48 protein-coding genes, 14 tRNA genes and 3 rRNA genes (2 of these 65 only partly in view) are annotated in these 57,671 nt (G+C 35.3%); 8 read left to right on the top strand and 57 right to left on the bottom strand.

Annotated features, from left to right (window positions below; translation table 11 throughout):
• Positions 1 to 216: the beginning of a ParA family protein gene (locus J0J69_RS12040; RefSeq protein WP_212724912.1), read on the bottom strand. Its footprint begins 837 nt before the window's first position; the window shows 216 of its 1,053 coding nt (coding positions 1-216); its start codon is at positions 214 to 216; the stop codon falls past the left edge of the window.
• Between the two features lie 319 nt (positions 217 to 535).
• Between J0J69_RS12040 and J0J69_RS12035 the strand changes: the two genes are divergently transcribed.
• Positions 536 to 2,161: a potassium/proton antiporter gene (locus tag J0J69_RS12035; RefSeq protein WP_212724913.1), complete on the top strand. Its 1,626-nt coding sequence runs from the start codon at positions 536 to 538 to the stop codon at positions 2,159 to 2,161.
• A 59-nt stretch (positions 2,162 to 2,220) separates the two neighbouring features.
• Here the strand turns inward: J0J69_RS12035 and J0J69_RS12030 are convergent, their stop codons facing one another.
• Positions 2,221 to 3,441: a hypothetical protein gene (locus tag J0J69_RS12030; protein ID WP_212724914.1), complete on the bottom strand. Its 1,221-nt coding sequence runs from the start codon at positions 3,439 to 3,441 to the stop codon at positions 2,221 to 2,223.
• Positions 3,434 to 3,988, bottom strand: a complete 555-nt coding sequence (locus J0J69_RS12025) for an RNA polymerase sigma factor (RefSeq protein WP_212724915.1) — start codon at positions 3,986 to 3,988, stop codon at positions 3,434 to 3,436. Before J0J69_RS12025 ends, J0J69_RS12030 begins: the two co-directional genes overlap by 8 nt.
• Positions 3,989 to 4,279: 291 nt before the next feature.
• On the opposite strand from J0J69_RS12025, the gene bsh reads away from it, so the two are divergent.
• On the top strand, positions 4,280 to 5,269 hold the full coding sequence (gene bsh, locus J0J69_RS12020) for a choloylglycine hydrolase (protein ID WP_055276909.1): 990 nt from the start codon (positions 4,280 to 4,282) through the stop codon (positions 5,267 to 5,269).
• 76 nt (positions 5,270 to 5,345) lie between these two features.
• Here bsh and J0J69_RS12015 read toward each other — a convergent pair whose 3' ends face one another.
• From J0J69_RS12015 to J0J69_RS11985, 8 genes are all read right to left on the bottom strand, one after another.
• Positions 5,346 to 9,320 carry an SH3 domain-containing protein gene (locus J0J69_RS12015; RefSeq protein WP_256637880.1) on the bottom strand — a complete coding sequence of 1,325 codons (3,975 nt, stop codon included), beginning with the start codon at positions 9,318 to 9,320 and terminating at the stop codon, positions 5,346 to 5,348.
• 768 nt (positions 9,321 to 10,088) lie between these two features.
• The gene (locus J0J69_RS12010) at positions 10,089 to 10,919 is read right to left on the bottom strand and encodes a hypothetical protein (RefSeq protein ID WP_212725143.1); all 831 of its coding nucleotides are present in this window, start codon (positions 10,917 to 10,919) and stop codon (positions 10,089 to 10,091) included.
• A gap of 78 nt (positions 10,920 to 10,997) precedes the next feature.
• Complete coding sequence (locus J0J69_RS12005; RefSeq protein ID WP_212725144.1) at positions 10,998 to 11,609, bottom strand: plasmid pRiA4b ORF-3 family protein; 612 nt, start codon at positions 11,607 to 11,609, stop codon at positions 10,998 to 11,000.
• A gap of 62 nt (positions 11,610 to 11,671) precedes the next feature.
• Positions 11,672 to 12,010, bottom strand: coding sequence for a hypothetical protein (locus J0J69_RS12000; RefSeq protein WP_212726155.1), 339 nt, complete (start codon positions 12,008 to 12,010; stop codon positions 11,672 to 11,674).
• Between the two features lie 83 nt (positions 12,011 to 12,093).
• Complete coding sequence (locus tag J0J69_RS11995; protein ID WP_212726154.1) at positions 12,094 to 12,702, bottom strand: PBECR4 domain-containing protein; 609 nt, start codon at positions 12,700 to 12,702, stop codon at positions 12,094 to 12,096.
• A gap of 673 nt (positions 12,703 to 13,375) precedes the next feature.
• Positions 13,376 to 13,573 (bottom strand): type I restriction-modification enzyme R subunit C-terminal domain-containing protein, encoded by a 198-nt coding sequence (locus J0J69_RS13575; RefSeq protein WP_212726156.1) that lies wholly within the window; start codon positions 13,571 to 13,573, stop codon positions 13,376 to 13,378.
• An 81-nt stretch (positions 13,574 to 13,654) separates the two neighbouring features.
• Complete coding sequence (locus J0J69_RS11990) at positions 13,655 to 14,767, bottom strand: type II toxin-antitoxin system antitoxin SocA domain-containing protein (protein WP_212726153.1); 1,113 nt, start codon at positions 14,765 to 14,767, stop codon at positions 13,655 to 13,657.
• Between the two features lie 559 nt (positions 14,768 to 15,326).
• A complete protein-coding gene (locus J0J69_RS11985) occupies positions 15,327 to 15,596 on the bottom strand; it encodes a hypothetical protein (protein WP_212726152.1) in 270 nt (89 codons plus the stop codon).
• A gap of 598 nt (positions 15,597 to 16,194) precedes the next feature.
• Here J0J69_RS11985 and J0J69_RS11980 point away from each other — a divergent pair.
• The 3 genes from J0J69_RS11980 to J0J69_RS11970 all read left to right on the top strand — a co-directional run bounded on the left by J0J69_RS11980 (position 16,195) and on the right by J0J69_RS11970 (position 17,877).
• Entirely contained in the window at positions 16,195 to 16,347 is a 153-nt protein-coding gene (locus tag J0J69_RS11980) for a hypothetical protein (protein WP_212726151.1), read from the top strand.
• 25 nt (positions 16,348 to 16,372) lie between these two features.
• Positions 16,373 to 16,819 (top strand): DUF2383 domain-containing protein, encoded by a 447-nt coding sequence (locus J0J69_RS11975; RefSeq protein ID WP_212726150.1) that lies wholly within the window; start codon positions 16,373 to 16,375, stop codon positions 16,817 to 16,819.
• A gap of 113 nt (positions 16,820 to 16,932) precedes the next feature.
• Complete coding sequence (locus tag J0J69_RS11970; RefSeq protein WP_212726149.1) at positions 16,933 to 17,877, top strand: IS30 family transposase; 945 nt, start codon at positions 16,933 to 16,935, stop codon at positions 17,875 to 17,877.
• 52 nt (positions 17,878 to 17,929) lie between these two features.
• Here the strand turns inward: J0J69_RS11970 and J0J69_RS11965 are convergent, their stop codons facing one another.
• The 10 genes from J0J69_RS11965 to J0J69_RS11920 all read right to left on the bottom strand — a co-directional run bounded on the left by J0J69_RS11965 (position 17,930) and on the right by J0J69_RS11920 (position 28,922).
• A complete protein-coding gene (locus tag J0J69_RS11965) occupies positions 17,930 to 19,354 on the bottom strand; it encodes a 6-phospho-beta-glucosidase (protein ID WP_212726148.1) in 1,425 nt (474 codons plus the stop codon).
• A 15-nt stretch (positions 19,355 to 19,369) separates the two neighbouring features.
• On the bottom strand, positions 19,370 to 21,196 hold the full coding sequence (locus J0J69_RS11960; protein ID WP_212726147.1) for a beta-glucoside-specific PTS transporter subunit IIABC: 1,827 nt from the start codon (positions 21,194 to 21,196) through the stop codon (positions 19,370 to 19,372).
• 119 nt (positions 21,197 to 21,315) lie between these two features.
• Positions 21,316 to 22,161: a BglG family transcription antiterminator LicT gene (gene licT, locus J0J69_RS11955; RefSeq protein ID WP_212726146.1), complete on the bottom strand. Its 846-nt coding sequence runs from the start codon at positions 22,159 to 22,161 to the stop codon at positions 21,316 to 21,318.
• A 268-nt stretch (positions 22,162 to 22,429) separates the two neighbouring features.
• A complete protein-coding gene (locus J0J69_RS11950; protein WP_212726145.1) occupies positions 22,430 to 23,434 on the bottom strand; it encodes a nucleoid-associated protein in 1,005 nt (334 codons plus the stop codon).
• A 14-nt stretch (positions 23,435 to 23,448) separates the two neighbouring features.
• Positions 23,449 to 24,000, bottom strand: a complete 552-nt coding sequence (locus J0J69_RS11945; RefSeq protein WP_212726144.1) for a hypothetical protein — start codon at positions 23,998 to 24,000, stop codon at positions 23,449 to 23,451.
• A 368-nt stretch (positions 24,001 to 24,368) separates the two neighbouring features.
• Positions 24,369 to 24,725: a DUF6693 family protein gene (locus J0J69_RS11940; RefSeq protein WP_055277554.1), complete on the bottom strand. Its 357-nt coding sequence runs from the start codon at positions 24,723 to 24,725 to the stop codon at positions 24,369 to 24,371.
• A 140-nt stretch (positions 24,726 to 24,865) separates the two neighbouring features.
• A complete protein-coding gene (locus J0J69_RS11935; protein WP_212726143.1) occupies positions 24,866 to 25,432 on the bottom strand; it encodes a hypothetical protein in 567 nt (188 codons plus the stop codon).
• A 373-nt stretch (positions 25,433 to 25,805) separates the two neighbouring features.
• Entirely contained in the window at positions 25,806 to 26,024 is a 219-nt protein-coding gene (locus J0J69_RS11930; RefSeq protein WP_212726142.1) for a hypothetical protein, read from the bottom strand.
• Between the two features lie 170 nt (positions 26,025 to 26,194).
• Positions 26,195 to 27,916 carry a phospho-sugar mutase gene (locus tag J0J69_RS11925; protein ID WP_212726141.1) on the bottom strand — a complete coding sequence of 574 codons (1,722 nt, stop codon included), beginning with the start codon at positions 27,914 to 27,916 and terminating at the stop codon, positions 26,195 to 26,197.
• A gap of 121 nt (positions 27,917 to 28,037) precedes the next feature.
• Positions 28,038 to 28,922: an aldose 1-epimerase family protein gene (locus J0J69_RS11920; RefSeq protein ID WP_212726140.1), complete on the bottom strand. Its 885-nt coding sequence runs from the start codon at positions 28,920 to 28,922 to the stop codon at positions 28,038 to 28,040.
• Between the two features lie 145 nt (positions 28,923 to 29,067).
• On the opposite strand from J0J69_RS11920, the gene J0J69_RS11915 reads away from it, so the two are divergent.
• Entirely contained in the window at positions 29,068 to 29,295 is a 228-nt protein-coding gene (locus tag J0J69_RS11915) for a DUF3892 domain-containing protein (RefSeq protein WP_055305930.1), read from the top strand.
• A gap of 103 nt (positions 29,296 to 29,398) precedes the next feature.
• Here J0J69_RS11915 and J0J69_RS11910 read toward each other — a convergent pair whose 3' ends face one another.
• From J0J69_RS11910 to J0J69_RS11765, 30 genes are all read right to left on the bottom strand, one after another.
• Positions 29,399 to 29,758, bottom strand: a complete 360-nt coding sequence (locus tag J0J69_RS11910) for a helix-turn-helix domain-containing protein (RefSeq protein WP_212726139.1) — start codon at positions 29,756 to 29,758, stop codon at positions 29,399 to 29,401.
• Between the two features lie 129 nt (positions 29,759 to 29,887).
• Entirely contained in the window at positions 29,888 to 30,409 is a 522-nt protein-coding gene (locus J0J69_RS11905; RefSeq protein ID WP_055277668.1) for a tRNA (cytidine(34)-2'-O)-methyltransferase, read from the bottom strand.
• Positions 30,410 to 30,582: 173 nt separating this feature from the next.
• Positions 30,583 to 31,680 carry a tRNA epoxyqueuosine(34) reductase QueG gene (gene queG, locus J0J69_RS11900; RefSeq protein ID WP_082411261.1) on the bottom strand — a complete coding sequence of 366 codons (1,098 nt, stop codon included), beginning with the start codon at positions 31,678 to 31,680 and terminating at the stop codon, positions 30,583 to 30,585.
• 118 nt (positions 31,681 to 31,798) lie between these two features.
• Positions 31,799 to 32,704, bottom strand: coding sequence for a sugar ABC transporter permease (locus J0J69_RS11895; RefSeq protein ID WP_212726138.1), 906 nt, complete (start codon positions 32,702 to 32,704; stop codon positions 31,799 to 31,801).
• A gap of 3 nt (positions 32,705 to 32,707) precedes the next feature.
• A complete protein-coding gene (locus tag J0J69_RS11890) occupies positions 32,708 to 34,072 on the bottom strand; it encodes a carbohydrate ABC transporter permease (protein WP_212726137.1) in 1,365 nt (454 codons plus the stop codon).
• Between the two features lie 172 nt (positions 34,073 to 34,244).
• The gene (locus tag J0J69_RS11885) at positions 34,245 to 35,036 is read right to left on the bottom strand and encodes a DUF1189 family protein (RefSeq protein ID WP_055243710.1); all 792 of its coding nucleotides are present in this window, start codon (positions 35,034 to 35,036) and stop codon (positions 34,245 to 34,247) included.
• Positions 35,037 to 35,310: 274 nt separating this feature from the next.
• Positions 35,311 to 35,399 (bottom strand) — tRNA-Leu (locus J0J69_RS11880).
• 20 nt (positions 35,400 to 35,419) lie between these two features.
• Positions 35,420 to 35,493 (bottom strand) — tRNA-Cys (locus tag J0J69_RS11875).
• A gap of 5 nt (positions 35,494 to 35,498) precedes the next feature.
• A tRNA-Gly gene (locus J0J69_RS11870) sits at positions 35,499 to 35,572 on the bottom strand.
• Positions 35,573 to 35,582: 10 nt separating this feature from the next.
• Positions 35,583 to 35,658 (bottom strand) — tRNA-His (locus J0J69_RS11865).
• 13 nt (positions 35,659 to 35,671) lie between these two features.
• Positions 35,672 to 35,745 (bottom strand) — tRNA-Trp (locus J0J69_RS11860).
• Between the two features lie 7 nt (positions 35,746 to 35,752).
• Positions 35,753 to 35,828 (bottom strand) — tRNA-Thr (locus J0J69_RS11855).
• Between the two features lie 173 nt (positions 35,829 to 36,001).
• Positions 36,002 to 36,090, bottom strand: a tRNA-Leu gene (locus J0J69_RS11850).
• Between the two features lie 20 nt (positions 36,091 to 36,110).
• Positions 36,111 to 36,184, bottom strand: a tRNA-Cys gene (locus tag J0J69_RS11845).
• 5 nt (positions 36,185 to 36,189) lie between these two features.
• A tRNA-Gly gene (locus J0J69_RS11840) sits at positions 36,190 to 36,263 on the bottom strand.
• A gap of 10 nt (positions 36,264 to 36,273) precedes the next feature.
• Positions 36,274 to 36,349 (bottom strand) — tRNA-His (locus J0J69_RS11835).
• Between the two features lie 5 nt (positions 36,350 to 36,354).
• A tRNA-Thr gene (locus J0J69_RS11830) sits at positions 36,355 to 36,430 on the bottom strand.
• A 13-nt stretch (positions 36,431 to 36,443) separates the two neighbouring features.
• A tRNA-Val gene (locus tag J0J69_RS11825) sits at positions 36,444 to 36,519 on the bottom strand.
• 6 nt (positions 36,520 to 36,525) lie between these two features.
• A tRNA-Glu gene (locus J0J69_RS11820) sits at positions 36,526 to 36,602 on the bottom strand.
• A gap of 13 nt (positions 36,603 to 36,615) precedes the next feature.
• Positions 36,616 to 36,692: transfer RNA gene (locus J0J69_RS11815), tRNA-Asn, on the bottom strand.
• 12 nt (positions 36,693 to 36,704) lie between these two features.
• Positions 36,705 to 36,813, bottom strand: a 5S ribosomal RNA gene (gene rrf, locus J0J69_RS11810).
• 52 nt (positions 36,814 to 36,865) lie between these two features.
• Positions 36,866 to 39,756: ribosomal RNA gene (locus J0J69_RS11805) — 23S ribosomal RNA — on the bottom strand.
• 108 nt (positions 39,757 to 39,864) lie between these two features.
• A 16S ribosomal RNA gene (locus tag J0J69_RS11800) occupies positions 39,865 to 41,381 on the bottom strand.
• The 16S, 23S and 5S rRNA genes sit together here with 14 tRNA genes alongside, the layout of an rRNA operon.
• A gap of 393 nt (positions 41,382 to 41,774) precedes the next feature.
• The gene (locus J0J69_RS11795; protein ID WP_055277346.1) at positions 41,775 to 42,890 is read right to left on the bottom strand and encodes an aminopeptidase; all 1,116 of its coding nucleotides are present in this window, start codon (positions 42,888 to 42,890) and stop codon (positions 41,775 to 41,777) included.
• An 8-nt stretch (positions 42,891 to 42,898) separates the two neighbouring features.
• Complete coding sequence (locus J0J69_RS11790) at positions 42,899 to 43,435, bottom strand: DUF402 domain-containing protein (protein WP_055277344.1); 537 nt, start codon at positions 43,433 to 43,435, stop codon at positions 42,899 to 42,901.
• A gap of 80 nt (positions 43,436 to 43,515) precedes the next feature.
• Positions 43,516 to 43,845 (bottom strand): thioredoxin family protein, encoded by a 330-nt coding sequence (locus J0J69_RS11785; RefSeq protein ID WP_055277342.1) that lies wholly within the window; start codon positions 43,843 to 43,845, stop codon positions 43,516 to 43,518.
• Positions 43,833 to 44,186, bottom strand: coding sequence for an arsenate reductase family protein (locus J0J69_RS11780; protein WP_055244863.1), 354 nt, complete (start codon positions 44,184 to 44,186; stop codon positions 43,833 to 43,835). The genes J0J69_RS11785 and J0J69_RS11780 overlap by 13 nt, the downstream gene beginning before the upstream one ends.
• Before the next feature lie 157 nt (positions 44,187 to 44,343).
• Positions 44,344 to 44,544 (bottom strand): alpha/beta-type small acid-soluble spore protein, encoded by a 201-nt coding sequence (locus J0J69_RS11775; protein ID WP_212726107.1) that lies wholly within the window; start codon positions 44,542 to 44,544, stop codon positions 44,344 to 44,346.
• 144 nt (positions 44,545 to 44,688) lie between these two features.
• Positions 44,689 to 44,889 (bottom strand): alpha/beta-type small acid-soluble spore protein, encoded by a 201-nt coding sequence (locus J0J69_RS11770; protein WP_055277340.1) that lies wholly within the window; start codon positions 44,887 to 44,889, stop codon positions 44,689 to 44,691.
• A gap of 89 nt (positions 44,890 to 44,978) precedes the next feature.
• Positions 44,979 to 45,842: a hypothetical protein gene (locus tag J0J69_RS11765; protein WP_212726108.1), complete on the bottom strand. Its 864-nt coding sequence runs from the start codon at positions 45,840 to 45,842 to the stop codon at positions 44,979 to 44,981.
• A 112-nt stretch (positions 45,843 to 45,954) separates the two neighbouring features.
• Here J0J69_RS11765 and J0J69_RS11760 point away from each other — a divergent pair, with 112 nt between their 5' ends.
• Positions 45,955 to 46,686, top strand: a complete 732-nt coding sequence (locus J0J69_RS11760; RefSeq protein ID WP_055244868.1) for a PP-loop family protein — start codon at positions 45,955 to 45,957, stop codon at positions 46,684 to 46,686.
• 20 nt (positions 46,687 to 46,706) lie between these two features.
• Here J0J69_RS11760 and J0J69_RS11755 read toward each other — a convergent pair whose 3' ends face one another.
• Both J0J69_RS11755 and J0J69_RS11750 read right to left on the bottom strand, forming a co-directional pair.
• Positions 46,707 to 47,366 carry a DUF421 domain-containing protein gene (locus J0J69_RS11755; RefSeq protein WP_055244870.1) on the bottom strand — a complete coding sequence of 220 codons (660 nt, stop codon included), beginning with the start codon at positions 47,364 to 47,366 and terminating at the stop codon, positions 46,707 to 46,709.
• 55 nt (positions 47,367 to 47,421) lie between these two features.
• On the bottom strand, positions 47,422 to 49,827 hold the full coding sequence (locus J0J69_RS11750; RefSeq protein WP_212726109.1) for a U32 family peptidase: 2,406 nt from the start codon (positions 49,825 to 49,827) through the stop codon (positions 47,422 to 47,424).
• A 221-nt stretch (positions 49,828 to 50,048) separates the two neighbouring features.
• Between J0J69_RS11750 and J0J69_RS11745 the strand changes: the two genes are divergently transcribed.
• A complete protein-coding gene (locus J0J69_RS11745) occupies positions 50,049 to 51,134 on the top strand; it encodes an LCP family protein (protein ID WP_212724464.1) in 1,086 nt (361 codons plus the stop codon).
• 853 nt (positions 51,135 to 51,987) lie between these two features.
• Here J0J69_RS11745 and J0J69_RS11740 read toward each other — a convergent pair.
• The 4 genes from J0J69_RS11740 to splB form a co-directional block, all read right to left on the bottom strand.
• On the bottom strand, positions 51,988 to 53,430 hold the full coding sequence (locus J0J69_RS11740) for a glycoside hydrolase family 1 protein (RefSeq protein WP_055244876.1): 1,443 nt from the start codon (positions 53,428 to 53,430) through the stop codon (positions 51,988 to 51,990).
• A 16-nt stretch (positions 53,431 to 53,446) separates the two neighbouring features.
• Positions 53,447 to 55,324 (bottom strand): beta-glucoside-specific PTS transporter subunit IIABC, encoded by a 1,878-nt coding sequence (locus J0J69_RS11735; RefSeq protein ID WP_055277336.1) that lies wholly within the window; start codon positions 55,322 to 55,324, stop codon positions 53,447 to 53,449.
• 128 nt (positions 55,325 to 55,452) lie between these two features.
• Positions 55,453 to 56,295: a BglG family transcription antiterminator LicT gene (gene licT / locus J0J69_RS11730; RefSeq protein ID WP_212726110.1), complete on the bottom strand. Its 843-nt coding sequence runs from the start codon at positions 56,293 to 56,295 to the stop codon at positions 55,453 to 55,455.
• A 375-nt stretch (positions 56,296 to 56,670) separates the two neighbouring features.
• Positions 56,671 to 57,671: the 3' portion of a spore photoproduct lyase gene (gene splB / locus J0J69_RS11725; protein ID WP_212726111.1), read on the bottom strand. 19 nt of this gene lie beyond the right edge of the window; 1,001 of the gene's 1,020 nt are visible here — the last part of the coding sequence; its start codon lies beyond the right edge, outside the window; the stop codon is at positions 56,671 to 56,673.

Raw genomic sequence — 57,671 nt, 5'->3', positions numbered from 1 at the left:
TTCTTCTTTTAAACTACTAAAGCGAATATGTTCCCCTTTAGTCTTAGAATAGGCTCTCATACAAATCGTACTTAGTGAACACTGTGGATCTAAATCAATTAATAAAACCGAGTTTTGATTTAAAAAGTTTAGTCCCGCTGCGATATTAAAGGCACTGACCGTTTTTCCGACGCCGCCCTTATAATTAATAATTGATATAATCTTTGCTTTTCCCACGTCGCTATCCCTCCCTATTTTATTATCATTATATTAATCAGCTGGTTAAATCATGTTAGTGTATAAGTGATTAAAACAGGGAAGTTTATCATCAGGAATCTACTTGTCATGATCTATTAATATAAGCAAATTATCGATCATCTTTATTAAAAGGGACACCGAGAAACCTTTCATTAACAGGTAACAGAAGTTTAATGAATAATCATATGAAATATAAACCTATTTTCTAAAGAGATGATACGTAGCTGTCATCTCTTTTATCATTCATATTTAATTCTACTTATTTCATAAAATGACATATAAGCAAAGGAGGTTTTATATGGAGTTTTCTTTAATGATTTGTGCCATTATTTTAATGGTTTGTATTCTACTTAGCAGGCTGACTCACCGATTGGGTCTTCCTTCTTTACTATTTTTCATTCTTCTTGGGATGATCTTTGGATCAGATGGCTTTTTTAAAGTGGCCTTCAATGACTATCATCTTACCGAACAATTATGTACCATCGCCTTAATCTTCATTATTTTCTATGGGGGGTTCGGAACCAATTGGAAAACAGCTAGACCGGTCATGAAACCGGCTTTAGTCTTATCTACACTAGGTGTCCTTTTAACAGCAGCTATAACAGGACTTTTTTGTTACTTCTTTCTTCATCTTGAACTCATTGAAAGTTTACTCATTGGGGCTATCATCAGTTCAACCGATGCAGCATCCGTCTTCTCAATCTTACGTTCGAAAAAATTAAACCTTAAAGATGGAACTGCCTCTATTTTAGAGCTTGAAAGCGGAAGTAATGACCCAATGGCTTACATGCTAACAATTCTTCTCATTGATTTAATGAAGCAAACTGCTAACCTAAGTGAAATCCCGCTTCTCTTACTGAATCAACTGGGATTTGGGACACTATTTGGTGTTTGCATTGGGATGATTACCGTTATTATCTTAAGAAGAGTTAACTTTATGATGGATGGCTTAGAAACAATCTTCGTCTTGGCCATTGCGCTTTTAACGTATGCTCTTCCAACAGCTATCGGTGGAAATGGATATTTAGCAACTTATCTAGCCGGAATCATTATTGGAAATGGAGCCATCCCAGATAAAGTAACTTTAGTAAACTTCTTTGATGGTCTCACCGGATTAGCTCAAATTCTAATCTTCTTCCTACTTGGACTTCTATCCTTCCCATCCCAAATGCCCACCATTTTACTACCTGCTATCCTTATCTTTTTATGGCTAACCTTTGTCGCTCGTCCATTAACAACCTTCTTATTAATGAAGCCCTTTAAAAGTACCGTTTCCCAAAAACTCCTCTTATCTTGGTCTGGTCTTCGTGGAGCCTCTTCCATCGTCTTTGCTATCTTAGTTGTTTTAAAAGGATCGGATACCACGTATGATATTTTCCATATTAGTTTTTGCATCTGTCTCATCTCAGTGACCTTACAAGGAACATTGCTTCCCGCTATCGCCCATAAACTCGCGATGATTGATGATAACGACAACGTCCTCAAAACGTTCACTGACTACCAGGAAGAAGAACACCTTCCCTTGCTCCAAATCTTTATCACCCCAACCCATAACTGGGCAAATCGTCTCATTAGTGAACTAAACCTCACCGACACCTTAATTTTAATGATTAAACGCAATGAACAGACAATTATCCCGAATGGACAAACGATGATTTTACCTGGTGATCAACTCGTTGTCAGTGGCACCAGTTTTCACGAACAAACTAATCTCACGCTTAATGAGATTAATATTGATAAAAATCATCCTTGGCTTAGTAAAGAAATCAAAGACCTTGATCTTCCACCTCAAACTTTAATTATCTTAATCAAACGTCAGGATGGAACAAGTATCACCCCAAAAGGTGATACACTTATCCAACAAGGAGATACCATTGTTCTAACCTGTGAAACCTTTAATGAATGCATCATTTCTTGTATCTAAAAAACCTCTCGAACGAGAGGTTTTTTTAATTCAATATTTCGAATATATTAAATTTTATCCTAATGTTCATGATATCTACTAATTGACCAGTTAAGATTATCTTTGACTCTAACGACTTCGTTAGTAGACTTCTTATCAGTAATAATAATCTCGATTGGTTTATTGATAGTTTTTATTTCATCATCACCCTCTGCTTCCTCTGTAAAAACTTCAGATATTAAATACATCGTTGACTGATTAACTTTTTCAAACATAAAATCTAGCGGGGCCCCATCAACTAAAACATCGATTTCATATTCATCAGGATTCAAATCATTAAAATCAATCTCTAGACCTAATAATACCGCAATCAAACTATTTCCTTCAAAGGAAATATCATCGTCAAAAGAATAATCATCGAAGAACTTAATAGAAATCCCCTGTCTTTTATGTATAGTAGGCCAACTAAATATCATTCCTTTATCTTCAATTTTAATGGGGAACGAACTCTCTATTTTCGGATTAGAATTCACATAAATCTCACTTTCTTGAGGAATAATGTCTCCAATATTATTAACAGTTCCATCTAAGTAAACTATATAATCAATAGACTTAACTAAACTAGTCATACAAGCTCCTTCATTTCGAAGTGATAAGAACCATTTATAATCCTCTAAGTCTTCTTGACTTAATTCATTTACTTTTTCATTGGCAGTCAACTCTGTACATACTTTGTCTTTATTAACTTCAAATGGATAATTTTTTGTTAATTCAATAATCTCTTTCATCTCTTCATTAAAATTGGTAAATTCTCGATTAACACGGGCTAATCCGATTGTTGTTTCACTAACAAAGCCTTTTTTGCTAATATTATTCACTAGTAAATAGTCTAAAATCTTATCATTCTGTGACAAGGTTAAAAATAAATAATCCTCAACTTCAATCATATCCACCTCTATTTGCGATGTAACATCTAAATACTTTACTTGATTTTCATACGTATAGATATCATCCGTAAGCTGAATAAGATTTGGATTTTCAACATAGCCATGAAGATTAAAATAAATTTCCTCTCCAAAGACATTTAAACGGTATTCATTGGCGCTAATTCTTGTCACCCCATATGAACCATCATCATTCGAAAAAAGTGGAAGTAAAAATAAGATAGCAACTGCTGCAATAGCGGTCAGTGATTTGATCATATGAACTGTTAACCTTTTTTGTTTTTCATAATTATCAATTCGATCCATAATCAACTTAGCTTCTTGACTCACATCAATGTGTTGAATCTCTTTATTCATGACAATCGCCTCCTAAAGCAATCTTTAATTTATCTAAACTCCGCTTAATAATCGTATAAATTGTTTTAACTGATGTTTTTTCTAATATTGCAATTTCCTGTGGACTTAAATCTGCATAAAAATAATACCTCATAATCCGTTCATACTTTGGTTTTAAACAAGTTCGCATCAGCTGATTAATCTTTTGTGCTTTCTCTTCTTTAATTAATCTTGTTAAGGCATCGTCTGAGCTTTCAGATAAAGTCTCTAATTCATCTTCCCCATCAAACGTGCGCTGTTGATACGCCTTGCTTCGCAAATAATCAATACAACGATAATTCGCAATCTTATAAAGCCACGTCTGGAAAGACGCCTTTTTCGAATTATAACGCTTAAGCGAACGATATGCCTCAAAGAAAATATCCTGGCATAACTCCTTACTCGCCTCAACATCCCCCACCTGCTGATAAACATAATGATAAATGGATGAATAATAACGCTTTATAATTTGTTCATACGCCTGTTTATCGGTCGTTAACACGACCTGAATCACCTTCTCCAATTCCATCTCAAAACCTCCCTAGACACGTAGCATCTATCTATCCGAACTTCTCCTCAAAAAATCTTCAAAATTTTAAAACTTTTTTCTTAATCTTAACATAATCGCTTGAGAATGAAGAAAAATAAATTTGTTGAGTTATACGAATCACCCTATTTCGTAAAAAGACATCAAGGATTTGAATAAGCCTTGATGTCTTTTTGATAAATTAACATTAATTTGAATAATTGAATGAGCTTTGACAAATCTTAAAACAGTAATTAATTAGCACTCTAGTGGCTTAGTTAGGAGGACTCGAAAATGTGTACAGGGTTAAGTTTAACTACTAAAGATGGAAAACACTTCTTTGGTAGAAATTTAGATGTTCCCGCTTCATACGGACAATCTGTTCATATCATTCCAAGAAATTTCAATTGGCTAAATGTCGTAAATGGTGAAACATTAGCTTCTAAATATGCGTGTATTGGAATGGGAATCGTTGTAGATAATCACCCACTTCTTTTTGATGCAGTCAATGAAAAAGGATTAGCTGGTGGTGGATTAAACTTTACGCACTTTGCTAAATTTAATGAAAATGCCATCGATGGAAAAATAAATATCTCCGCATCTGACTTTGTATACTGGGCACTTAGTAACTTTGCGGATTTAAATGAGTTACGTCAAGCGTTAGAAAATTTAGTACTGACTAATATTCCATTTGAGCATGAGCTTCCAGTTGCAGGTCTTCACTGGATGTTCACTGATTTATCTGGGCGTAGTATCGTGATTGAAAATATGGCCGACGGTATGCATATTCATGAAAATCCAGTTGGTGTTTTAACGAATGACCCAACTTTTGATTGGCACTTAACTAATTTAAGACAGTATGTTACCCTTGAAAAAGCAACACCGGCTCCAAAACAAATGGGAGATTTACTGCTTCATCCATATGGTCATGGTTTAGGAATGTGTGGAATTCCAGGAGATGCTTCACCTGCTGCACGATTTGTTAGAACGGTCTTCTTTAGAGATTCAATCGTTGAAGCGAATGATGAAATCAGTGGCGTTACTGCTTTCCTCAACGTGTTAACAGGGGTAACAGTTATTAAAGGGTCTGAAGTTGATCCCGATGGCTCAATGAATTATACCGTGTATAAATCAGCGATGTGTCAAGAAAGTGGAACTTACTATTATACCGATTATTACAATCGACGTATCAATGCCGTTAAATTATCAAATGCTAATTTAGACTCAAAAGAAATTACAAGTTTCCCTTATCAAGGAGAGCAAGATATCTTGTTCCAAAACTAAAAAAATATTTTTAAAAATATAAAAAATCCCCTAGAGAGTAGGTTATGTAAACATCCTACACTTTAGGGGATTTTTATTATTTATAAACCGGAATATCTAATAAAAACTCTTGATTGTCGTCATATAAATAAGCAAATCGATGCATATAATTTCCTATTTCATAAGCGTACCATGGTGTTGTCGCATATTGATGCCATTGGTTAGCACTTAATTGATTATATTTAATTTTAAATGGAGTATTTTGCTGATATTTTGGTGAATTAATATAATTCAAAGAAATAAATTCAGCTGCACCAAAGATTGCTTTTTCAGGAGTTGTCCACCCTTTTTTATAAGCGTAAGTCGTTCCTAATAAACGGGGAGCATGATCCCTAGCCCCAATTCCAAATAAGTTATAAACCGTCACTGGTTTATCTAATTGAATGCGCTCATAGTCAATAATCTTTCCACTAGAATCTTTAATTGGTTTATTCTCATCTGCAATTTCTGTAATTGTAATTCCTTTAGCCAAATTACTAGTTCCCCAATTCGTTTCATGAATAGACTGAGACACAAAGAAAATAGGATCAATATTATAGTATCTCGATGCATTATAGAAAATCTGACCTTGATTATGAAGGACTCCTTTATTTTGAAGTTCTTTGTTCAATCCAGCAACATCAAAACTTCGGAATTGATCAATGCGTAAATATTGAAGTAGATAGTTAACATTAGCCGGGTTGTTTGGATTCAAATAACTTGTAATTGACTGTATTGTACCGGACGTGTAACTTTGTTGGATTTGTGCAAACTTAGTTAACGAATAGCTATATTCCGTTGTTAAATAACTAACACGACCATTTAAATTACTTGTTGCCTTAACCCCGACATAATCTTTATGAACATAGGCATAGCTATCATCATAACTAATTTTATAGAAATCATTGAAACGACCAATAATACTTACTTCATCTTTTGCTGTTAATGTTCCTAAAATAACTGAGTTAGTTGTAGCTTCTTGTCGAATGTTTAAACTTGTAACACTATCGATAACCACACCTATACGTGGTGTAGTTTCAAAATCAATATTAGCATCTGGATGTTGATTTGGTTTATTAAACGTAATATAATCTTTTGATACATATCCCGTTGAATTATTATATTCGATTTCGTACCAGTTTCCAGATTCACCTACAATTGTGACAGCCTCTCCTTCAGTTAATTTTCCAATAGCTGACTGACTAGTATTCGGTTGTGGTCGAACATTTAGTGTCCCACCATCTAAGTTATAAACATAAGCTATTTGCTTTGTAATTTCTGGCGTTTCAGGTGTTATGGGCGTAAACGTAATATAATCTTTTGATACATATCCCGTTGAATTATTATATTCGATTTCATACCAATTTCCAGATTCACCTACGATTGTGACAGCCTCTCCTTCAGCTAACTTTCCAATAGCTGCTTGATTAGTATTCGGTTGTGGTCGAACATTTAGTGTCCCACCATCTAAGTTATAAACATAAGCTATTTGCTTTGTAATTTCTGGCGTTTCAGGTGTTATCGGCGTAAACGTAATATAATCTTTTGATACATATCCCGTTGAATTATTATATTCGATTTCATACCAATTTCCAGATTCACCTACGATTGTGACAGCCTCTCCTTCAGCTAACTTTCCAATAGCTGCTTGATTAGTATTCGGTTGTGGTCGAACATTTAGTGTCCCACCATCTAAGTTATAAACATAAGCTATTTGCTTTGTAATTTCTGGCGTTTCAGGTGTTATCGGCGTAAACGTAATATAATCTTTTGATACATATCCCGTTGAATTATTATATTCGATTTCATACCAATTTCCAGATTCACCTACGATTGTGACAGCCTCTCCTTCAGCTAACTTTCCAATAGCTGCTTGATTAGTATTCGGTTGTGGTCGAACATTTAGTGTCCCACCATCTAAGTTATAAACATAAGCTATTTGCTTTGTAATTTCTGGCGTTTCAGGTGTTATCGGCGTAAACGTAATATAATCTTTTGATACGTATGCTATTGAATTATTATATTCGATTTCATACCAGTTTCCAGATTCACCTACGATTGTGACAGCCTCTCCTTCAGATAATTTTCCAATAGCTGACTGACTAGTATTCGGTTGTGGTCGAACATTTAGTGTTCCACCATCTAAGTTATAAACATAAGCTATTTGCTTTGTAGTTTCTGGTGTTTCAGGTGTTTGGGAATCATCTTTTTGAACATAACTTCCATTTACATATCCATATCCATGTTCATACTTAATCTTTAACCATCCCTTTGAATCCTCACTTACAACCTCAATAATGGTTCCTTTAGTTAAGGTTCCAAGAAGGATTCCACTTACATCGGGATAATTACGAACATTTAAATTCTCTGTTGTTTTTCCTGTCCAAAGAATATTTTCCGGAATTGTTGGTATACTAAGATTTATAACAGTTACTCGTTGAACATAACCATATCCATCGTGATGCTTAATTTTCAACCAATCTCCATCTTCTTCAATAACATAGACCACTGTTCCTTTAGTTAATGAATTTAATACTGTACTAGTTGTACTTTTTGTTGCATATAGCTTTGTATCTTTACCAATTTCTCCATCCCATAATATTGTTGAATTTGGTAAATTACCTTGAGTGACAACTTTTTTTAACATCCATGCATAAGTATCATTATACTTAATTCTAACCCAATCGCCTTGTACTTTAACGACTTCAACCTTTTGTCCAGCATGATAAGCTGTTAAAGTAGTTGCACTAGTATCAGCTGTTTTGTAAACAATACTTTCATTGGTATTAACAGTTCCAGTCCAAATAACAGTTTCTTCTAGTTCTTCGTATTTAGTCACCTTAAAATATGAACCGCTCACATATCCTGTTTTGCCATTATAACTTACTTTATACCAACCATTCGCATTTTTTTCTGAAAGAATCGTCACTGTCTTTCCTTTCGGAATCGTCGTTAAAATCTTTCCACTTGTACTTGGTTGATCTCTTAAGTTTAAATTTTCTGTTGGCTGTCCTTCAATCGGAACTGGTGTTGATGGTGTACTCTCTGTTGACTCGGAATTACTATCACCTTCTTTAATATAATTGCTGATAGCATATCCCGTTTTTCCATCATAACTGACTTTATACCAACCATTTTCATCTTTTTCTGAAAGAATTGTTACTGTCTTTCCTTTCGGAATTGTCATTAAAACCTTTCCACTTAAACTAGCTTGATTTCGCAAGTTTAAGTTTTCTGTTGTTGTTCCCGTTTTAGATACTGTTGGCTTTGATGGTGCACTCTCTGTTGCCTCGGAATTACTATCATCTTCTTTAATATAATTGCTGATAGCATATCCCGTTTTTCCATCATAACTGACTTTATACCAACCATTTTCATCTTTTTCTGAAAGAATTGTCACTGTCTTTCCTTTCGGAATCGTCGTTAAAATCTTTCCACTTAAACTAGCTTGATTTCGCAAGTTTAAGTTTTCTGTTGCCGTTCCTGTTTTAGTCGTTATGGTCGTTGAACCACTTGGGCTTGTGGTTAAATAAGATCCACTCACATATCCCGTTTTTCCACCGTAGCTTACTTTATACCAGCCATTTTCATCTTTTTCTGAAAGAATCGTCACTGTCTTTCCTTTCGGAATTGTCGTTAAAATCTTTCCACTTGTACCCGGTTGATCTCGTAAGTTTAAGTTTTCTGTTGCTGTTCCTGTTTTAGACACTGCTGGCGTTGAATTACTTGTCGTTAAATAAGATCTACTCACATATCCCGTTTTTCCATCGTAGCTTACTTTATACCAGCCATTTTCATCTTTTTCTGAAAGAATCGTCACTGTCTTTCCTTTCGGAATTGTCGTTAAAATCCTCCCGCTTGTGCTTGCTTTATCTCGCAAATTCAGATTTTCCATAGTTATTGCTATTTTTACACTTGAACGCTCTAAAAGGGCACTAGGTCGACTTTCTTCCGCAAAAACCGTCTTCATATAATCTTGATTGCAAAGAGCTGCCCCCATAAGCGATAGGGTAATTAAAACCTTTTTTGGCATAATTAATATCCTTTCTGCACTTAAACTTTCATTAAATAAAGATATGTTGATTATCTTTGCTTAAGGTAAAGTACATCTTGTAATACAAAATTAATACAATCTTTTCTATTTTAACATATTAATACATAATAACCCAATATAAGCTAACGTTTATGGGAGTTTTCATGAATATTTTTTCTTATCTACTTTTTTTACTATATAAGTCCAGATAAATTTTCTTCAGAGAAAATTTTTAACTGGACTATAGGCTGCCTTGATAGGTAAAACATATCAGTATTTTTTTATTTGCTACTTGAGATGTAGAATATTTATCTGTTTATATATAGATAGAAACAGAAATGTATTTCATAATTTTAAGCTCTGTTAGACAATTTTGTTGGTAACGAATCGCTTGATACCAACGATCATTAAGTCCAGTTTTTAAAGATTGTATCCACTTCAAGTAAATAAATAACCAATAACAACATTTTCGTCTAACAGACCCTAATTTTATAGCAGACTTAGTTGGCAATTCTCTTTAATAATAGGTTCTCTATGCTACATGGTTCAATCTATGATTGGGATCATAGGTTTCCCCAACTAGTACAAGACAGACTATAGTCTATGAGGTACCAAAACCTTTTACACTGGCATAGTAGATAATTTTGATTTATATAAAAAAGTGACCTAATTACTTAAAACTAGGTCACTTTTTCTATTAAAATGTTACCTCTTATTAATCATCAATAAAAGCGGCCAAAAATCCTGACTCGAGATTAACTTTTTCTATCACAATTTCTGTTCAAAATAATCAACTAATTTCTCATAAATATCATTTTCAAACACATACTGATTTAAACGACTATTTGTTATAGATAGAGTTGCTTGCTCCTCTATAAGATAAGCACTTTTTTCAAAATCACTCACATAATAAGTTAGTAAATTAATTAACTGAGTCTGTGAATCATAGGAAATATTTAAAACTGTTTCATCATCATGAATAGAATAGATGATACCTTGTTCTCCTTCATGTTCTTCAAATGACATGGATTCTTGCTTTAAATGGTCTGTTAAAGTCGTCATTTCAATGGGTGTTTGAGTAACAAAAGTAGGAAGTAGCTCTTCAAAAATATTTTCAATAGGGCTACTAGGTAACCTAAATATTAAGGATAACTCAATACTATCCTCGATATGAGGCGTTTTTAACGAGACTTGAAAATTATCTGACATAATTTTCGGACTAAATCGATAACCAATTGACAGTGACTGCATTCCTAATTCAGATGGTATCACTAATTCATACTGTATAGTCAGAGTATTTAAGGGTTGAGTAGATGTATCCTGTAAAAATGGACCCGTCTCACTGAAACGAACGCTTTCCATCTCACTTTTTAAATTCTCAAATAACGGATTAGATGTTGTTGTCTCCTTTATTGATAATGCATCTTTTATAAATTGCTCGCGCTCATTAGTGTTATATGATTGAATTTCATCTACCATATTAAGAAAATGACTCAATATAGGAAATGGCTCTATCTGTTCCGTTTCTTCTTTCTTCGAATGACAGCCAACTAGAATAACTAAGATACATCCTATTACGAAAAGGCATAACTTCTTCATTTCCCTCACCTTAAATTAAATTTAATAAAAAAGAATTATAAATAGTATGTCTCTAGCGTTCTTTATTCATACACACTCTTAGACTTTCTTAGGACGTTTCAACTTTAAATCTTCTTTCATCCAAAAATTTGTATCCTCTAGATCAAAGGTTGAATTAAACTCATCGACTCCTAACCATTCCATTACACTCTCGTATTCAGGATGACTTGAATCTTTAACGATCTCTAACAATTCTAAATAACCGCAAACACCACCACAATCCTCTGGCGGACAAGCCCCTTCACCTTCTAAGCAAATTGGATAAACATTCGGATAATCTTCAAATTCTTTTTCAAACGTGACGATATGCTCCCAATAATCTCCCATATCGTATACATAAGGAATCGATTGGCCTACTTCAATATACTTATCTACCTTCGCATTTTTACTTAAACGGTACGTTTTTGGGATGCGAGGCTTCCCATCAAAGGTTGGCATCTTATTCATCCATGAATACTCTTCCACCTCTTCGCTTGTTTCAACCAATACCAACTCTTCCGCTAACTCAAACTGATACAAATGACAATTATACCACCCCATACTATATTGAATCACACGATGCAACGCATTAAATGATACCTCCGCTGGCATCACAACACGACGCCAAACATCCAAACCTTCTAACTGAATTTTTATTTGATAAGCCTTCACAACATCACCTCTAAATATAAGTAGCTTTATTGTAGCAAAAAACATCATGATTATACAAATTTCTATTCAAAATAATACGGTAAAGATTGATAACAAGTGACCACACAATCCATTGAAGGATCGACTTCATCAAAGTCAGCATGAATGTCAATAGCTCCAAAAATCAATGATTCATACTTATTTAGATCGCACTCAAAATCAGACCACATCTCACGCGTCAATCTCTTACTTTTTACTTGATCATAAAAATCATCGACTTCAAAAAAATACATGCCACTCTCATTTTGTAAACAACATGTGACAAACTCCTGTAACAATAAACTACACTCCGATAATTTAATTTTTGATATATCCTTCAATTCTTCCTGAATCGCTTCTATCCATAAATACTCTTCAATCATGATAATCCCTCCTTTATCCACAGCTATTATAGCGATCAAGTAATAAATAAAAAAGAGGATTTCTCCTCTTACAAAATAATCTTTTACTCATTCATCAATTCATCGCTTAATAAATCCTCAATTTCTTTTGGAATTGATAAATTTAATTTATTATTATGATAAGTTATCGTTGAGTATTTTTCATCTTTATTTTTTTTACAATATACTCTCACAACAGGATAAGGCTGACGTGTTAATCGGCGTATATCTTCTTTTAAAAGCGATTTAGGTACAGAAACTCCCTTATGATCACCTAGGGCTAATGAAATTTTAACACTTGTCCCTAGGGCTTTATCAGCTTGCAAATGAATACGTAAACTCTCAAATTCTCCGATCATAGTTGGCATCGAGACTAGTTGATGTAACTGAGGTAAAACTTGTAGTTTTAAAGCAGTTGTTCCATCAGATTTTTCCCTAATATCATTTAATCCCAATCTACCTTTTAAAGCAGCTTGATAAAATTGTTTCGGTGCTAAAGTAGATTCTATCCCTGTTAGATGTTTAAAATTCTTTTGATCGAATTTTAACTCACGAAATTCTAATGTATTTTCTACTTTATATACAATTAAAAATACTTTGTTATTTAAAATTTCTTCATACTTTTTAGCAGCATCAACTACAATTTTTATCATTTTATGTTTAGGTAATGCCATCTTTATCTCCTTGACTTACATGTAATAAAAAAGTACCTGAAGAATATCAGGTACTTACTGCTAATTTTTCTGTTGTCCGCCAACTGTCTAGCCCTTACGTCTAGCAATAATTTCGAGTTTTTCTGTTGCTCGCCAACTGTCTAGCCCTTACGTCTAGCAATAATTTCGGATTTTTAAGGTGTTAGCTCACCCGATAATAGCATTATTATCTACTAATAGTATAATACAAAACCTATGAAACTATGTCAATTAAAATTATCGCTTTAAGAAGAAAAGAGGCTTCGTCATTAAAGCCTCCTTAAAGATATACTTAACTCTCTAGCATTAAATTCGGATTTTTCTGTTGTCCGCCAACTGTCTAGCCCTTATGTCTAGCACTTAATTTGGATTTTTCTGTTGTCCACCAACAATCTAGTCTAAGTTAAGTAATAATAATTAACGAATCATGTAGAAAGTGAAATATCGTTCACACTCTCATACTTTGGCCTAGTTACTAAAAACGTTAGGATTCTGATACCTTATTGTTCCAATAAACGTTTTTACAATATTAAAACCGATCGGAAGTTAGAAATAAGAATAAATTCATCATCCCCTATTAATATATATCACTTTTACTTCAGTTGTGTGTATCGAGATACCTATTGTTTAGAAATTACAATGAAAATAATAAATGTTAAGCTATTTCGATTTTCGCTTTAATTTCATTTATTCGTCCTACTAGTTGATGAACCTGTTGAGTATCAAATATATCGATGATACTTCCCACACTTCTAAATGGATCTTCTGTTAGAACCTGATTATTTTCAATAAATCCATTCGCTACAATATAATCAACTAATAATTCAATAAATTTTAATTGACTGACATTCAGGTGATTGTACCATAGAAGATATTTTCGCTTTTATTTTTTTCTACTATAGAGTTACTATATCAATTCTTCCTCTCTTTTCATCTATAACACTCGAGTAAACAAGGCGGTTGAATAATCAACAATATCTGTGATACTTAGCATGTTGTATTTTTTAGATACTTCGTTAAAATAACTTTCAATTAAATCTTGATCCATGATTTTTCTACTTGTTTGAGATGAAGCGAGACTTTTTCTCGTTTCTCGCCACGGTTTTTCACAGTGTGTCATACGTTCTAAAGATTTTCCACTATAGCATCCGAAATATCTCATGATTAGTTCAATAAAAAATTGCTCTTCTTCGGTTAATGAACAATGTCCACTTTTTGGATTCATATCATCATAACTTTGAAATTTATGATAGATTTCTGGATAAACAGGGCCGTGATCCCAAGCTTCACAATGATTTTCAAATAAATGATAACCATAAAACACTTTAAAAAAGGCTTGCGCATAATAAAGAATTTTTTGCAGTGCTAACGGTGTTAGATCATCACTTAAAGATAGAATATAATTCACGACATCAAAAATCTTATCTTTTTGATTTAAGTCATTGTACTCTAAATGATTCTCCTGCTCATCAGTAGAGGCTACATCGAAAGTAAAATCATGATGATCTTCTAAATTAACATCAAACGTTTCCTCATCAGTTATGACAGGTGATTGAATGATTTCATCTTCATATTGATCGCTTAACCCTAACTGTTTGAGCTGGTTCATACATTTTTCATAAGCAATCTTCGTTAGCTTCTGGTGATTTTTTTGTAAGATGTCATCAAATAACTTAGGATCGTCATTAACTTTCTTCAAAACATCTAAGTATTCTTTTTTAGGCGGCATCCCTTTTAAGTATCTAGTAATGGTTAATTCTCCCCAATCTAGTAACAAAGATAAAGGTCTTTTTCCAATATTATACTTAGACATAATCGATTCAATAATCGTGATCGTTTCATGAGAAACTTTTTTCTGATAAGCTTTTTTAGCATTTTCACTGTTTTGTTCATGAATAGTATCAACAAATATTAAATGTTGGCATTCATTACAAATAGCTTCTTGCTTTTCAAACTCAACCTCAAATCCTTTGACTATTTTTTGACGCCAGTTTTTTAAAACTTTATATTCCACTTCTTTTTGACATTTGACACAAAACTCTCGCACGTTTAATCTCCTTTAGCCAACTCAACCTCTAGTCATCAACTTTAGTTTTATTAAAATCTTGAATGATAACCCATGTAGCCTTAACGGGCTTTTTTTTATGAAGAATCTTATTTAATTGATCTTTTATAGCTTAAAAATCTATCTATAAAAAGGTATCTCTTATTCTGGTGAATCATGACACCTAAATGATACACTAAACTCTTTAACTCTATGTATCTATTATATAAAAAATGATACATTTTTTCCATAGCAGTGTATCATTTTGGTACATTTTTTTTCAATTCTCGCAAGCCTCTTTTTTTAGTACACTACGTCTATCCACAGGCTCATTTCCTAGTGTTTAATCCCTTTTTACAGGCTTTTTTTTATAGTTACTTATGTAAAAACTCCCGATTCTCCCTCTTTTGTACTCTTTTTTAGTGTTATGAATGAACTGATACAGAAAATAAGACATAATTCTTCTTTTTTGTATCTTTTCTGACTTAATTTAAAACTGATACACGGGTAAATCATTAAAATTAAAAAAATCGTAGCTAAAGATCCAGCTACGATTTCTTAATTAATAGATGAAACAAAGTGCGATTAAAGTCATCACAAGATACGCATCACCGATTATTCCAACTATTCGTTTCATATATAATAAAATCCAGTCTTTCCGTTCCATACGGGTTGGAAAGATCCAGTTAACAGATAAAGACTCAATTAAGACGCAAATGGCTGCAATCATAGTGATGATTGTAAACCAAAGCTGATGCACAATAAAGCTTGCCCATAGTAAACCTGCTAATTGAATTAGCATTCCCTTAACAATAAACTCATAGTACTGCATTTGACTTTCAGCCTGGCTTCTATTTTTTTCATTAACATAATTGCAGTAAATCACATATTTTGAATTAGGCAATAATCTAAACTTTATGTGTTGACTTGCTAGCATCAGCAAGATGAAAAAATATGAGACTAATATAACACGTGAAATAACTTCTAACATCAACTCCATTTTATGACCTCTTCTCTTTGGATTCCCCCTCTATATTTATACGTATTTCTATGAACAATGTTTTTAATTTCGCAAAATAAAGAACGATTTCCTTTTGATCAATAAAATGTCTTTTACCACCTAAATTTCCATCTTCATTTTTGTATGAAATTTTGATAAAAAATCTTATCATTAACTCTATAAAAAGACATTTTCATACAAATTGATACAATATAATAAAAATAATCTCTTTTAAAAAATCTAAAAATCGGATCCCCTTTTCAACGAAAATGAATATACTACTAGTCCAGCTGTAACATTTTCTAGCAATAAACTTAATCTATATCTATTTTCATGAAATTTATGATTCTACTTCATCACCAAATGACAGCATTAATGTTTTTATTTGACGAATACTATACAGAAGTTCTTAAATGAAAAGGTGGTCCATATGAAAAATGATCAAAAAACGATTAAAGAATTAAAACAAACTAAACGAATCTTAGATACATTTAAACCATACGAACAAAAAACACAGGCATCTGAATTTAAACAAGGGTTAAATAAAGAATTAATCTTCTTATTTGACGAATACTATAGATGATATCTTAATTAAAAAGGTGGTTCATATGGAAAATAATCAAGAAATTATCAAAGAATTAAATAAATTCTTAAAGGGGACTAAAATGGGTGTAGATACGTTTAAACAATATGAAGAAAAAGCACAAACACCTGAACTTAAACAAGAGTTAAATAAAATTATATCTATTTTTAAAGCACACGAAGAAAAAACAGCTGCAGCTATTAAAAAACTAGGAGGAGAAGCTGATGATTCAATCGGAATCACAGGAGAACTTGCTAGTATGTTTGAAAAAATAAAAGATATCTTTGTTGATACTGATCAAGAAGTATTAGAACGTGCTATTAAGGCCGTTAATATGGGAAAAGATCAAGGAACAAAAGTTTTACAAACATGTAAAGACTTAAAAGCAGATCCATTCATTATTGATCGATTAACTGAAATCTTAAATGACTATGAAACAACTTCAAAAGCATTAAACAAACTTTCTAAGTAACTCTATTTGACAGATTGTAATATTAAGTGCGACACATAAAAAAAAGCTCATAAATAGGATCTTTGTTATAGAATGAAGTTACCACACCAAATTCTTAACAAGGAGAGCTATTTATGAGTTATAAACATCTTACCACATTTGAACGTACACGTATAGAAGTTCTTTCGAAAATGGGCTATTCGACGAGACAGATTGCAGCTCAATTGAATCGACATCACTCGACCATTGCTCGTGAATTGAAACGAAATACTCAGAAAACTTATCAGGCTGAGCTAGCAGAGAAATTAGTCGGAAAACGTCGTTTAGCTTGTCACCGTAAAGAAGTAAAGTCTGAAGAACTCATTCAAACCATTCAACACTATTTGAAGTTAACCTGGTCGCCTGAACAAATTTCTCATACGGTTTTAAAGGGTGTGATTTCATTTAAAACCATTTATCGTTGGATTTATGATGGTACGATTTTATCAGGAGATTTAAGCTGTTTAAGACAAAAAGGAAAGCGTCGAAAACCACGAGAAACACGTGGGCGATTTAACATTGGAACCTCGATTCATCAACGCCCCAAAGAGGTTAAAAAGCGCCAAACATTCGGACACTGGGAATTAGATACAGTGGTTTCAAGTCGTGGAAAAAGTAAGGGTTGTTTAGCGACCTTTGTTGAACGTCAAACACGCTTTTATATGGCCGTGAAAATAGAAAATCGCTCGGCTTCAGAGATGTATCGAGCGATTCAGGAGTTATATAAACACTTCCCTAAAGACACGTTCAAAACCTATACCGTTGATCGAGGAAAAGAGTTTGCCTGTTATTCCAAAGTAGAGGCTGATTTAAAGGTCCCTGTTTACTTCGCAGATGCTTATTCCTCTTGGCAAAGAGGAAGTAATGAAAATGCCAATGGATTACTTCGAGAATTCTTCCCGAAAAAGACCGACTTGGCACGAGTAACTGAAAAAGAGGTTAATGAGGCACTCTGCCTCATTAACCATCGACCACGAAAATGTTTAGGTTGGAAAACTTCATTTGATCTATTTCATGAGCAAGTGTCGCATTTGTATTGACAATTCGTCATTTATAAAAAAAGCTCGTAAGGAATATTCCTTACGAGCTTTTTTATAATACCTCACCGTTTGAAGCAATCACTTCTTTATACCAATCAAATGATTTTTTCTTCAATCTTTTCATCGTTCCATTTCCGTCATTATCTAAATCAACGTAAATGAATCCATAGCGTTTTTTCATCTCTCCTGTACTTGCACTCACAAGATCAATACATCCCCATGGCGTATATCCCAGCACTTGAACACCATCTAATTCAATCGCATCTTTCATGGCCTTAATATGTTCTCTTAAATACTCAATGCGATAATCATCTTCAACTGTTCCTTGATCAGTGACAACATCAACAGCTCCTAACCCATTCTCTACAACAAATAATGGTTTCTGATAACGGTCGTATAAGCTATTCATTGTAATTCTAAAACCTAGTGCATCAATCTGCCATCCCCATTCACTCGCCTCTAAATAAGGATTACGTAACGTTGCAAACACATTTCCTTGTGTCATTTTATTCACTTCTGGATCGGCACTTGTTAAACGTGATGAATAATAAGAGAAGGCGATGAAATCTACCGTATGCTGTTTTAAAATATCTTGATCCCCTTCTTCAAACGGGATGTTAATCCCTTTTCTCTCTAATTCTTTTAACGCATAGTTTGGATAGGCTCCACGTGATTGAACATCAATAAAGAAATAATTTTCTCGATCTTTCTCCATTGACTGCCAAACGTCTTTTGGATTCGGTGTATTCGCATACGTATTTCCAGCTGCTAACATACATCCTACCTGACATTCAGGCATAATTTCATGAGCTAATTTCGTCGCTAACGCACTTGCAACTAACTCATGATGAGTCGCCGTATATTTAATTTGCTCAATATGATCTCCCTCTTCAAAGGTAAGTCCCGCTGCAACAAAAGGTAAATGTAACACCATATTAATTTCATTAAACGTTAACCAGTATTTTACTAAATCTTTATATCTTTTAAAAATGGTTTCGCAATAGTTTAAATAAAAGTCAATCATTTTTCGATGTCGCCAAGAACCATATTTCTCAACTAAATTCATGGGAACATCAAAATGTGTAATTGTGACTAATGGCTCTATTCCATAGCGTTGACACTCTTTAAATACATCTTCATAAAATTGTAATCCTTCCTCATTTGGTGTTTGGTCATCTCCATTTGGGAAGATACGGCTCCATGAAATCGATAATCTGAATGTCTTAAATCCCATTTCACTAAACAATTTAATGTCTTCCTTGTAATGATGATAAAAATCAATCCCTTGATGAGCTGGATAATAGTGATTTGCATCACACGTTAACATTTTTAACTTTCCAAGTCCAACTGGAAAACGATCCTTTCCTGCTGGTAAAACATCTCCATTTGCTAATCCACGTCCACCTTCTTGATAAGCACCTTCACATTGATTGGCTGCTGTTGCGCCCCCCCATAAAAATCCTTTTGGAAAACTCATAACCTACTCCCCCTATTATAAGATAACTGTTAGTAGTTTATCTGTTGGTTTAATTTCTTGATCTTGTGTTTCAATCACATCTGTATAATCATTAGAGTTAGTAATAATAACCGGTGTTTCTAAACAATATCCTGCGTCTTGAATCGCTTGAATATCAAAGGTAAGTAGTAATTGGCCTTTCTTAACAACATCTCCTTGTTTAACAAAAGCTTCAAAATGCTCTCCGTTTAAGCGAACCGTATCGACACCTACATGAATCAACATTTCACAACCATTTTCTGATACTAATCCAATCGCATGTTTAGTTGGAAATAAGGTAACAACCGTTCCATCAAATGGAGCGACTACTTTTCCTTCTGTTGGAATAATCCCAATTCCTTTTCCTAAAATTCCTGAATTAAACGCTTCATCTTTTAAATCTGTTAATGCGATCGTTTGTCCTTTAATTGGGCTCATTAACTCCTCTTGTCCCATTCGAGTTGATTCTAAAACTTCATCATTTGTTTCGTTTTTATCGTCTTTAAATAAGATAAAAGTTGCTGTAAATGAAAAACCAATCGCAATGACTAAGGCAATACAAACATGCATCATAATTGAGGCTGTATCTCCATCAAGATTAATAAATCCGGGGAATCCAAAAATACCTAAACCAGCCATTTGATAAGTTAATAGATCTTTAAATCCAATATAAGCTGCTCCAAGTCCAGCACCAATACATGAAATAATAAAGTATTTAATTCGAGGTAACGTTACCCCATAAATAGCTGGTTCTGTTACTCCAAAAATTCCTGAAATCCAAGCAGGTAAAGCAACTTCTTTTAATTTTTTATCTTTTGTTTTCAACCACATCGCAAATACAACAGCTGTTTGAGCAAATGATGGAACAAACATTAATGAGAAAATTGGTGTCGGTTGTCCACTCATAAATTGAATAATTCCCACAGCCACTAATCCCATATGAACTCCAAATATCACTAAGAACTGCCATAAGAAACCAACTAAAATTCCCGCTAAAACTGGATTGAATCCATAAATACCCATAATTACATTAGCAAGTCCATCTGAAATTACATTAGCAACCGGTCCAATGACTAAGTATCCAATTGGAACAGCAATTAATAAGACAAACATTGGAACAACAAATGCCTTGATCACAGTTGGTATAACTTTATTTAGAGCTTTATATAAATAAGCTGCTAAAATATTCGTTAAAAGAATCGGTAACACGGTTGACGTATAGGTTGCGTTAATCGTTAATCCAAACACTTCAAGATCAACACCTTGTAACGTTGGATAAATCAGTGCAGCTCCAATAACCATTCCTAAAAATGGGGTCATCCCAAACTTAACAGCAGATGTATAACCTAATACAATCGGGAAGAAGTAAAATAAGGCATCTCCAATTCCATCGACTAACATATAGATTCCGCTTGTTTCTGAAACAACGCCTAAGAATAAAAATAAAGCTAAAAATCCTTTAATCATCCCACTTGCACAGAGTACTCCTAGAATAGGTGCAAAAATTCCTGAGATAGTATCTAATACTTTATCCTTCATAGACATCTTTTTGGTTACTTCTTGAGTCCCACTTGTGATTCCTGCTAATTTGCATACATCTGCATACACTTCAGGAACATGATTCCCAATCACGACTTGATATTGACCATTACTTTTCATCACTGTCACAACACCAGACATATTTTTTAAAACTTCATCCTGTGCCTTTGACTCGTCTTTTAATTGAAAACGTAATCTTGTCACACAATGAACGAGACTAATAATATTATCTGATCCACCGACATACTTAATAATTTCTTTTGCTAATGATTCATATTTTCCCATACTAACTCCTCCATTATTTGAAATAAATTCTAAAATGAAGGTTTGGCCAACTTAATGTCACCATCCACTAATGCTTACTAGGTATTTATGAAATCACCCCCTCTCATGTAAAGCAAACATTATGATTTTTGTGATTCGCTCACAATATGTGCAATATGTATTGTTAAATATAAGATTTCTTCATCACTTAAATCATAACCATACTTCTCTTTAATATAGATTGTAATTTTATTGACGCATTCAAAAGCATTACGATATTTAATTTTAACGACTTCTAATAAATCTCCACTTTGTTGATCATTGTAGGTTTTTTCAGCGAATAATCGAGAAGCAAAAAACTTTAAATGAGTAATCAAGCGATAATAATAAACAGAATCTTCATTCAATTCTAATCGAAAGGTATGCTTAATGATTGTCTCGATTTCAGAAATTAACTTAGCCATCTTTGAAATTTCAGGATTGGGTTGATCAAGCTGTGCATTAATAAAATGTAAAGCAATAAAAGCAGCCTCATCTTTAGGGAGTACTATACTTGTTTCTTTTTCTATCAGCTCAATGGCATGCTGTCCTATCATAAACTCATCAGGGTAAAAACGTTTAATTTCCCAATAAATCGAATTTTTAATAAAAATGTTATTTTGAAAACGATCAATCGCAGTTGAGATATGATCGCTCAATGAAATATAAATGTATTCATTTAATCCTTTACCTAACTTGATTTTAGCATCACTTATAATTTGATCAGAAAGCTTTACATGTTCCATTGGAATATTAACCAATAATTCTTTAAATCTAGTATTCATCTCTTTTGTACTTAATTTAAAAACTTTATCAATCATACTTTCATCTATTTGATCCCCTGGTCGTTTCTTAAAAGCAATTCCCCGTCCCATGACAATTTCTTCAATATCATTTTTATCTCTGATAACAGCTACATTATTATTCAAAATCTTATCAATAATCACTTTCTCTCCCCCTATCCTTGAAAATAGAAAAACCTACTGATAACTAAAAACACCGAACCCCTCCTCGGTTATCTATCATTATCAATAGGTTTAGCTTGTACTTAAACAATCACTATCCTGATACGATTAATATAACATATATCCCAATCTTTAACAACGCTTTCTTTTTATTTTTTTATCTCATTTTATGTTGAAAAAATAACTCCTCGTAAACGACAAAAGAGAGGATGCTTCCTCTCTTTTAATGACTAAATATCATATCGTCTACTTACTTATTCTCAATGTTTCCGATATTTTTTATTTGAATTGCTAAACGTCCATCTGGCATATTGATCACTTCAATATAATCTTTGTTGTTGTAGTAATCAAGTGGAATCGTAATCTCAATTCCTGTATCGGTTTTAATTTTTTGTGTCTTTTTTAATGGCATTTTAACACGATTCGCATTTTGAACAGGTTTTTCAATTCCTTGATTTTCAATCTCCGCAACATAAGCTAACTTTGCCTCAGGTGTTTGATAAAATACCTCTTCAGCAATCTCTTTCATATCAATATCTTTACCTTCATTAATCGTCTCTTTAATGACACGCTCAAATGCTGGTACCATCTCTAGCTTATCTAATTCATGATGCTCGATGACTTCTTCAGCAACCACACGGGCCTTTTTGACTGCTTCCTTCACAGAAATCTCAGTTCTACATTCTAAAATTTTATCCGCGTAAAGATGAGTATCATCATCCTCTGTTGACGTTAAATTTTCTAAAATCGTTAATGTCATCTTATCTAAATCAATCATAAAGAAGTTCGCACTTTTTAAACTAGCAGCGGGAATAATCGATTGATGAACAATCAGATTATTTTGAATCCCTGTTTCACTTTGGTTCACATGATGAACCATTCCTTCTTTACACGTTAGCTCTAATCCAACAACATATTCCACTTCTGAGACTTCAATCTCACATAAAAATAAATCACTTGCTGTAAAAATCTCATAACGATCTTTCCAATCATAACGTTTCGTTGCGATGGCATTAGCAAAATCAATAAACGGAATCGTGCGATTACGATATTCTAAAAATAACTTTCTCGCCTCACTATCTTCCTTAAATACTGCTGGACGTCCCGCTGCATTCTTCATACATTTTTCGATATTTTTTTCTAAAAAATGATAGGCCCCATCCACTGTTTCATCGAGTGGTCGCTCTGTTGGCATAAACATTTGATGCACATTATCTAATAAATATAAATAACAACTTTTTACATTAACCGCCATAAACTCTCACCTTTTTACTTTAAATTTAACTGTTTTAAATCAAATGAAGTGTCAGTCACATATAAAACGTCACAGTTCATGTTTACCTCTTCAAGTTTTTCAAAATACGTTTTCGCAAACTCCCCAAAAATAACAACTTGGCATGATTTATTTAAACATCCTGATTTCATTAAACGATTTTTAAAATCATATAAAACTGCCTTCTCAAACTTATTTACATCTTCATTTTCATGTTCTCCAAATTGAGCGTATCCTTCTTTAACCATAGGAGTCAACAAATCAAATAATACTTTATATTTCCCATCTAAATTCGTCGTTTCTTGTAAAGGAACTGAGCAGACATTTAAAACAGAGAAACGTGTATTCGTCTTAGCCAATTCACCTAATGATTTCTTACTTCCTGCATCAAAAATCGTCGCAGCGGCATGACCTACCTCTAGCTCTACATCAGTTGGTGCATCTACAATAAAGTAAACGTCTGACTCTGGATGAATAATATCTGATCCTTTTTTCTTATATTCAGCAAAATAAAAACGACATAAATTTAGCCATTGATTACTATACATCAAACCACTCCTAAGCCTAAGTTCATACCTACAAGTATACAACAAAAAATAACTTAACATAAAATAAAAATTACAGAAAAAACTTATTCATAAATCATTCACGATAAAATATAAATTGCATTAAACTATTGAATAACTGCAAACTAGGAGTTAAAAAAACTTCAACTTCTCCAAAGAATTACCTATCGAATAATATGAATCAAATTTTCTTTCAGATGCTAAAAACCGCAAAACATTATAGTGCTTTGCAGTTTTTGGTTTACATCAATTATACTTAAATAAACAAATTAAACTAATCTCTATTAGGAGACATAACAAAAATAAAATCGTAAATTCTCCATTCATTGACTTTTGATAAGATTCTCTTACTACTTTAATTCTATATTCTCAAAAACGGTATTCGCAGCCACCCATTGTTGAAATTTAATTTTAACGACTAAACCATATATTCCAAAGGTAATAACGATAACTAACCACCAAACAATCCAATGTCCAATCAACTCTTTAGGGTCCCCAATAAATTTTAATCGTTGACCACAAATCACCGTATGTTCACACTTCGCCTCTTGTTCCTTACACAAAATCCACGGATAAGCAAATCCTAGCGTTACAACCCCTAATAAAACTAACTTAATTTGATGAATTAGCGCAGACTTAAAATGCTGATCGTAATATGAACCATACTTCATTTTATTATCGATAATAGTACTTCTTTTATACTCCATTACAAAGTCTCCTTTTTAATCATTCTACTTTTAAATTATACTAAAAAATAATCCTTTTCATACTGATCGGCACTTGAAGAGTAATAAAACACTATACTTCATCTCTATATGACCTCTTAACTCATCCAAAAAAGCAGAGCTTATAAACTTAGCTCTGCTTTTTTCTCTTGTTTACATCTCTCACAGTCACAAGGACGGATGGTATAAACATATTCATATCCTGTTAAAGTAGGCGGGATTTTCATACACATCTCATTCACAATCCCATCCACTTTTTTTGTATTCACAAATTTCATTCGCTCCCAAAACCTAATCGCTCGCCGAACTGATCGTAAACGAATCATATCAAGTTCTGGCAACAACTTAGAACAATCAAGCAAATGCTCAAATACCTTCTTACCAAACCCACAACCCATCGGCAATGTCATAAATTTATTAATCTTCATATATGCAATCTGACGAACCAAGTCCGTCGTATTCGGATAATACAATTCTAACTGAAACAACCAATTCCATGGTCCGCTTGAATAGTGATACTTTAGCTCATATCCATATCGCTTCCGATTAACAATTAATACCACATCACTGCATAACAATTGATCCAATCCTTGCTTCCACTTTAAACAAAATGCCGCCACCTCATCTGTTAATACTTTCACCAAATCTGACATTTTCTCGACATTACGATGGTCAACTGTCACATTCATCACAGCCCTCCCCTCGCATGTAGTCCCTTCATTATATGCAAACTCTCACATGATTGTGACATGAAAATAAATGATTTCTCTAAACTTTCTTCTCCCCCTTACCTTCCTCTCTTTTTTAAGTATATCCCCATTTATTCGTTATAATTTCTTTTTAGTCAAGTCCTCATCAATTCCCTCTTCTCGCATAATCGGGAAAATCGTCTCAACTATTAAAAATGCTATTTAAGCTCAACTATCTCCTTTAGCTAAACATCCATCTTCAATCAAGTATAGAAAATGCAAAAATTCTACAAAAAAAAGAGCAGAGATTCGCAGCAATCTCTACTCCTTTAAAAAGTTATGAAATGGGAAATTGTGAGTCAAGAAAAAGTTCTTAACTATCCATGCGACGCCCATAGCCAAAATCGCGATTTAAATCTTTATAATCACGGGTTTTAAATCCACAGACATCTATACAACCATTTTTAAAACCATGTTTTCTCACCACTAGTTGCCCCTCTTTATAGAAAATTTTTCCTGACGCTGGAGAAACCATAGATTTTGCTACGTGATTGTTCGTAGTAAATGTCATTAATTTTTTTACATCTTTCATTATGGCGTGACATCCCCTACACCGTGCTCTCTCTCGAACACAAGTTTATTATAACATATTTTAGTAAAATTTTTAATTTATTTTAGTAATATTTTTTAAAAAAGTTCCTACAATTATTTATTAATCATAGGAACTTTTAAATTATCTGGTGTGTATGTGTGTTTATTTAATTAAGCAATAATCTCATTTACGCGAGCTAAAACATCTTCTTTAATTTTAGCCACTTGTGCATCCGCTGCATCGATCACATCAGCAATAACACCGATATAAACTTTTGCTTTTGGTTCAGTTCCTGATGGACGTAAGACGAACCAAGATCCATCAGCCAATGTATACTTTAAGACATTTGACTTTGGTAAATCAATGGCAGTTGTTGAATCATTTGTTAAGTCCGTGTGAATACTTTCTTTATAATCTTCAACCGCTACGACTTCTTTACCTGCAACAGTAATTGGAGTAAACTCACGGAAATCAGCTAAAATCGCTTGAATTTTATCTGCCCCTTCTTTACCTTTTAACGTAATATTCACTAAGGCTTCACGGTAGCATCCGTAAGTTTCATATAACTCCATTAACACATCATATAATGTTTTTCCATGCTCTTTGTAGTAAGCTGCCGCTTCTGCACACATTAAAACGGATTGAACAGAGTCTTTATCACGGACGAAGTCTCCGATTAAATATCCATAAGACTCTTCGTAACCGAAGACATATTCATAATCTGTATCTTCAATTAAACGAGCTTGTTCACCGATAAACTTGAATCCTGTTAACGTTGAAACCACTTCAAATCCATATGAACGAGCAATTGCTGCTCCCATATCTGATGTTACAATCGTATTGAATACTTTCCCTTTAGCAGGTAATGTTCCATGAGCTTTCTTTTGAGATAAAATATAGTGAATTAAGATGGCACCTGTTTGGTTTCCTGTTAATAATACATATTCTCCCTCAGGATTTTTAACCGCTAAACCAACACGGTCGGCATCTGGATCTGTTGCAATTAAAATATCTGCATCGATTTCTTTACCTAATGCAATTGACATTTCAAACGCAGAAGCTTCCTCTGGGTTTGGAGATTTAACCGTTGAGAAGTTTGGATCAGCGACACATTGTTCTTCAACCACATGTAATTGCTCATATCCACACTCTGTTAACACACGACGAACTGGAATGTTTGCTGTCCCATGTAAAGGTGAGAACACAATTTTTAAATCTTTTTTATTGCAATCCGGATTGATTTCTAATGCTTTAACACGCTCAGTATAAACATCATCAATCTCTTTTCCAATGATTTGAATTAATCCGGCTGCCTTTAATTCTTCTTCAGACTTAACATCGATTGCAAAAACATCATCAATCGCATCCACTAATGCAATCACTTGATCCGCATCAGCAGGAACTAATTGACATCCTGTCTCATCGTAAATTTTATATCCATTATATTCAGGTGGGTTGTGAGAAGCTGTTACCACAATTCCTCCCGCTGCTTGTAAATGACGAACAGCGAATGATAACTCAGGCGTTGGACGTAATGTTTCAAACACATATGCTTTAATCCCATGAGATGCCATCACTTTAGCTGATTCCATCGCAAACTCTGGTGAGAAATGACGGCAGTCATAAGCAATTACAATTCCACGTTCTTTTGCATTTTCAACATTTTTTAATAAGTATTGTGCAAATCCTTCATTTGCCTTACGAATTGTATACACATTCATGCGGTTTGTTCCCGGACCAACAACTCCGCGCATTCCCCCTGTACCGAACTCTAAATTACGATAAAAGGCATCTTCTTTTTCCGCCTCTGTCATTTTTTCTAATTGTTCTTTTAAGTATAATTCTAAATTCTCTTGCCCTAACCAGTTTTGGTATTCTGTTTCAAAAGACATACAATACCCTCCATATCTATAAATATCTAGTTGCTATTATAGCATAACAATGACCAAAAAATAACATAAGCTCAGTAAAAAATAGTGACAAAAGTATCATCTATCCGACAATATACATATTTTACTTAAATGTCATTGTATACATTGCCTCAAACGTTTCACCTGATTGTAATAATTGAATGCCTTTTTTACTTGATAACTCTTGTGGCTCATTCACTGTATCCGCCATTCCATACCAAGGTTCTAAACAAATAAAATCTGCAATATGCCCTTCTTGATTAATCGGTGACCAAATACCTACATAAGGAAAACCATTAAAACGGATTTCTACTTCACGATCATGATTATACGATTTTAAAGCAATCGCAGACTCTCCTTCTAAAACTAAGGTCGGAAACTCTTCAAATAATTCTTTATTTAACGGTAAAAATTTCAATTTATCCATAATTGTAATCTTTTCATCCGTCATCAGATTTGTCTTTGAATCAAATCTATACGTCTCAACCCCATTAGATGACTCAAAATATAAATAATAATCACCAAATTGATCATCCGCTTGTAGCCTTGTACTAAGTGCCGGATGAGCACCGATTGAAAATGGCATGACCTCCTCACTTAAATTCGTGACTTCCCATTTAACCACTAACGTTTCATCCAACAATTCATACCCGATTTTTAAGCTAAATTCAAAGGGATAACATTCCAACGTCTTCGCATTTGACCTTAACTCAAACCAAACTTTTGTATCCGTTCGGCACAATACATCAAACCACTCATCTCCAGCAAATCCATGTTGCATCAATGAATATCGTTTTCCATTTAATAAATACGTATCTTCTGCGAGACGGCCAACAACAGGGAACAACACCGGTGAAGACCTAGCCCAAAACTCTGGATTCGAATTCCATAAATAATCCAGTTCATAATCTAAATGATAAACACACTTAACTTCTGCTCCATGATTAGCAATGTCGATTTCTAACCGATCATTCTTTAATTTCACCATGCTATCTCCTTACCTTTCATCATAACTTCCTTTACGATTTCCCCTCAAAAAATGAAATCGCTAACTAATTATAACACCTTTCCTAAATAAATGCGATTTTTTAAAGAAAAAAGGAAAGACTATTACTATAAAGGAGGCCATTAATATGGAAAAAGAACAATTCGTTGCCGTCCGTCGTAATAGCGACGGCGACCTTATCGCCTTTAAATCAAACACAGGAAAAGAATATGACTACGAAACAGCTAAAGAACTTTGTGAACAAGGACTTATCTCCAATGCCCAAACCTTCAAAGGTAAAGGTGGCGGAACTTACATCCGTGGAATCGTGGATGGAGAAAAAGACAACAACCTATCCAACCTACCAACATTCTAATTTATAATTAAAAAAGCACTCATCTGGAGTGCTTTTTCTAAACCTTAATGACTCTAAATCATGAAGTCTTTTCTCTCTAGTATTCACCAAATTTCCTCGGAAATTATTGCATCGGATCGATAAACATAACACTATAAAGTAAGAGAACGAATATAAACCATACCACGACAAAAATAACGATTCCTACTACACCCTTCTTCAAACAGCCTGAACTGATAAGTGGTTGTACTTCTCTCATCATCACTTTTTCAGAAACTTCAGGTACTTCTTGATCACGTAATAAGTAATCCAATGACACACCATAATAATCACTCAAAGCTACTAAATTATCCGTATCAGGGGTTGATTCTCCTAATTCCCACTTTGAAATCGCCTGCCTTGAAACGTTCAATTGATCCGCTAACTGTTCTTGAGATAAACCTCTAGCCTTTCGTAACTTCTTTAACTTCTCACCTAATAACATGAAATCATCCTCTCTTCAACTCATAATTCTATTTTAAATGACTCCTAAAAAAACACTACCCATTTAACCTTGAATCTCCGCAACTAACAGTTGCAAATAAAAAAGCGTTGCTTTCGCAACACTTTTTTATTATTCATCGTCACGTAAAACCCAGTCTGCACCTTTGAATGGTTCGACTGTCCATAAATCTAAAAATTCTTGTTGACGTAATGCTTCATAAGCTAAAATAGCTGCTACATTCGATACGTTTAATGAGCGAACTTTATTCGTCATTGGAACACGGAAGCAGTTCTCGAAATAAGGACGTAAAATCTCTTTTGGAATCCCGCTACTTTCTGCTCCTAAAACAATATAATAATCTTCTTCAGGATTTGAGAAATCCATTTCAGCATGATTTTTTTGTCCATAACGAGTACAGAAACAGAACTTTCCACCTTTATTCTTCTCAACAAATTCTTCCCAATTTTCGTAAACCGTATAGTCTACTTCATTAACATAGTTCGCACCTGAACGTTTAATACTTTTCTCATCTAATGAGAATCCCATTGGTTTAATTAAATGTAATTTAATATCCGTCGCTGCACAAGTACGCATAATATTCCCCGTATTTTGAGGAATCTCTGGATTATATTGAACTAAATGAATTGCCATAATTGTCACCTCAACTGTTTAACAATGAATTAAAACTAACACCAAAACTTTATGTGCTATGATTATCACTCTACTTGGCATGGCTTAAAATCATCTTAGATTATTGTTCGTTAATAAACATTTGCCATTGCCTTTTTATTTTACCACAAAATTCTTTATTTTTTGCAACAATCTTATTTGTTGTCTAATCGCTCATAGGCTTGTTTAGCCGCTTCTTTTAACCAATCAGGACCTTGTCCATCACGTATCTTTGCTATCTCAGGTAAAGCAGCTTTATACTTATAAAAACCAGCATTAAACATGGCATTACGTTTAAGAACAGACACTCCACGCCAAGATCCTGCTAAATGACCATACTTTGATTTAAACTCCTTATTCGTCATCGTTAACAATTCACTGATCTTTGGAAACTCTGCACCAGTTGGTTCCATCTCAGCATGTAGATGAAAATCTACTTCACGATTGAATGGACACACTTCCTGGCAAATATCACAACCATAAACATTCTTACTAATCTTCTCGTAAAGCTCAGGTGCTAAATATTCCTTCGATTGCGTCACATACGATAAACAACGTTTTTCATTCAGACTCCCATCTGGTTGAATAGCCTTCGTAGGACAAGCACGAACACATCGATCGCACGTTCCACACAGACGCTCAATCGGTGTATCCGGTGGAAATTCATAACTTACCAATAACTCACCTAAATAAATATAACTTCCAAACGTCTCATTGATAATAGAACTATTCTTTCCACTAAATCCAATTCCACTTCGTAGTGCAACTGCACGATCATTAAATACACCTGTATCAACACTGCCAATGACTTCTATACCAGAGATATGCTCCTTTAACCAATCTTCAAGTAATTGTAACTTCTTACCTACAATGTCATGGTAGTCCATCCCCCATGATGAACGACAAAATTGAACAAAAGGATCCTCCTTATCCTGCTTTGGCAATTCTGTCTGTCGTGGATAGGAAACACCAATTGATACAAATGACTTCGCATTTTCCATTGATAATAAAGGATTCGTACGTTCCTCAATCGACCCTTTTGTTAATCCTGAAGACCACCCTAACTCTTCACGTCGCTTAAGCTCAGTCTCTAAAAATAAAAATGGCTTGACGTCACTAAATCCAATAACATCAATTCCAACTTCTTTACTATATTCAATTAATTTTTCCTTTAACTCATATGCTTCACTATTCTCAATTATCGTTAAATCCTGTTTATCAATAACTCCTTGTTTTTGCTTTTCTTTCTTCATGATGATCACCTACCCTCTACTCTACTAAGAAATCACCAAAAACTCAACCAAAAACACTTATATTATAGCCTAAACTGTTTTATCTAAACAAAAAGGACACCCTAAGGTGTCCAAAATTTTATCCTTTATTTGCCCCTGCCGTCATACCTTCAATTAAGAATTTTTGCATGCTAATATAAACTAATGTAATAGGAACCGCTACAAGTACACAACCCGCTGCGAACATCGTAAAGTTATTTTGACTGTTACCACTAATCATATCATACAAACCAACAGCTAATGTTAACTTATGATTTGATGAGATAATTAAACGTGGGAAGATAAAGTCCATCCAAGGCGTCATGAAAGTTGTAACCGCCACGAACGATACAATTGGTTGGATTAACGGGAACATAATCTTGAAGAAGATTTGACCCTTCGTCGCTCCATCAAGCATCGCTGATTCATCTAATTCTTTAGGAATTGAATTCATATACCCTTTAATCAACCACGTATTATACGGAATTTGTCCAGCAGAGTAGCACAAAATTAAAGCCCAGTGATTATCTAATAAATTGAACGTTAAGAACAAGATATATAATGCCGTCATCCCCATGAAACTTGGGAACATTTGAAGCACTAAAATACTAATTAATGCTGGCTTTTTCCCTTTGAAACGGAAACGAGCAAAGATATACCCCATCGTTGTCGATAAAAATACAGAGAAAAGCATATTAATAACAGCAATTTTTAACGTGTTCAAATACCACTTAGCAAAGTTTGTTTTTTCAAATAACTCCACATAGTGAGCAATCGTTGGATTAGCAGGAATTGGTGTTGCCCCTGCTAAAGAAGTTCCTTGATTAAATGATGATCCAACAATCCATACTACAGGGAACAATACAATAAAACACATAAAGATTAACTCAGCATAAATCAAAATCGTATATGTAATCTCTTTTACTTTACTTATCGTATTTTTTGTAGAAGAGGTTTTCGACTTATTATTCACGCTATTTACTTTTAACGATTTAGCCGCTTCCATAAATTACTCCTCCTTAAATGCTGCCGTTCTCGTAAAGTTGATGGCAGAGATTGAACCAAGAATTAAGAAAATCAGAATTGAAAGAACTGATGCCATATTGTACATCTTATCATTCATCGTTAACTTATAAATCCATGAAATTAAAATATCTGTATGTCCAGCATAAATAAAGTTTGGATTAACTGGTCCCCCCTCTGTTAAGAAGTAAATTAAACCAAAGTTATTAAAGTTACTTGCAAATGACATAACAAGTAATGGTGCCGTTGCTGATAAAACTAATGGTAATGTAATCTTCCAGAACTGTTGACCTTCAGTTGCTCCATCTACCTCTGCAGCTTCATAAATATCTTTAGAGATTGAGGTCATAATCCCTGACATTAAGGCCATAAAATATGGGAATCCAAGCCATAATCCAATTCCTAAAATCGTTAAGCGTGGAATCCAAGGGTTAGTTGAATCAGTTAACCAATAAATTGGTGAATCAATAATACCTGCTTGAAGTAAATACTTATTAATTGGTCCGAACTGACCATTAAATAACTGTTGGAAGTTTAACTGTGAAATCATTGCTGGTAAAGCCCAAGGTAAAATTAAAATACTACGCCATACCTTTTTACCAATGACACGTTTATTATTTAAAATAACTGCTTGGAACAATCCTAAGAAGAAAGGAGCAGCTGTTGAAATAATCGCAAAAATAACTGTCCACAAGAATACATTCCAGAATGTTGTAAACCATTGATTAGATGAACCGACTTCTCCACCCATTGAAAATAAATATAAGAAGTTATCCAATCCAACCCAATTCACTAAATTTGATGGCGGTAAATGTGACTTGTTATAATTTGTAAACCCAACTAAGAAGGCGAAAATAATTGGCATAAATGAGAACAAAATTAACATTAAACTTGATGGAATAATAACAATATACTCAAACGCATGTTCCCATGTATGCGCAAACCATTCTCGACTACCAAGTACTTCACCTGTTTCATTAAATTGATTAGCCGTTTTATACGCATCTTTAATATTGATATACCAAATAATACCGAATACACATAAAATCAAAATAGCAATAATCCCTTCAATTAAAAGAATAATTGAATGATCGCCTGGTGTTAACCCATTCTCGGTTAACATCGAAGATTGAGTTCCTAACGTGATTGCCCCCCAAATTCCTTTTACAAAGAATCCAGCCTCACGAAATGAAAATGTACCTGAAAAATAATTTCCTGATACCAATTCAATTCCAATGAGTAACACTTGGAATACAAAGAAGAACGCACCTTTTAACCATTGCTTATTATAGGCTTGACCTGCCCCCCATACAATAGTAGATAATACTGCTGCCAATTTTGGTTTTTTCATTTTCTCCACCTGCCTATTTCTTGATTTATAAGTCGCACCTTATGAAAACTCTTCCCCTCACAATAATTAAATCGCTTTCAAAGTGCTATACATATATAATACATGGCAATTATAGTAAAATAAAGTGTGTAAGTGGTTACACATATGCGTTTTTTTCATAAAAAAAACAAGGCTAGTTGCCTTGTTCTTGATTTCCGACTAAATATGGAATGACTCGACGTCTATAGACAAAGTAAGCTACAAGTGGTGCACCAATATTATAAATGAGCATTGTCAAACCTACATTGAACATTCCTACAACTAAAGCCATCACACATGGGAATGTTGATGAATAAATCACAATATTTAAAACTTCCTTATATGATAAGAAACTCGTATGCCCAAACTTCAATAACATCGATAAAGCAGCCACTACGAACGTAAAGACAAACGTTGATAACACACCTGTCTGATAAGCCCCTAACACAAATGGCACAACAAACATTGGCTTAATTGAAGAAGCTACACGACCAAAAACATCCTCATAACTCGCATCATCAAAATTTACTCCTTCAAAATAAGAATAACCAACTTCATATTGTCTATCTTGTTCAACAAAAACTAGATGATCCTGATTGAAAACAACACCATTATTTACTTCATTTACATCTCCGTTAAATAACACCTTAACCCCATTACTCAAATTAATCTCAGCAAATTCAGAACATGTCAACGTACCACTTTGCACACCACATCCCACTGGAAGAGAATCCACAAAACGATCTTGATCCGTTTCTGTTAACTGCCAAATCTTTTGGTCCCAACGATACGGCGCATCACCAATTAAAATAAATGCAAATGGCGTCATCTGCATAAAAGATAAAATAATTAAAAATAACAAACTAATTAAAATCGGTGTTTTTCTTAGAGCAAATACTGCATCAATTGAATACGTCGTCTCTAACATCAACTTTAACCTTTTCATATCACACACACCCATCCTATAATCTCAAAATCCTCGTACAACAAAATATACCTACTAGAATTTTTATTATAATCTAGTCCATCAACTAAGAATTATAACAGAGTTTTCAAGTAAAGTATAAAATATTACACTATCTTCCCTAATCTGCAGAAATATTATATCAAGTATTAGAAAACACAACCATATGTAATCGTTATCACATTAATCTAATAAAAAAAGTATCCTTTGGATACTAGAAATAAAAAAAGAGTATTACTACTCATTATAACAAAATTGGTGCCTAGGGCCGGAATCGAACCGGCACGGGTGTCACCACCCGCAGGATTTTAAGTCCTGTGCGTCTACCAGTTCCGCCACCCAGGCACATCATTCATTAAATTATTTGGAGGCGCCAATCGGATTTGAACCGATGATCAGGGAGTTGCAGTCCCATGCCTTACCACTTGGCTATGGCGCCTTGTATGGAGCGGGTGAAGAGAATCGAACTCTCACAGTCAGCTTGGAAGGCTGAAGTTCTACCATTAAACTACACCCGCTTATTATTAATGGGGCGACTGATGGGAATCGAACCCACGAGTGTCGGAGCCACAATCCGATGCGTTAACCACTTCGCCACAATCGCCATTTAAACTCGTTGGCAGGGGTGGCAGGAATCGAACCCACACTAACGGTTTTGGAGACCGCTGTTCTACCGTTAAACTACACCCCTATTTATCTGGTGCCGGAAGCAGGACTTGAACCCGCAACCTACTGATTACAAGTCAGTTGCTCTACCAATTGAGCTATTCCGGCAAAATGTATCATTTTGATACATAAATTATTATATATCAACATAAATAAAATTGCAATAATAAATTTCTTTATATTTTTATATCTAATACGTATGGTACCTTACTTTATATCATATATAAGCAAACTTCATTTATGACATAAAAAAAAGAGTTATTTACTCATTATAATAAAATTGGTGCCTAGGGCCGGAATCGAACCGGCACGGGTGTCACCACCCGCAGGATTTTAAGTCCTGTGCGTCTACCAGTTCCGCCACCCAGGCACATCATTCATTAAATTATTTGGAGGCGCCAATCGGATTTGAACCGATGATCAGGGAGTTGCAGTCCCATGCCTTACCACTTGGCTATGGCGCCTTGTATGGAGCGGGTGAAGAGAATCGAACTCTCACAGTCAGCTTGGAAGGCTGAAGTTCTACCATTAAACTACACCCGCTTATTATTAATGGGGCGACTGATGGGAATCGAACCCACGAGTGTCGGAGCCACAATCCGATGCGTTAACCACTTCGCCACAATCGCCATACTGGTGCCGGAAGCAGGACTTGAACCCGCAACCTACTGATTACAAGTCAGTTGCTCTACCAATTGAGCTATTCCGGCAGTTATTTAATTATGGTGGAGGATGACGGGCTCGAACCGCCGACCCTCTGCTTGTAAGGCAGATGCTCTCCCAGCTGAGCTAATCCTCCACTTAATGGTGACCCGTACGGGATTCGAACCCGTGTATGCATGCGTGAAAGGCATGTGTGTTAAACCGCTTCACCAACGGGCCATTAAGTAATTAATGGCGCCCCAACTAGGACTCGAACCTAGGACCCCTTGATTAACAGTCAAGTGCTCTAACCAACTGAGCTATTGAGGCAGGTTTATTTTGGCCCAGCGACGTCCTACTCTCGCACTTGCGTACTACCCTCGGCGCTAAGGAGCTTAACTTCTGTGTTCGGTATGGGAACAGGTGTGCCCTCCTTGCCATCATCACTAGACCATTGAAAGATGTTGTTAATCTTCCAAAACTAGATATCTTCTTCAGTTTCTTTGGTTAAGTCCTCGATCGATTAGTATCAGTCCGCTCCATGTGTCACCACACTTCCACTCCTGACCTATCAACCTCGTCGTCTTCAAGGGATCTTACTTCTTTCGAATGGGAAATCTCATCTTGAGGGGGGCTTCACGCTTAGATGCTTTCAGCGTTTATCCCGTCCACACGTAGCTACCCAGCTATGCTCCTGGCAGAACAACTGGTACACCAGCGGTGTGTCCATCCCGGTCCTCTCGTACTAAGGACAGCTCCTCTCAAATTTCCTACGCCCACGACGGATAGGGACCGAACTGTCTCACGACGTTCTGAACCCAGCTCGCGTACCGCTTTAATGGGCGAACAGCCCAACCCTTGGGACCGACTACAGCCCCAGGATGCGATGAGCCGACATCGAGGTGCCAAACCTCCCCGTCGATGTGAACTCTTGGGGGAGATCAGCCTGTTATCCCCGGGGTAGCTTTTATCCGTTGAGCGACGGCCCTTCCATTCGGTACCGCCGGATCACTAAGCCCGACTTTCGTCCCTGCTCGACTTGTAGGTCTCGCAGTCAAGCTCCCTTCTGCCTTTACACTCTTCGAATGATTTCCAACCATTCTGAGGGAACCTTTGGGCGCCTCCGTTACTCTTTGGGAGGCGACCGCCCCAGTCAAACTGCCCACCTGACACTGTTCCCTGACCCGATAAGGGCCACGGGTTAGAACCCCAGTGACACAAGGGTAGTATCCCAACAGCGACTCCACCAAGACTGGCGTCCTGGTTTCTTCGTCTCCTACCTATCCTGTACATGTGCCACCAGTGCTCAATATCAAGCTACAGTAAAGCTCCACGGGGTCTTTCCGTCCTGTCGCGGGTAACCTGCATCTTCACAGGTACTATGATTTCACCGAGTCTCTTGTTGAGACAGCGCCCAGATCGTTACGCCTTTCGTGCGGGTCGGAACTTACCCGACAAGGAATTTCGCTACCTTAGGACCGTTATAGTTACGGCCGCCGTTTACTGGGGCTTCAATTCAAAGCTTCGCTTGCGCTAACCTCTCCTCTTAACCTTCCAGCACCGGGCAGGCGTCAGCCCCTATACATCACCTTGCGGTTTAGCAGAGACCTGTGTTTTTGATAAACAGTCGCCTGGGCCTATTCACTGCGGCTTGCTTTCACAAGCACCCCTTCTCCCGAAGTTACGGGGTCATTTTGCCGAGTTCCTTAACAAGAGTTCTCTCGCTCATCTTAGGATTCTCTCCTCGCCTACCTGTGTCGGTTATCGGTACGGGCACTTATTAAATTAACCCTAGAAGCTTTTCTTGGAAGCGTGACGTCAGTTGACTTCGCCATTCGGCTTCGGCATCACAGCTCAATGTTATGCCATGCGGATTTGCCTACATGACCACCTCACTGCTTACACGTGAATCCAATCACACGCTCAACTTAGCCTTCTCCGTCACTCCATCAGTTTAATAAGTGGTACAGGAATATCAACCTGTTGTCCATCGGCTACGCCTTTCGGCCTCACCTTAGGTCCCGACTTACCCAGGGCGGACGAGCCTTCCCCTGGAAACCTTAGGCTTTCGATGGATAGGATTCTCACCTATCTTTCGCTACTCACACCGGCATTCTCACTTCTAACCGCTCCACAGCTCCTTCCGGTACTGCTTCACCGCTGTTAGAACGCTCTCCTACCACTGACTCTAAAGTCAATCCGCAGCTTCGGCGGTCCGTTTAGCCCCGGTACATTTTCGGCGCAGAGTCACTCGACTAGTGAGCTATTACGCACTCTTTAAAGGATGGCTGCTTCTAAGCCAACCTCCTAGTTGTCTGTGCATCTCCACATCCTTTTCCACTTAACGGACACTTGGGGGCCTTAGCTGGCGGTCTGGGCTCTTTCCCTTTTGACCATGGACCTTATCACCCACAGTCTGACTCCCGATTATATCTATCTGGCATTCGGAGTTTGATTGAGATCAGTACCCCGAGGTGGGGCCATCACCCATTCAGTGCTCTACCTCCAGTAGACTTAACATCGAGGCTAGCCCTAAAGCTATTTCGGAGAGAACCAGCTATATCCGTGTTCGATTGGAATTTCACCCCTAGCCACAAGTCATCCAAGCACTTTTCAACGTGCCCTGGTTCGGCCCTCCAGTCAGTGTTACCTGACCTTCAGCCTGCTCATGGCTAGCTCACACGGTTTCGGGTCTACAACATCGTACTCTTCGCCCTATTCAGACTCGCTTTCGCTACGGCTCCGCATCTTCTGCTTAACCTCGCACGATATCGTAACTCGCCGGTTCATTCTACAAAAGGCACGCCATCACCCATTAACGGGCTCTGACTATTTGTAGGCACACGGTTTCAGGTTCTCTTTCACTCCCCTTCCGGGGTTCTTTTCACCTTTCCCTCACGGTACTGGTTCACTATCGGTCACTAGGTAGTATTTAGCCTTACGAGATGGTCCTCGTTGATTCCGACGGGATTCCACGTGTCCCGCCGTACTCAGGATTCCTTCCATGCATCTCACAATTTCACCTACGGGACTCTCACCCCCTACGGTTGGCCTTCCCAGACCATTCGGCTATCATGATTTGTCAATTATGAAGGTCCTACAACCCCGGATAAATCCGGTTTGGGCTCTTCCCACTTCGCTCGCCGCTACTACGGGAATCGATTTTTCTTTCTTTTCCTCCAGGTACTTAGATGTTTCAGTTCCCTGGGTCTGTCTCCTATATGGCTATGTATTCACCATATGGTGCTAGCGTATAACCACTAGCGGGTTTCCCCATTCGGATACCCCCGGATCAATGCTCACTTACAGCTCCCCGAGGCGTTTCGCCGTTTGTCGCGTCCTTCTTCGACTCCTAGTGCCAAGGCATCCTCCGTGCGCCCTTATTCACTTAACCTAAATCAAATCTATTGTTTGTTTCTTCTGAATGAAGATATCTAGTTTTCAAAGATCAACTTTGGAAGAAATTCTTCCAAAACTAAACAGAACGTCTCTTTCTCCATAGAAAGGAGGTGATCCATCCCCACCTTCCGGTAGGGATACCTTGTTACGACTTCACCCCAATCATCTACCCCACCTTAGGCAGCTCCCTCCTTGCGGTTAGGCCACTGACTTCGGGTGTTGTAAACTCTCGTGGTGTGACGGGCGGTGTGTACAAGACCCGGGAACGTATTCACCGCGACATTCTGATTCGCGATTACTAGCGATTCCAACTTCATGTAGGCGAGTTGCAGCCTACAATCCGAACTGAGATTGGCTTTATGAGGTTTGCTCCACGTCACCGCTTCGCTTCTCTTTGTACCAACCATTGTAGCACGTGTGTAGCCCAGGTCATAAGGGGCATGATGATTTGACGTCATCCCCACCTTCCTCCAGTTTGTCACTGGCAGTCTCGTTAGAGTCCCCAACTGAATGCTGGCAACTAACGACAGGGGTTGCGCTCGTTGCGGGACTTAACCCAACATCTCACGACACGAGCTGACGACAACCATGCACCACCTGTATCCATTGTCCCCGAAGGGAAAATCCTATCTCTAGAACGGTCAATGGTATGTCAAGACCTGGTAAGGTTCTTCGCGTTGCTTCGAATTAAACCACATGCTCCACCGCTTGTGCGGGTCCCCGTCAATTCCTTTGAGTTTCAGTCTTGCGACCGTACTCCCCAGGCGGAGTGCTTAATGCGTTAACTTCAGCACTGAGGTTCGACCCCCAACACTTAGCACTCATCGTTTACGGCGTGGACTACCAGGGTATCTAATCCTGTTTGCTCCCCACGCTTTCGCGCCTCAGTGTCAGTTACAGACCAGGAAGCCGCCTTCGCCACTGGTGTTCCTCCATATCTCTACGCATTTCACCGCTACACATGGAATTCCACTTCCCTCTTCTGCACTCAAGTCGACCAGTTTCCAATGACCCTCCACGGTTAAGCCGTGGGCTTTCACATCAGACTTAATCAACCACCTGCGCGCTCTTTACGCCCAATAATTCCGGATAACGCTCGCCACCTACGTATTACCGCGGCTGCTGGCACGTAGTTAGCCGTGGCTTTCTCATAAGGTACCGTCACACTCTAGCCATTTCCTACTAAAGTCGTTCTTCCCTTATAACAGAATTTTACAACCCGAAGGCCTTCATCATTCACGCGGCGTTGCTCGGTCAGGCTTTCGCCCATTGCCGAAGATTCCCTACTGCTGCCTCCCGTAGGAGTCTGGGCCGTGTCTCAGTCCCAGTGTGGCCGTTCACCCTCTCAGGTCGGCTACGCATCGTCGCCTTGGTAGGCCTTTACCCTACCAACTAGCTAATGCGCCGCAGGCTCATCCATCAGCGGTGCCAGAAGCACCTTTAAACTTTCGTCCTATCCGGTATTAGCGATCGTTTCCAATCGTTGTCCCCGTCTGATGGGCAGATCACCTACGTGTTACTCACCCGTTCGCCGCTCACCACCGAAGTGGTTCGCTCGACTTGCATGTATTAGGCACGCCGCCAGCGTTCATCCTGAGCCAGGATCAAACTCTCCATAATTAAATGTTTGTTTTTATCCTAAGCTTCCTTAAGAAACTTAATTCTTAAATAAATGTTTGTTGACGTTCTGTTTAGTTTTCAAAGAACTTCGTGTCACCTTGTTTTGGCGACTTTATTAGTTTATCACATCTGTCTCTTTCTGTCAAACACTTTTTAAACTTTTTTTTGAAACTTTTTATTTCGTTTCATTTTTTGTTATCGCTCTTGCGACTTCTTAATAATATCATACCTGTCGAAATTTGTCAAACGTTTTTTAAAAGTTTTTTTGTTTTCGACATTTATTTCATCGGTCGTTGGCGACTTGATTATAATATCATCATAACTTCACAATGTCAACACTTTTAAATATATTTTTTTGAAAATATAAAAGGACCTAGTAGGCCCTTGATCTACTTAAATTAAGTTTTCAGGATTTAAGCATTCTAACTCTGGTAAAACAAATCGACCATTTTCCCTGATAAGAACATCATCAAAGTAGATTGATCCTCCACCATACTCTTCTCTTTGAATTAATACTAAATCCCAATGTATTGCTGAACGATTTCCATTATCTGCTTCTCCCTCATATGCTTGACCTGGAGTGAAATGTAAACTTCCATCAATCTTTTCATCAAACAAAATATCTCCCATTGGATGTTTAATAAGAGGATTCACACCAATTGCAAATTCTCCAACATAACGTGCCCCTTCATCCGTATTAAAGATCTCGTTCAATCGTTCAACATCATTATCTGCAGTTGCGTTTATGATTTTCCCATCTTTAAACTCTAATTTTACATTATTAAAGACAGTACCTTGATATGGACTTGGGGTATTATATTGGATTATACCATTTACACTTTCTCGCACTGGTGCGGTAAATACCTCTCCATCCGGAATATTACAATCACCTGCACAAGGAATTGCTTGTAATCCTTTAATTGAAAAAGTTAAATCTGTACCTGGTCCTGTGATATGGACTTTATCAGTTCTTTCCATTAATGCCTTGAGATTCTTCATTGCTTCATTCATCTTTGAGTAATCAACTAGACATACATCTAAAAGAAAATCTTCAAATTGCTCCAAACTCATTTTAGCTTTTTGCGCTAAAGAAGGTGTTGGATAATTTAATAAAACCCATTGTTTTGTATTAACAATCAAATTGGATACTGGTCTTCCGACTCTTGCTTGCATAACTTTAATTTCTGTAGGTACATCACTGTATTCTGAATCATTTTCATCTGCAAACACGGAAATAAATGCATCAATATCTTTATATTTTTCAAGATTCCATCCAGTTACTTTCTCCATTCTTTCTTCTGTATTCCCTAAAGATAATTCACGACCAATCTCATCATCTAAGATTTCTGTATGTGGATAGGCTCCAATACGATATGTATGTTTAATTAATTCTTTAATTAATGGTTTTGCTAAAATATTTCCTTTAATTAGGACGTGTTGTCCCGCTTCTACTTTATTAGAATACTCTAATAATGTTTTAGCTAATTTTTCTAATCTTGGATCACGCATGTTCTCACTCACCTTTTCAATAATCGATTCTTATATACGTAGTACCAATGTTCTGCAAAACCAGGTGCAAATGGCCCACGTCGTGTTTCAATCATATTTATAAGAATATCTAATTGTTGCTTAATAATTTCTTGAACCTCTAATGAATATCCCATTTCATTACTATGTTTGTGATATTCATCCTCATCTAAAATCCTATAACTTAAATCCGGAAAAACTTTTACATCTAAATCATAATCTATATATTTAATCGTTTGTTGATCGTAAACAAATGGGGAACTTAAATTACAATAGAAGTAAACCCCATCCTTACGAAGCATACATAAAACATTAAACCAATATTGGGTATAGAAATAGCAGACTGCTGGCTCTCGTGTATACCACGTTCTCCCATCAGCTTCCATAACTAATGTTTTATTATTTGCCCCAATTACAACTTCATCTGAAATATCTAAAATTGTAGTTTCATGCCATATTCTATGAATTTTAGAGTTATGTTTATAACTATGTATTTCAACTGTTTGACCAATTTCCGGATAATTCACCTCTCATCCCTTCTTTCCCTACATTTCATTTTTCCCTATTAATGTATTATTTTACCATAAATATTAGCATCAATCATAGACTAAAGGTAAGAAGTTATTTTTTTATACAAAAATGGTACAGATTCAAATGCATAGATTTTTTCAACGCACTTTCCTTTTTTATGAATCATTATGCAAGGCACTGACATTATTTCAAGGTCAATCGCCATATCCCCATAGTAATTTAAGTTTATTTGTGTCATGTTAAGATCCGGCATGGCTGCTTTAATTACTTGTAACATTTTTTTTGCAACATGACATGTCCCACATGTTGGAGTATAGGCTAATGTAATCACTAAGCACTCCTGTTTCCAAATCTCTTTTAGACTTTCATAGTCTACATTCATTAAGTTTTGATTTATTTTTTCCATGATGTTTCATACACCGCTTCTTTGAATCCTAGCGTCACTTTTTCGTTATCGAATGCCAGTGGACGTTTTACTAGCATTCCATCGCTTGCTAATAGTTCATAGCACTCTTCTTCGCTCATAGTTGAAAGTTTATCTTTTAAGCCTAATTCACGGTATTTCATTCCACTTGTGTTAAAGAACTTTTTAATTGGTTCTCCCGATTTTAGATGTAATTGTTTGATTTCTTCTTTAGATAATGGTTCTTCTACAATATGACGGATTTCTGCCTCTACATTGTTATCTTTTAACCACTTTACTGCTTTTTTACATGTTGTACATTTTGGATAAATTAAAATATTCATATTATTTCCTCCTTTTTCTATAATTATATCTAAGATTTAATACCATGTCAGTTATTATAACCTATGCTTTTAATTTAACAAAAAAACGATCTTTTAAAGATCGTTTTTTCGTTTTGATGTAGTTTGTAGTCGTGTTGATTAGTTTTTAATAGTGTTATTATTTTGTTTGTCCTAATTGTTGTTGAGCCATCGCTACTAAGCGTTTAGTGATTTCTCCACCAACTGAACCATTTTGACGAGCTGTTGTATCTGCTCCTAATTGAACACCAAATTCATTAGCAATCTCTGCTTTCATGTTATCGATTGCTGCTTGTGCACCTGGTACGACTAATCTATTGTTGTTTGATTGGTTTGACATGTTTATCACCTCCTGACAATCTTAATATGTGCAGTTTCGACAAATTAATACATAATATTTGTTTTTATTTGAAAATAGTTTATTAAAAATATAAAAAGAGGAGAATCGAGTTCTCCCCTTTATTGTGCATATATTTTTGAATAACTATTTTGTTTGTCCTAATTGTTGTTGAGCCATCGCTACTAATCGTTTAGTGATTTCTCCACCAACTGAACCATTTTGACGAGCTGTTGCATCTGCTCCTAATTGAACACCAAATTCATTGGCAATCTCTGCTTTCATGTTATCGATTGCTGCTTGTGCACCTGGTACGACTAATTTATTGCTATTTGATTGGTTTGACATGTTTGTCACCTCCTGACAATCTTAATATGTGTAGTTTCGACAAACATATACAATCTGTTCGACATTTTTTGAAGTTTTTAAATGTTTTATTATTTTAAGTCAGAAATAGAAACAGCTTTATTTTTTACCTCAATCGGTATTTGAATAATTTCATTTGAATTTAATAGATTAACCGATAACTTAAAGGACATTGCTTCAACCTCTTCACTTGGAAGTTGCAAAAATAAATTAGGATAATCAAGTGCTAAGTTTCTAATTAACTCTTGAATTCCATTACTATAATCAATATCCATATGAGTGATCTGTTGTTCTTGCTTATTTATTCTTATTCTATAGTTTACACTCTTTGCTTTTTGCATCAATTGATCAAGATTAATATCATTAGAGACATTTAACACATTACTTATTAGTTGTTTTGTTAAAAAGTCTGCCTCAGATAGTGGAAGTTTCAATTCTACTATCTGATCCTGCTCTCTATCATCTATTATTTCTATCCAATCATCTGAATTTTCAAATTTAGACTTTTTGAAAAGTTTAGGAATCTTTTGAAATATAGTTAATGAGCCATTTGATATTTCTTTAAACCATTGTCCATGATTTATATTCATATAATGTATTTTTGAATTTAGGTCAATATACTGAGTTAATTCTACTGTCATTGGTGAAACACCTTTGCCATTTAACTTCATTAAATAAGTCATATATAAAATTGAATCATCTGAATTCTGTGAAAATGCCCCCTCCCCTGCAAGGTTCATTTCATATCCTAAAATGTTATACTCGCCGTTTAATTCAACAGCGTATCCATTTTGATGAAGTGTATTTTTAACAACGGATTCTAGAAATTGGAGTTGACGATAGTTTTTGTAGCGATCGGTTTTTGTAATCCAATATCCACAAGCTATTGATATAATCAGTACGGTGATGAATACGATGAGATGGTTTCGTTTCATGACTTCTTATTCTCTCCTTTTTGTTTATTTTACCATATTAAATAAGTTTGTCAGATGATTGTTTTTTTTGAGTTTATTCGTTATAATGTCTACCGAAAGGTCGGTGAGTGTTATGAAAAAGATCTTAGGTTGTATCCGAAAAGCAGATCGAGATTTTTCTTTAATCGAAGATGGTGATAAAATCGCTGTTGGGGTAAGTGGTGGAAAAGATAGTATGGCGTTATTATACGCTCTACATTTATATCAAAAGTTTGCTCCTGTTAAGTTTGAGTTAGTGGGGATTACGTTAAAGCTAGGTTTCCCTGGCATGGATTTTAATCCTGTTGTTGAATTCTGTGAGAAACATGGAATTGAGTATCATTTAGTAGATACTGAAGTTTATGAAATCTTAAAGTTAAATGGAACTCCAGATGGAAAGATTCCTTGCTCACTATGCTCTAAGTTCAAGAAGGCTATCTTAATTAAGAAAGGCACTGAGCTTGGATGTAATAAGATTTCGATGGCGCATCATGCTGATGATGCAGTTGAGACGTTAGTAATGAATACAATTTACAACGGGTTCTTATCAACATTCAAACCAAAAATGTACTTAGATCGTACAGACGTAACGTTTATTCGTCCACTTGTTTATTGCTATGAAGATGATATTATTGCGGCAGCAAATCGTCATGTTCCTATTGTGCCAAGTACTTGCCCTATGGATAAGCACACAAGTCGCGAAGATGTGAAGCAATTATTAAAGAAATTATATGCTGAGTTCCCAATGGCAAAACAAAATATGTTAAATGCATTATCTAATGGAGATCGTGTTTCATTATTTAATGATTTCAATGATAAAGAATAAGTGTCGTGATTTCACGACACTTATTTTAATGTAAGCTTTTGAATGCCTTGTTTTGTATAAATAACTAGTTTATGTTCTTCATAAAAAAGATAATCTACTTGCTCTAGTTTATAAAATTGATGATTTTCTAATTGTGTCATTAACCACTCTTCATTCTTCCCTAAGCTTTGAAGTGCCTTAGGTTTGATTTGTCCTGAAATAACGAGTGCTAATGGGAAAGTTTTAGTTGGTAATTTCTTTTCAAAGATAGTGAGTTTCCCATTTTTCTCAATAATTCCGTACTGAACGTCTTCCGGAGCTACTATGTTTTGTCCACGAAGTAGCATCATAAAGTCATCGAGATCAATACGGAGTTTTTTTAATTCACCGTAATCGACGCTTCCATTTTTAATGACCATCGATGGTTCGCCTTCAACAACATCACGTGCTTTGGGATGATTAATCTGAATTTTAGCCATTATAATTTGAAGAGCAACGATAACTAGTACACCACCGAGTGCATCTAACCAGTATTGTTCTTCAACAATTCCACCTGCTGCGACATTGGCAATTAAAATATTGATAACAACATCTACCGTACTTAGTTGGTTAACTTCACGTTTACCCATGATTTTATAACATATGAGTAGGACCACATAAAATAAGGCGGCTAATAATAAAGATAGCAACACTTGCAACATAAAAAAATCCCCTTCAGAAAAGTTTAACTTTTTCTATTATGGGGATTTTTTTTTATTATATACAAACTCCGCGATGGTAATGTCCTTTTGTGTAATCATCTGAGTTCTTGTACTGGGCAAGCCAGTCAGAATCAACTTTACCTGTTTGAAGGGCTGTTTGGTAAGCATGAATTGCTTGGGTCATAGTTGCTTCGTTTTCATTTGTGAATTCTAAGCGGAAACTTTGAACACCCATCTTTTGTAATTCTGATAAGAATTCGATGAGAATCAGGTGTTGTGAGTTGAAGATTTCTGTGATGCAGTTTCCAGTGCGAAGTAATGGTAAGATTTTATTTTTGCGGTCACGTAGGCCGAATGGTGTGCTTAAGCACATGCGACAGAATTCTTGTTGATTTAAAAGTTTGACTGGGCAGTGCTTTGTAATCATCATTGGAATACGTGTGTAGACAATCATTTCTGTTGGAAGTGGAGATTGTTTAACGAGTCCACGTAATTGTTTTTGGTTAATTTCATAAGATAATGTGACTTGTGATACACCTAGTTGTTTTAAAGCTTGGATACTTTGAACGTTATTTGTGTTAAAAGCAAAGTCTGTTAGGAAAGTATAGCCTTTGTTTTGTAGGGCGTGATACATTCCGTATTCACCAAGCATGATGGTTTGAAGTGGTAAGCTTTCGATGATTTGTGTTGCTTGCTCGATTTCAGAGTCATCAATGATACGTGGCAGTTGAGGAATGATGGTTACGCCGTGTGCTGTTCCTAGTTCAACTGCCTTTTTCAGTGTTTTGATATCCTTATAATAGATGGTTTCAATGTTGTGGTTAAGGACAGTTTGTAGCTGTTTGATGTTTCGGACACTAACTGTGAGTTGTGGGGTGATGGTTGTTGTGTCTAAGTTAGAAACGGTTGGTTGGATTTCTCGACGTTGGCGACCGGCATGATGTTGCGTACGACTTTTTTCAAGCTTTTCTAATAGTTCACGTCGGATTTTGTTAATGATTGAAATAGGCATGGTAATACCTTCATCCATATTAATATTGATGTATGCAAACGAGAATGCGGTACTTCCTGTTTTTTCAAGTTGTTGTTTTAAACGATCTTGACTTAATGGGGTGTTCGTTGCTGTTTCAAACACTTCTTCTGTTTCAACTGTGACCATGTTTGAGTCATTATCCCAGGCCATGATTTTTAATGGTTCACCTAGTTTGGCACTCACTTCACCATAGATATCAATTTTAGGAACTGATTTTTCTGTTACTTCAACGCGTTTAGCTAAAGAAACGGATGTTGTTTTATAAACTTTCATGCCTTTTGATACTGGGAATGGTGCATCTAAATCAACGTTACCTGGATTCGCAAGTTTCACATCATTTCCTTTAACAAACATTTTTTGAACTTGTAATCCTTGATCTTTGCTGTTTAATCCGACGAAGCGTAAGCCGTCTCCAACTTCGAGTGGTGATTTAAGATTAATCGTAACTCGTTTTCCTTTGACATTAACAACTTCTCCGATTAAGATTCCTTTGTGATTTGGACGATCGGCGCTCATCCAATTGAGACCTTTGTCTCCAAATAAGAATCCTTTCGTAAATCCACGACTAAAAATTTGATCCATGTCTGCATGAGTTTGTTTTGAGATTTTAACTCGGCGGGTTTCTACATATTGATCGATAGCTTCACGATAAGCTTTAACAACTGTCGCGACATATTCTGGTTTTTTTAGACGTCCTTCGATTTTAAATGAAGTGACTCCCGCTTCGATAAGTTCCCCAATTTCATCAATGGTTTTTAAGTCTTTAGGACTTAATAGAAAGTCTCCGACATTTGAATCAAGTGTTTCTCCACTTGATAAATCGACAAGTTCGTATGGAAGGCGACATGTTTGAGCACAGGCTCCACGGTTTCCGCTTCGAGCACCAATCATACTACTCATTAAACATTGTCCTGAATAACAAACACAAAGAGCTCCGTGAACAAATACTTCCAAGTCAATGTCCGCTGCCTGTTTCATGGCTTTAATTTCTTCTAATGTATTTTCACGTGCCACAACAACGCGGTCTGCTCCAAATTGTTTAGCAAATTCGACACCTTTTGTGTTATGAAGTGTCATTTGGGTACTAAAGTGGAGTTCAAAGTCTGGATACATTTGTTTGACTAAGTGAGCAACCCCGATATCTTGAACGATGATAGCATCGACATCATTTAAATATAGAAAGTGAATATATTCTTTTAATGCTTCTAATTCTTGATCAAAGATGGTTGTATTAACAGTAACATAGACTTTAACGTTATGTAGATGGCTAAATTTAATGACTTCGATTAGTTCTTCATTTGTAAATGCTGCTTCTTTTCGTGCTCCAAAGGCTGCTCCACCTACATAGATGGCATCAGCTCCGTTTGTAACGGCCGCTAGTAATCCTTCACGATGACCAACTGGTGCTAATAATTCAATAGTTGACATTTAATCCGCTCCATTTTTCATAATTTCTTTCATTGTAACATACTTAGGATAGTCGACCAATGACCAATTTTTTAGATTTTTTATAATTTCATGGTTATAACTACATAAATTTTGTAAAAAAATATTTAATGCGCAAGTTTTAATATTGTAATGACCTGTCGCATATTATAAAATGTTGTAGTTTAAGATACTAACACTATTTTAGAAACTAGGTGAAGATGATGAGTAAGGAAACTATAAATCCTAATCAAGAAAAGGTTAAACAAAAGAAAAGTAAGAAAAAATATGGTTGTTTAAAGGGTGTTTTAATTTTTATATTAGTTTTATTACTTTTAGGTGGGGCTGTTTATGGGGCTGCGCACATGATGTTATCTCGAATCGATCGTGAAGAGTTAGAAGATTTAAATGTTTCTCAAGAAGTTTTAGATTTGAAAAAGGGAATGGGTGTCATGAATATTGCTTTATTTGGAGTAGATTCACGTGATGATGCTTACACAAATACTCGTTCTGATGCGATGATGGTCTTCTCATTCAATAGCAAGACAAATCAAGCTTATCTAACATCAGTTGTTCGTGATACATTTGCTTATATTAATGAAGATCACGGGTTTGAGAAAATTAATCATGCGTATGCTTATGGTGGACCAACACTCGCTGTTCAAGCTATTAACCAAAACTTTGATTTAGACATTCAAAAATATGTTACTGTAAACTTTAACGCAGTTGAATATATTATTAATAAACTTGGTGGGGTCGAAGTCGATGTACAAGATTATGAACTTCAAGAGTTAAATCGTGTCATTGCTGAGATGAATGTCGAAGTTAGTGGTGAAGAAGCAAACTTACTTGAAGGTACAGGGTTACAAACATTAAATGGTCGTCAAGCGGTCGCTTATATGCGTATTCGTAAAGTAGGAAACGGGGACTATGAACGTATGGAACGTCAACGTCGAGTGATTACATTAGTCGCACAAAAAGCCTTCTCGTACAATAAGGTCAAATTACTTGGATTAATGAATGATTTCTTACCTTATATTCAAACAAATTTAACAACAAATGAAATTATTTCGCTTGGAACTCAACTATTATTAAGTGGAGAGCGTGAAATCGAACAAGTTCAGTTACCACAAACAGAATTAAGTTATGGAGAAAAGTTAAGTGATGGACTATACTACTTAGTACCAACGACATTAGAGGAAAATGTAATTGAGTGGCACGATAAAGTTTATGGAACTGATCGCTATACCCCAACCAGTGGTGTGATGAATATTAATCAAAAAATTATTAATTATACTGGATTGTATTAATTCGAAAGCTCATAAGGATCAATGTATTCTTATGAGCTTTTTATTTATTACATATTTTAACCGCACTTATCTAGTATAATAAAGTCAGGTTTCAATTAAAGAAGGGGAAGAGGTGTACAAATTCTGATTGCCTTGTTATTAATTAATCTTACGTTGAGCTAGGTGAAATATTTTTCTATCAAGTTGACTGGACTTGATCAAGAACTCCATCACCATAAAAAAACCTATTATATCAATAAAGATTTGAAACTGAACTTGATTAAGAAAAAAGTAGAAGACACAATGAAATTTCAAGATTAAGATAATCCCCACTTTATATTTGACTAAAACTATAAACAGGCAACCAGAACCCAAACAGGTAAGAGAAAAAACGAGAGGTTTTGGCCCAATGTTATTTCGTTAAGTTACATTGGCTTAGTGGTTAGTTTTATTTTTTTACTTTGGGTAATTCTAACCTTTATCGTATTTAATAATAGCTTTTTAATCTCGGTATTTGTTTATACTATTTTAGCTTTCTTAGGAACACTTATTGGTTGAAAATCTAAAACCGTTAATCAAAAAATAGTTAGATTTCTCATTGTCATTGTAGTGCTCTTCTTAGTTCTATCTTTTATAAGGATGACTTAGCATGAAAAGACGCCGTTTTAAAAAACGGCGTCTTTTTCCTTTGGCTCTGTTAGACGAAAATATTATTATTTACTCTTTTCCTACTTGGAGGGAGCAAAATTTTCAAAAATAAGAACTCATAACTATTGGTATGAAGTGATTGACTACCAACAAGGATGTCTAACACAGCTTTTCTTTTTAATTTCAAGTGATGATTGGATAACTCTTTTGAAACTGTCGATCTTAATTATAAATTTTCTCCATTTGAAGCAATGACTTCTTTATACCAATAGTAACTATCCTTTTTGTAGCGGTTTAATGTTGCTCCTTCTTCCTCTTCTTCTCGGTCAACATAGACAAAACCATAACGTTTTTGGTAGCCATTTAACCAACTTAATAAGTCAGTAAAGGACCATGTACAATAAGCGATGACTTCACATCCTTCTGCCATAGCAATTTTCAATTCTTCAATGTGTTCTTTTAAGAAGGCAATTCGATATGGATCATGAATTGAACCATCCTCTTCTTTTTTATCGAAAGCACCTAATCCATTTTCAGAAATAATAATTGGCAAGTTGTAACGGCTTGTAATTTCTCGTAATCCATAACGTAATCCCATTGGATCGATGGTCCAGTCCCAGTCTGTTGTTTTTAAGTAAGGGTTAGATGGATTTTTAAATAGTCCTGGTTGCCCTGTAACTTGACCTGAACCTTTCACACCTGTGGTATTAAATGTTCCATAAGGTGTAACTCCATTGATTGGATTATATTCACATACACTTGTTTGATAATAATTGACTCCCATAAAGTCAATTTTTGAAGCGGCTTCTTTTAAAATTTGCTCATCTTCATTTTCAAACTGTGGAGCAATTCCTTTCTTTTGTAAATAAACAAACGTTGATTTTGGATAACGTCCATAAGCATACATATCCATCCACCAGAAGTTTTTCATATCATCAAAGTCCATTTTAGACATTGCATTGATTGGATTACAATCGATTGAATAACTCGGACTATAAGAAAAACTTGCTCCAATTTTTCCACTTGGAATCATTTGTTTAAATAATAAGACTGTTTTTGCATGCGCCATAAAAGCATGATGATTTGCTTGGTAGAAAGTTTTTTCATCATTGAATTTTCCTGGTGGATGCATCGCCGTTAACCACCCTAATGATGTAAATACATTTTGTTCATTTAATGTAATCCAGTACTTAACTTTACTTCCAAATCGCTCAAATAAAACTTTTGAATAATTGACAAAGTCATCAATAATACGTCGATCTTCAAATCCATTATATTGATCCACTAAAGCTTGTGGAAGATCCCAATGAAAAATCGTTACCATTGGCTCAATGTTATATTTTAGACATTCATCAATTAAGTCTTCATAAAACTTTAATCCTGCTTCATTAACTTCGCCATTTCCAGTCGGAATAACACGTGGCCATGAAATTGAAAAACGATACGTTTTAAGTCCCATTTCTGCCATGAGCTTCACATCTTCTTTGAAACGGTGATAGTGATCAACTGCCACATCACCTGTTGTTCCTTTATATGTTTTTCCTTCAATTCTAACAAATTGATCCCAGTTAGAAAGACCCTTTCCATCTTCTAAGTAAGCACCTTCCACTTGATAAGCAGCAGAAGCACTCCCCCATAAAAAATCTTTCGGCATTTTAAAGCTTGTCATTACTATATCCTCCTCATTAAATAATAGCTAATACTTGATCATTGGCTGTTACAACATCTTTTTTCTTAACAATTATATCCATAAACTGTTGACTATTTGTGATGATAATTGGCGTTACTAATTCATATCCTGCTTTTTTAATTTTTTCAATATCAAACTCTAAAATCACATCACCTGTCTTAATAGTATCTCCTTGCTTTCTATGAGGTGTGAAGTATTTTCCTTCTAAGTTAACAGTATCTAATCCAACATGGATTAATAACTCAACCCCTGTCTCACTTCTTAATCCAATGGCATGGTGTGTCTTGAAAAAGACATCTATTGTTCCATCAAATGGAGCAACAACTTGACCTTTTGTCGGGATAATGGCAACACCATTTCCCATTACTCCACTAGAGAAAGTGACATCATTTACTTGTGATAACTCAATCATATGTCCTTCTAAAGGGCTCACAATATTTAATCCTGTATTTAAAGGAATCGTAACTTTCTCTTCTAACATTTCTTCATCATCTTCTTCAACCGGATCTTCGAATCCAATCACATAAGTAATAATAAAGGTTGAAACAACTGTTACCCCTAACGTGATTAAAATATATAAAAAGCTTTGCGGATTTCCTTCTTCAAGATATTGTGGAATGGTTACAATTGCTGGTGTTGCTACTCCATAACATTTCATTTGGAAGAAACCACCGACTAATCCCCCCATTAATCCTCCTAAACAAGCTCCGATCATTGGTTTTTTAAATCGTAAGTTCGTTCCGTATAAAGCAGGTTCTGTAATTCCTGCAACTAAAGCCGAAAATGCTGATGACCCTGCGCTCTGTTTAATATCAGAATTTTTTGATTTGATTGATACCGCTAATGCTGCCGCTCCTTGGGCCATATTTGCACAGAATTCTGCAATACAAATAAATCCTTCAAATCCTGTTGTGGCTAAAACTCCTAATTTAATTGGTGTAAAGGCATGATGCATTCCTGTCATAACCACAAACGGGAAGACAGCCGCTACTAATCCAACTGCAATAAAACCTAACTTATCTTGAATAAAATAAACAGCAGTTGATAACATATCACCAAAGATAGCTCCTAGTGGACCAATGACAACCATAACGATTGGTGCAATAAATAACATCACTAACATTGGTTTTAAGAAGTTTTTTGTAATTTTTGGCGTAATTTTATCAACAAATTGTTCAATATAAGGTAAGACTGCTACTGATAAAATAATCGGAATAACTGAATAAGAATAATTAGCATAAGTAACTGGGATTAAGTTAAAGAACTTGACTGTTTGTCCTGCTTCATTTGCTCCCTTTAAAAGAGAGATAAAGTTTGGATGTAAAATAATCAGTGCAATACTCACGGCATAATATGGATTAGCATTAAATCGTTTTGCAGCTGACATTCCAATTAATACTGGCATGAAGAAGAAAGCTCCATCTCCAATAACTGATAACAGTTCATAAGTTTGACTTGTGTTACTTAATATCCCTATCATCGGTAAAACAGTTAATAAAACTTTGATCATCGCCGCTCCAATAATGGCTGGGATAACGGGCGACATAACACTTGAAATGATATCTAACATTTCAGAAATGATATTTTGATTTTTTTTCTCTATTTTTTTTGCCGATGTTTTTTCTTTGAAATTACCAAGCGCACAAATTTCTTTATAAACTGACGCCACTTCATTACCAATAATAATTTGATATTGGCCACTTTTTTTCATGACCCCAATCACACCTTTAATCTTTTTCACCTGCTCATCATCCACTTGACTTTCATCTTTTAATACAAAGCGAAGTCTTGTCATACAGTGAACAACAGATTCTACATTCTCCTTTCCTCCAAGTTTTTCAAGAATTCTTTCAGCTAATTTCTTATAATCCATTTTTTCTTCCTCCATTCATTTAAAAATCAAATGAAGTTTTGCCTACATATATAGATTTTCATCTATAGCGTAGTTACAATCTTACTATATATAATAAGCTGATGGATTATCCAGCATTATTAACTATCTTAAATTGTTGCTTTTGTTCTAATTCGTTCAATATGAATCATTAAATATAATTGCTCCTCTAATGATAAATCATAATTATATTCATGCTCGATTAATTCTTTTATTTTTAAAACGCATTCATAACTCTCATGATACTTTTCTTTTAAAATGAAGAATAATTCCGTATCTTCTTCTTCATAAACAGCATTACTAAAAACACGTTGTGCAAAAAATTTTAAATGTGTAATGAAACGATAATACGTACTAGACTCTTCATTAAACTCTACTTTAAAGTGATATTTAATAACACTTAAAACTTGCTGCATTACTTTAGTAATATTTGCAATATTTATCATATCATTATTAAGTTCAGCATTCACAATATGATAAGCAATATACCCTGCTTCATCTTCTTCAAATAAAACTCCGAAATCCTGATGAATCATTTCTAATGCTCTTCGACCAATTTCGTATTCATCAGCAAATAATCGTTTAATTTCCATTAATAATGGATTTTTAACTTGAATTCCTTGGTGATAACGTTCAATCGCACCATGAATATGTTCCGTTAAACTTACGTAAATAATTTCATTTAACTTTTTATTATATTCTTTTTCAAATGTTAAAATAATTTTCCGAGTTAACAAAATATATTCCTGTGATAAGTCAGAGACAATACTAATTAATTTATTATTAATATTCTTATTTTTACACGAAAATATTTTGTAATTTAAGTTGGTTAAATCAACTTTTTGATTTCCTTTCTTTCCAAAAGCAATTCCTTTTCCCATTACAATTATTTCATCGCCATTTTCATCTAAAGATATAAATGCATTATTATTTAATACTTTTTCAATATACATCTATCTTCCTCTCCCATCATCAATCTGACCTCGAAATGAATATAAAAAAAAGGCAAAACCCTCCCTATAGAAGTGGGTTTTGCCTGCCTAACCAGTTACAATCCTTACCATCATCATATCATGCGAATATCTATTTGTAAAGATTTGGGATAGCGTTTTACAAAAATAATTAATTTGAAAATATTTAAAGACTATAAGCTCATCACCCAAACGCATTGTTGATTTTAAAAAAATATTTTCTTATTTAAAATGACGTTTAAATTATATGGAAAACAACTCATTTTAACACTTAAATTCATCGTTTTAATAGAAAAAATCATCAAGGGCTATTTCTGGTAAAGACTCAGAATATAAATAAAATTTTCCCTTCTACAACTAGATAATATACTTAATTTCATAAGGAAATGGAAGATGTTTTAATCCGAATTCAAAGAGTTCTTTGATTTCAGCGATAACTTCTTTTGAATAGACATATTTTCCATAACCAAATTGACCATATTTATAGGTACGTTCCGATTCATCCATCGGAAGTTTACTTTCTTCAAAGACTTGCAAAATATGATTTTTAGCGGTTGGAGTAAAGCGATGGGATATGATTTCAAAGGTGATTGGATGTTTCAGTTCTTCATTTGGTAAATAATTTTTTAGCATTTTAATTAGCATCAGATAGTCTTCTTTCCAGTTTGGATAGATGAACACAGGGGCAATTAAAAAACCGACAGGATATCCTGCTTTAATGACTTTTCGTGCTGCTTCAATACGCTGTTTTACACGTGGTGTCCCATGTTCAAAACTTTCAATGACCGTATCTGTATTAATGGAAAATCTAATTTCTGTTTTCTCATTATGTTTTAAATAAAGTAAATCGTCAACATCAGTAAATTTAGTGACGAAGCGGAGTCTTGCATCGGGCTGTTTCCCAAAGTACTCAATCGATTTAGCTAAAGCATGTGTATATGGTTCAACAGGAATGGGATCAGATGTTGCGGACCCTTCAAAGATAGTTGGTCTAAACTTTCCAGTTTGAATATATCGTTTTGCTTTTTTTAAAATATCATCAATATTCACATAGATACGTGTGAATGGCTTATCTTTTAAATTCGTATTCAAATAACAGTACTCACATTTTCCAATGCAACCTGTCACGAGTGGCAGTTGATAATGTGCAGATGGCTTACATGATTGAAATTCAAGAGTACGGCGTACGCCAATGACAAGAACTCGCTTCCCTATTTCATACTTTTCTTGCACACTTTTCCCACGTAAAAAGTTCACACGATTACTTTCCAGAATATCGACAGGAATCTGCATATCTTCAAACTGCTTTTTTAACTCTTTCCCTAGTGTATAATCTAATGCTTCTTTTTCGATATAAA

This window comes from Turicibacter bilis, from assembly GCF_024499055.1.
Classification (GTDB): domain Bacteria; phylum Bacillota_I; class Bacilli_A; order MOL361; family Turicibacteraceae; genus Turicibacter; species Turicibacter bilis.
The sequence above is the reverse complement of the archived record's forward strand: the minus strand, read 5'-3'. Positions and strand labels throughout refer to the sequence as shown.

Excerpts from the sequence above, each read along its gene's own strand:
- J0J69_RS12035 (WP_212724913.1), top strand. The coding sequence starts at position 536 with ATGGAGTTTTCTTTAATGATTTGTGCCATTATTTTAATGGTTTGTATT.
- J0J69_RS12030 (WP_212724914.1), bottom strand. The coding sequence starts at position 3,441 with ATGAATAAAGAGATTCAACACATTGATGTGAGTCAAGAAGCTAAGTTG.
- J0J69_RS12025 (WP_212724915.1), bottom strand. The coding sequence starts at position 3,988 with ATGGAATTGGAGAAGGTGATTCAGGTCGTGTTAACGACCGATAAACAG.
- bsh (WP_055276909.1), top strand. The coding sequence starts at position 4,280 with ATGTGTACAGGGTTAAGTTTAACTACTAAAGATGGAAAACACTTCTTT.
- J0J69_RS12015 (WP_256637880.1), bottom strand. The coding sequence starts at position 9,320 with ATGCCAAAAAAGGTTTTAATTACCCTATCGCTTATGGGGGCAGCTCTT.
- J0J69_RS12010 (WP_212725143.1), bottom strand. The coding sequence starts at position 10,919 with ATGAAGAAGTTATGCCTTTTCGTAATAGGATGTATCTTAGTTATTCTA.
- J0J69_RS12000 (WP_212726155.1), bottom strand. The coding sequence starts at position 12,010 with ATGATTGAAGAGTATTTATGGATAGAAGCGATTCAGGAAGAATTGAAG.
- J0J69_RS11995 (WP_212726154.1), bottom strand. The coding sequence starts at position 12,702 with ATGGCATTACCTAAACATAAAATGATAAAAATTGTAGTTGATGCTGCT.
- J0J69_RS11985 (WP_212726152.1), bottom strand. The coding sequence starts at position 15,596 with ATGCAGTACTATGAGTTTATTGTTAAGGGAATGCTAATTCAATTAGCA.
- J0J69_RS11980 (WP_212726151.1), top strand. The coding sequence starts at position 16,195 with ATGAAAAATGATCAAAAAACGATTAAAGAATTAAAACAAACTAAACGA.
- J0J69_RS11975 (WP_212726150.1), top strand. The coding sequence starts at position 16,373 with ATGGAAAATAATCAAGAAATTATCAAAGAATTAAATAAATTCTTAAAG.
- J0J69_RS11970 (WP_212726149.1), top strand. The coding sequence starts at position 16,933 with ATGAGTTATAAACATCTTACCACATTTGAACGTACACGTATAGAAGTT.
- J0J69_RS11965 (WP_212726148.1), bottom strand. The coding sequence starts at position 19,354 with ATGAGTTTTCCAAAAGGATTTTTATGGGGGGGCGCAACAGCAGCCAAT.
- J0J69_RS11960 (WP_212726147.1), bottom strand. The coding sequence starts at position 21,196 with ATGGGAAAATATGAATCATTAGCAAAAGAAATTATTAAGTATGTCGGT.
- J0J69_RS11950 (WP_212726145.1), bottom strand. The coding sequence starts at position 23,434 with ATGGCGGTTAATGTAAAAAGTTGTTATTTATATTTATTAGATAATGTG.
- J0J69_RS11945 (WP_212726144.1), bottom strand. The coding sequence starts at position 24,000 with ATGTATAGTAATCAATGGCTAAATTTATGTCGTTTTTATTTTGCTGAA.
- J0J69_RS11940 (WP_055277554.1), bottom strand. The coding sequence starts at position 24,725 with ATGGAGTATAAAAGAAGTACTATTATCGATAATAAAATGAAGTATGGT.
- J0J69_RS11935 (WP_212726143.1), bottom strand. The coding sequence starts at position 25,432 with ATGAATGTGACAGTTGACCATCGTAATGTCGAGAAAATGTCAGATTTG.
- J0J69_RS11930 (WP_212726142.1), bottom strand. The coding sequence starts at position 26,024 with ATGAAAGATGTAAAAAAATTAATGACATTTACTACGAACAATCACGTA.
- J0J69_RS11925 (WP_212726141.1), bottom strand. The coding sequence starts at position 27,916 with ATGTCTTTTGAAACAGAATACCAAAACTGGTTAGGGCAAGAGAATTTA.
- J0J69_RS11920 (WP_212726140.1), bottom strand. The coding sequence starts at position 28,922 with ATGGTGAAATTAAAGAATGATCGGTTAGAAATCGACATTGCTAATCAT.
- J0J69_RS11915 (WP_055305930.1), top strand. The coding sequence starts at position 29,068 with ATGGAAAAAGAACAATTCGTTGCCGTCCGTCGTAATAGCGACGGCGAC.
- J0J69_RS11910 (WP_212726139.1), bottom strand. The coding sequence starts at position 29,758 with ATGTTATTAGGTGAGAAGTTAAAGAAGTTACGAAAGGCTAGAGGTTTA.
- J0J69_RS11905 (WP_055277668.1), bottom strand. The coding sequence starts at position 30,409 with ATGGCAATTCATTTAGTTCAATATAATCCAGAGATTCCTCAAAATACG.
- queG (WP_082411261.1), bottom strand. The coding sequence starts at position 31,680 with ATGAAGAAAGAAAAGCAAAAACAAGGAGTTATTGATAAACAGGATTTA.
- J0J69_RS11895 (WP_212726138.1), bottom strand. The coding sequence starts at position 32,704 with ATGGAAGCGGCTAAATCGTTAAAAGTAAATAGCGTGAATAATAAGTCG.
- J0J69_RS11890 (WP_212726137.1), bottom strand. The coding sequence starts at position 34,072 with ATGAAAAAACCAAAATTGGCAGCAGTATTATCTACTATTGTATGGGGG.
- J0J69_RS11885 (WP_055243710.1), bottom strand. The coding sequence starts at position 35,036 with ATGAAAAGGTTAAAGTTGATGTTAGAGACGACGTATTCAATTGATGCA.
- J0J69_RS11795 (WP_055277346.1), bottom strand. The coding sequence starts at position 42,890 with ATGCGTGATCCAAGATTAGAAAAATTAGCTAAAACATTATTAGAGTAT.
- J0J69_RS11785 (WP_055277342.1), bottom strand. The coding sequence starts at position 43,845 with ATGGAAAAAATAAATCAAAACTTAATGAATGTAGACTATGAAAGTCTA.
- J0J69_RS11780 (WP_055244863.1), bottom strand. The coding sequence starts at position 44,186 with ATGAATATTTTAATTTATCCAAAATGTACAACATGTAAAAAAGCAGTA.
- J0J69_RS11775 (WP_212726107.1), bottom strand. The coding sequence starts at position 44,544 with ATGTCAAACCAATCAAACAACAATAGATTAGTCGTACCAGGTGCACAA.
- J0J69_RS11770 (WP_055277340.1), bottom strand. The coding sequence starts at position 44,889 with ATGTCAAACCAATCAAATAGCAATAAATTAGTCGTACCAGGTGCACAA.
- J0J69_RS11765 (WP_212726108.1), bottom strand. The coding sequence starts at position 45,842 with ATGAAACGAAACCATCTCATCGTATTCATCACCGTACTGATTATATCA.
- J0J69_RS11760 (WP_055244868.1), top strand. The coding sequence starts at position 45,955 with ATGAAAAAGATCTTAGGTTGTATCCGAAAAGCAGATCGAGATTTTTCT.
- J0J69_RS11755 (WP_055244870.1), bottom strand. The coding sequence starts at position 47,366 with ATGTTGCAAGTGTTGCTATCTTTATTATTAGCCGCCTTATTTTATGTG.
- J0J69_RS11750 (WP_212726109.1), bottom strand. The coding sequence starts at position 49,827 with ATGTCAACTATTGAATTATTAGCACCAGTTGGTCATCGTGAAGGATTA.
- J0J69_RS11745 (WP_212724464.1), top strand. The coding sequence starts at position 50,049 with ATGAGTAAGGAAACTATAAATCCTAATCAAGAAAAGGTTAAACAAAAG.
- J0J69_RS11740 (WP_055244876.1), bottom strand. The coding sequence starts at position 53,430 with ATGACAAGCTTTAAAATGCCGAAAGATTTTTTATGGGGGAGTGCTTCT.
- J0J69_RS11735 (WP_055277336.1), bottom strand. The coding sequence starts at position 55,324 with ATGGATTATAAGAAATTAGCTGAAAGAATTCTTGAAAAACTTGGAGGA.
- licT (WP_212726110.1), bottom strand. The coding sequence starts at position 56,295 with ATGTATATTGAAAAAGTATTAAATAATAATGCATTTATATCTTTAGAT.